Source organism: uncultured Polaribacter sp., from assembly GCF_947503855.1.
Lineage (GTDB): Bacteria > Bacteroidota > Bacteroidia > Flavobacteriales > Flavobacteriaceae > Polaribacter.
Genome location: NZ_CANNFF010000005.1, coordinates 1 through 57,671 on the forward strand (window position 1 = coordinate 1; position 57,671 = coordinate 57,671).

Genomic DNA, 57,671 nt, shown 5'->3' on the forward strand with positions numbered 1-57,671 from the left:
GCAAAATTCATCAACAATACAGAATATTTCAGTAATTTTAGAGTAGATTATCATAGATAGATTTTTAGATTAATAAACTGATATTCAGAGCCTTAATTTACTAAAAATCTATCTTCTTTACTAATAAAATCTATCTAAATATTAATCGAACTCAGGTTTATAGGGTTTTTACCTGTTGGGTTTTAGCGAAAAAAAACATAACTTAGATAACTTGATATATAACAAATTAAAAATCAGTCATATAAGAACACAAGTTACTTTTTTACCAACTTTCGCTTCATCTCATTTAATTTCAGCAAAACTACAATAGATGTTAAGGTAGCTAAATTAGTAGCTAAAATTTCTTTTGCTCGCTTTTTCATTTTTTAAACCTTCTTTTTTTGCACAAAAAACACCAAAATACAATACGTTGATTGTCAGGTTTTTAAAAACTTCATATCCCTGAATTCAGGGATTGACAACATCGTTTTTAGTGTTTATTTTTATAATAGAAAAGACAACAAACTTTATAGATGATATAGAATAACTTTTTATTTGTTTATAAAGTGTTAGTTGGTAGCCATTTGAGAACTGAAAAGAGCAATTTAATAGCCATCTGACTTACAGAATTTAAAAGAAGAATGTAACTTGACTCTCTGAAAGTGAACAATGAAAGCTGATTAAAGGTCGAAATCTAACAGCTCAAGACCTTAATGGAGCAATTAAAACTTATAATATGAAAACTTTAAAAATGAATTTTTTCTATTTATTTATTCTAGGTATTAGTATCTCATTTACCAATTGCGATACTGACTCTACATTAAATGACGATCAAAACAATGAGCAATTAGCTCCAATTGATTTTGAAAAAAAAATCAACAACAAAAGTCCTGAAAATGTAAATGAAAATTTTACGAAATCGGGACAGCCAACTGAATCTCAAAATGAAAAAATTAGTGACAAAGAAGTATATCTGAATATCGAGCTTCATAATTTAACTAAAAAAGATACAGTCTCGCTTTTTATTAATGATTGCGTATTATATAAAGGTGAAGGTTTAACGTACAACACAACGGTAGGACAGATTGACATATTTCGTCTACATAAACGTCACAAATGTAGTAAATCCACAAAAATTAATTCTATATCCGAGTTTTGTGTAAAAGTTGTCAACCACAATGGTTGTGGTGATATATCATATACAGGAATTAATATGAATTTAGTTATTAATCAGTTAAATAATAGTTTTCCTCTAAATTTAGATGATGGCAAGTATATAAAATTTGATAAATTAGACAAATTAGATAATAACAAATTTATTTTTAAACAATCTCATATGCCATTTTAATAAAACTAAACTAGTTTAGCAGATTAAATGAACTATTGAACAACCAATAAAAATATTATAATATTAGTTATTGTGTATGTATTAAGCATTTCAAGATATTTTTAATAAAATAAAACGTAGCATAACAACATATAAAAAATGGCTATGTAAAGCCAATTTATAAAAGTTCTCGTTGGCTTTCATAAATTGGCTTTTTTTCACTGGGTTAAGACGCACTTTTCTTATACATAAACCATTGCTAATTTCAAGAAAAAAACTAAAAAACCTGATACAAAGTTGTAGTTAAAACACCTTTTTTATTACCTACATCCATAGACAAAAACTCTTTTTTTGCCACTATTTGAAAATTAAAAGGTTGTTTTAAAATGTTCAATCCGCTTTGTTTTTTAATGCGTATGCCTTGTCCAGAAATAATATCTTTATTGGGGGCAAAAGTACCATTGGGTAAATGTTCTGTAAGTAAAATATATTTGTATTGTGTAAGTTTTTCTAGTATAGCTATAATTTCTATATTGGAGAGATGTTGCAATACTTGTCTTACAATAACTACGTCTGCTTTGGGTAAGTCATCTTTTGCAATGTCCAAACATAGAAATGTTAAATTACTGGCTTTAAAATACTTTGTATTGTAATCTATTAAACTTTCTACAATATCTACACCTATATATTTTTGACTGTATTTTACCAATTCTTTGCCAATATTAAAATCACCACAACCTAAATCGCAAACAGAAATGGGAGCCTTAAAAGATTTTAAAAAAGCTTGTACTACTTGTAAATAAGGTTTTACAAGGGTTGGGTTATGAGAACCTTCACCAGAATAAAATGGTTTATGGTTGGTGCCCCAAAGATGCTGCTCGTAAATTTGAGTCATGGCATCTTTAGTAGGCCAAGGTTTTTTGTTTCTTTTGATTTTTGGGTTCATACATAAAAAAATCTCGATTGCTACTTTTGTAGGAATGCTACTCCATTACTATTATTAATTCTGATTTTCTAAAATCGTTTTTACAATCATTTTTGCGTGAATTCTAGAATTTTCTATAAACCATTTATGAGTTTCCATACCTCCACAAATAACACCTGCTAAAAAAATGCCCTTCACATTAGTTTCCATAGTTTCCTCATGATAACTTGGTATTCTTTTTTCATTATCAGACAAACGAATGCCCATTTTTTCTAAAAAAGTAAAGTTGGGTCTGTATCCAATAAGAGCCAATACAAAATCGTTATCAATCGTTATTTCTTCTTGGTCTGTTTTAATATTTAAAGTGGTTGCTGTAATTTGGGTAATATTTGCATTGTAGTACGCTTTTATACTGCCTTCTTCAATTCTATTGATAACGTCTGGTCTTACCCAATATTTTACACGATCGCCTACAGATTTTCCTCTGATAACCAAGGTAATCTCTGCTCCTTTTCGCCAACATTCTAAAGCTGCATCTATGGCAGAATTACTAGCACCCACCACAGCTACTCTTTGACCAGCATAAAAATGAGGATCTTTGTAATAATGTGCTACTTTTGCCAGTTCCTCTCCAGGAATACCTAATTTATTTGGGATGTCGTAAAAACCAGTGGCTACAATTACATTTTTTGCTTGATAGGTGTCTTTTGAAGTTTTTACAGAAAAAAAATCGTCGTTTTTAGCAACATTTTCTACTTTTTCAAACAAATGAATATTTAAATTATTAGATGTTGCAATTCTCCTATAATATTCTAAAGCTTCAATCCTACTAGGCTTTGCTTCTTTACTAATAAAGGGAATTTCATCAATTTCTAAGCGTTCAGAAGACGAGAAAAATTGCATATTTACGGGGTAATTGTAAAGCGAATTTACAATGGGTCCTTTCTCTAAAATCAAATAGCTGAGTCCTTTTTTTTGTGCTTCTAAACCACAAGCAATACCTATGGGCCCTCCTCCTATTATTACAATATCATATATCATAAATTCTTTTTATAAATAAATGTCTTCTAAACTAATTACTACTTCGTCTTTTCTTTTTCTAAAAACCTAATTTACTCATATATTGCAAATAGCATTGAAGCCCATTGCCACCAAAATTTCTTTAACAATTTAGAGTTTTATCATATTAATTATTAACAACTAGATTTTTCTTTTTTATATTCATAGTGTTTTATAGCAATAGTAATGGTGTCTTTATCTAATTATGTAGATTATTACATCACATTTCCATTTTCTATAGTATTGTGGCTTTTGTTTAAATTACCTTCTATAAAACATTGCTGAATCTCATCTATTTCTTCTTCAAAAAATCACCTTAACCTAGCTTCTAAAGGAAAATCTTTTAACAAATAGTTTGGGTTTGAAAACTACCTCTTAGAACTACAAAAGCTAAAATAACAAAATTAGATAGTAAAAGATAAGTACCCATTTGCGAAATAATATAAACTAATACCCCACAAAAAATTGTTATTATTATTAAAATTTCAACAATTGTGTTTCTCATGAAAATGATACATAAAATAAAGTTTAAAAATAACTCATTCCGCTCAAAAATTTAAATTTCGTTGGCAAAAAATTGCGTTAGTGATTGAAATGACATCCTTTTTTGAAGCATGAAAAAAAGATATAATGAAAAGCACGACCTGAAAGGGAACGCACAAAAAAACTCCAACAAATAAATGTTGGAGTTTTAAATATGTTTAAAATTCTAGGAAACTTATTTCTTGAATTTTGCGTATTTGTTTTTGAACTTGTCAATTCGTCCTGCAGCATCGATAAGCTTAGATTTACCAGTGTAAAATGGATGAGATGTTCTAGAAATCTCTAATTTTACTAAAGGATACTCTGTACCATCTACTTCTAAAGTTTCTTTAGTGTTTGCAGTAGAACGTGTTAAAAATACATCGCCATTAGACATGTCTTTAAAAGCAATGATTCTATAATTTTCTGGATGAATTTCTTTCTTCATTTTGAATATATTTAATACTTTAATATTATGTTTGTATGAGTAAAGTTGGTAAGGTTTTACTCTAAAATCTAAATAGCTGTTAACTAACTATTTTGAGGATGCAAATTTAACCTTATTTTTTAATTTACAAATAAATAAATTGTTTTTATTTGCAATATTGTTATTTTTAATAGAAAACAAGTCCTTTTAGCACTTAAAAGTTGCTTGGTGTTGTCTTTTTTTTGAATATTTACATTCCAAAAAACCGAAATTTACATTTATAATGAAGAAGCTTTCTATTCTATTTTACTTTTTAGCAATTCTATTAACCACTATTTCTTGCGCAGACGCATATAAATTTTCTATAGAAAAGCCAGAAAAAACCACGCTAAACCAAACCATTACTTTAAAAATGGTTGAAAAAGAAGGCAAAGAAATTGAGAAAGTTCAGTTTTATGTAAATGGCAAAGAGGTATCTAGTAATAGCAACACCTTAACCCTAAATACCAACGATCTTGGTGTGGGTAAACATGCTATTAATGGGTTGGCTTTTTTTGATGGGAAAACGAAAAAGAAAAATGCTTTTTTAGAGGTTTTTGCAGATACAAAACCCGATTTTTATAAATATAAAATTGTAAATGAATATCCGCATGATACCAAAGCATACACACAAGGATTGGAGTATTACAATGGCTATTTATATGAAACTACAGGACGTAGAGGACAATCTTCTTTAAGAAAAATAGACATAAAAACAGGGAAAGTTTTACAGAAAATAGATTTAGACAACCAATATTTTGGTGAAGGAATGACCATTATAAAAGATAAAATTATTTGGCTTACTTGGCAATCTAAAAAAGGTTTTGTTTACGATTTAGAGACTTTTAAAAAAGAAAAAGAATTTAGCTATAATAAAAGTAAAGAAGGTTGGGGTTTAACACAAAACGAAAGTGAATTGATAAAATCTGACGGAACTAACAAGATTTGGTTTCTAGATAAAAAAACTTTAGAAGAAAAGTACTTTATCCAAGCATATGCTCATGATAGAGCGTTAACGCAGTTAAACGAACTAGAGTTTATTAACGGAAAATTATTTGCAAATTACTATCAAAAACCAATTATTGCAATTATCAACCCAAAAACAGGTGTTGTGGAAGGGTTGATTAACCTAAAAGGCTTAGAAGCCGAAATGAAAAAAACGCAAAAATTAGTTGCTAATGATGAAGTTTTAAACGGTATTGCTTTTGATGCGGAAAACAACAGGTTGTTTGTTACTGGTAAAAATTGGGGCAAATTATTCGAAATTGAATTGATAAAGCAATAATAAACTCATTTATAAGTTTTATTTTTACTTTTATTTAAAAGAAATATAAAATCTATGAAGCAATTATTTACTTTTTTAATTTGTTGTGCTTTAATTTCTATCAGTTCTTGTAGAAAAGATTTTTCTACCATTCCTAATTTTGGCACGTTAGAATTTTCTAAAGACACTGTTTTTTTAGATACTATTTTTACCAATATTGGTTCTGCCACTTACAATTTAAAAGTATATAATAGAAGTAATAATGCGATTACCATTCCTAAAATTCAGTTAGAAAATGGTACCTCATCTAACTACCGTTTAAATGTAGATGGTATTCCTGGTAAAGATTTTAGCAATATAGATATCCTTGCAAAAGATAGTATTTTTGTTTTTATAGAAACTACTGTCAATGTTGCAAACCAAAGCAGTCCTCTATATATAGACAGAATTTTATTTGATACTGGCAACAACCAACAAGATGTAGATTTGGTAACCTTGGTAGAAGATGCTAATTTTATTTTTCCTGGTAAAGACCCTATTTCTATGAAAATAGATAGCCTGACCCTAGATGGGCAACCCACAAGCATTAAAGGGCGTTTTTTAGAAGATACAGAATTGACTTTTACCAATACAAAACCCACCGTTATTTATGGTTATGCAGCGGTACCCGCTAATAAAACCCTAATAATTGAAGCAGGTTCTAGAGTCCATTTTCACGACAATTCTGGCTTAATTGTAGATGATAAAGCTACGTTAAAAGTAAACGGAACATTGTCTGAAAAAGTTATTTTTGAAGGAGATAGATTAGAAAATTCTTTTAGTGAAATTCCTGGTCAATGGGGAACAATTTGGATGCGTGCAGGAAGTAGGGACAACGAAATTCATCATGCACTAATAAAAAACGGAATCATAGGTGTTTTAATTGATAGTATTGGTAGCACAAGTACTCCAACTTTAAAACTACAAAACACAGAAATTTACAACCAAACAAATTTTGGTATTTTGGCAAGAGAAACAAACTTAGAAGCCAATAATGTGGTTATTGGTAGTGCTGGTGAAGCTTCTTTAGCAGCTACAATTGGAGGAACTTACAATTTTACACACAGTACTTTTGCCAATTACTGGAGCAATGGTATTAGACAATTACCTGCTGTAGTAATTAATAACTTTTTTATATACAATAATGATGCTGGTCAAGAGATTATTGAAACAAGAGATTTAAAAGCTGCTAATTTTACAAATTGTATTTTTGAAGGTAATAACAATATTGAGTTTTTAGTAGATAAAGTTGATGGTGGTGGTTTGTTTAATTACAGCATAAAAAATTGTATGATTAAATTTAATGACAGCAGTAATTCTTTTGAAGATGTTTTTGAAGTTGACTTTAACAACAACCCTAATTACAGCAACATCATTTTAAATGGTATTGCCAATTTTAGAGATACTCAAAAAAACGATTTTATTATTGGTGATAAAAGCAGCGCAATTAACAAAGCCATTGCAAGCCCTTTTACCCTGGATATTTTAGGTGTTGATAGAACTACAGCTCCAGATATTGGTGCTTATCAGCACATTACTTTTGATTAGTAAAATGTATTCAATTCGTACTTTTTAAATACTATTTTTTATAAACCACACCATTTTTCATTACAAAAACAACATTTTCCATAGTTGCAATATTTTTGGTAGGATCATCATCTACAGCAATAATATCTGCAAAAAAACCTTTTTGAATTTGCCCTAATTCGGTTTCCATTTTAAGCAACGTAGCATTGGTTATTGTAGCAGATTGTATGGTTTTCATTGCTGGCATGCCAGCTTCTACCATAAAACCAAACTCTTTACCATTGTTACCGTGTTTAAAAACACCAGCATCTGTACCAAAGGCAATTCCCACTCCTTTTTTATATGCTTTTGCAAAAGTTCCTTGTATTTGTGGCCCAACAGCCAAAGCTTTCGGCACTACAATTGCAGGATAAAAACCATCAATTTTTGCTTTTTCTTCTACTTCTTTACCTGCTGTAATTGTAGGTACTAAATAAGCATCGTGTTTTTTCATCAATTCCATGGTTTCATCACTCATATACGTACCATGTTCTATCGTTTTTACACCTCCAACAATGGCTCTTTGCATTCCTTCATCACCATGCGCGTGTGCTGCAACATGCATTCCATAATCTTTGGCAGTTTCGCAAATAGCTCTTACTTCTTCAATTGTAAACTGTGGGTTGTCTCCTGATTTTGCAACACTTAAAACGCCACCAGTTGCAGTTATTTTTATACAGTCTGCGCCATTTTTATAACGCTGTCTTACTGCTTTTTTTGCGTCTTCTATAGAGTTTACAACACCTTCTTTAGGGCCTGGATTGCCAATTAATACTCTACTACTGCCATTTGTTGGATCTGCATGACCGCCTGTAGTTGCCAAAGATTTACCAGCAGTAAAAACTCTAGGTCCAGGAATTTTACCTGCATTAATAGCATTTCTTATAGAAATATTTACACCTGTTCCTCCTAAATCTCTTACAGTTGTAAAACCATTTAACAGAGTAGTTTTTGCAAAACCTACTGAGTTAAAAGCAACATCTGCTTCGTTTAAAATATATTTATTTAGTCTTGTATTTCTATCAAATTCTTGCTCAATATGCACATGAAAATCTATCAAACCGGGCATTACTACCTTGTCTCTTAAATCGATAACTGTACCACCTTTTGGCATAATATAACCATCTTTAACAGCGATGATTTTATTTTCTTTTACAAATATTGTTTTTTTACTTTCTATTTTACCTAGTTTGGTATCTACCAATTTTCCGCATAAAATGTAAGTAGTTTGCGCATTCGAAGTTTGTAATATAAAAACGGTAATAAAAAGTAATAATAATTTGTTCATTTGTAGTTATTTTATCTTTAAATGTATGAAAAAATACCTAATTTGGTAGCTTAAAATTTAAAAAATGAAAAATGTAGTTATTACTGGAACAAGTAGAGGAATTGGTTTTGAACTAGCAAAACAATTTGCAGAGGAAGGACACAATGTTTTAGCTATTTCTAGAAATACCCAGCCTTTAGAGAAAGTTAATCATAAAAATATAAAAGTGATATCTGTAGATATTTCAAATACTGATGACTTACAAAAGGTGAAATATTTTGTAGATACCAATTGGAAAAAAGTAGATATTTTGATTAATAACGCAGGTAAATTGATAAATAAACCATTTACAGATTTGACTTCTCAAGATTTTTTAGAAGTATATAAAGTAAATGTTTTTGCAGTGGCAGAAACCATACAAATATTAATTCCTTATTTATCTAAAGGAAGCCATGTAGTTACTGTAAGTTCTATGGGAGGTATTCAAGGTAGCCTAAAATTTCCTGGTTTAGCAGCTTATAGTTCTGCTAAAGGCGCTGTTATAACACTATCTGAATTATTAGCAGAAGAATATAAAGAACAACAAATTGCATTTAATGTGTTGGCTTTAGGTGCTGTACAAACAGAAATGTTAGAAGAGGCTTTTCCTGGATATGAAGCACCACTTTCTGCTAAAGAAATGGCAGATTATCTATTTAATTTTGCTACCACTGGTAACAAATTTTATAACGGAAAAATATTGCAGGTTTCAAGTTCTACTCCTTAATCAGTTTGACGAAATAATTGGATTATAATAATTTTATCCCTTCTAAAGCCATTCCATTTGTTCATTTTTTAATTGATGAGCACAACTTTACGCTTAAAATTGTAAATCAAAGGCAAACAAAACATGGAGATTTTAGGCAATTGCCTGATGGAAAATTTCAAATTACAGTAAATAATAATTTGAATCAACATCAATTTCTATTAACCTTAGTGCACGAAATTGCACATCATGTTACGCATCAAAAATTTGGAAGAGTACAGCCTCATGGTAAAGAGTGGAAAGCTATATTTCAACATTTAATGTTGCCTTTTTTACATCCAGATATTTATCCGAAAGAAATATTGCCTTATTTAGCCAATTATTTAAAAAACCCAAAAGCAAGTACAGACGCAGATGTAAAGTTATCTTTAGCTTTAAAAGGTAATGAAGCTGCAGCTGGTAAATATTTTGTTTTCGACATTCCTTTTGGAAGTCTTTTTATTTTTAAAAACATCGTTTATAAAAGAGGAAACAAACGCAGAACTCGTTACGAATGTTTAAATATTAAAAATAAAAAAGTATACCTTTTCAATCAAAATGTAGAAGTAACTCTTTTTGATCAGGAAGCTTTTTAAAAAAAATATGAAAAAAAAACTTTCTAAAAAAATAAAATATACAAATGATTATCAATACTTTAACTTACCGATAATCAAAATAAACCTAACAAACTGATTTTTTTTTACTTTTCAGACAGCGTATTTTATTATTTTTCTCGTTTTATAAACAAAGTATCTAGCTCCATTTCTCTTTGCAACCACGTTCTTAATTCCTTTTCTTTGGGTGAAATAATACTATCATGCAATTTAGCGTTCCACTTTATAGTGGCAACTGGTATGGTATCTATTTTAATAAAGTCTTTAGACGATAAAACGTTTGCAAAACCAATTTTTTCGATATTTACATATCTTATTTTGGATTCTTTCGCAATTCTACTAAAAGCCACCACTTTTTGATTTTTATTTAAAGCATCTTGCTCTATTCTGTTATTTAAACTAGAAATTGTTTGTTGTAATTCTGTAATCTGCTTTTGCAAACCTGCAATAATATTTTTACTCTCTTGAAGTTCTGCACGCTTTTCTTTATAAGCTGTAGTGATCAACTCAAAACTTTTGGTATCACTTCCTTTAATACTCAAATTAAAACCAACTAAATTAGGGTAATCTCTACTATTAGAAAGCTCATTTTTTAAATCGTTTTCTGTTGCTTCTGTAATTTCATTAAAAAAGTTTACATAAATTTCTTTCTTTTCTATGTCCTTATCCCAATCTATTAATTGTAACGATTTATTATTTTTTATTTCATTTTTAATAAAATAATTAATCTGCGTATTCATTTGGTTTTCATTGAAAACATTTACAAAAGTAAAAATAGCAGGAATCATTACAGCGATACCTATTAAAGTAGCAATTGTAGATGAGCGTTTTCTTTTGGCTGCATTTGCATATTTATGCATTGGAAAACGCAAAAATTTTAAAACTAAAAATGTGGCTAATGCTATAAAAATTGTATTAATGGTAAACAAATACATAGCACCCAAAAAGTATGGAAAATTTCCTTTGGCTAACCCATAACCTGCCGTACATAAAGGTGGCATTAAAGCGGTAGCAATAGCTACACCAAAAATTACAGAAGCAATAGTACCTTTTTTAGTTCTGGCAACCATTAGTGCCAACCCTCCAAAAAACGCAATTAAAACATCACGTATATCTGGGCTAACTCTACCTAATAATTCCGAATTATCTTGACTTAATGGAAAAAAATAAAAGAATAAAAAAGAGGCGAATAAACTTAGCCCAATCATAGTACCTAAGTTGACGAGAGACTTTTTAAAAGTTTCTATATCATTTAAAGCAAAAGACATACCTAACCCCAAAATAGGCCCCATTAAAGGAGATATTAACATGGCTCCAATAACAACAGCTGTAGAATTTGCATTTAAACCAACAGAGGCAACAAAAACAGCAAAAATAAGAATCCAAGCGGTAGCGCCTTTAAAAGGAATATCAGCTTTTATGGCATCTAAAGTGGCTTCGTGATCTGTATCATCTCTAAAATCGAAAAGTTCTAGTAAAAACTTTTTAATACTGTTTATAAGTCCAATAGCATCTTTTTGAACATTTTGCTTTGTGTTTTCTTGCGAATGAGGCCCTACATTTTTTTGAATATCTTTTTCCATATATAAAAAATTAGAAAGTAGGAAAGATACCAAAAAAAGTTAATTGAAAAGACAACAATACTATTTACTGAAAAAAATTTTATCAATTTCTAATTTAAAGCGCTGTTGTTTTTTGTTTCCGATTAAAAAAGCAATTTGTTCTATACTTTCAGCAGAAAAATTATCCATATTTAATTTTCTTCCTCTAAAAGCAGGATACATTTCTGAAAGTTGAATTGTGATGTTTTCCCAGTTACCTGAAGTTGTAAATGTTGAAATATAAGAATAGTTATTATTTGATTTGTCTTTAACTCTAAATTGATATTTTTTACCATCACCTTTTAACCTTATAACAATTTCTTTAGAATTTAAAGTTTGTATGGATTCAAAACGATAACGAACAGAAGAAAACCCTCCACTATTTTCTAAAGATACGTCTCCGTAAAATTCTGCATGACCATTTTTATTCAACCTAAAATTTCCATTAGATCGTCCTCCCATAACAACATCATCTACCACTCTCCAATTAGAAATATTGCTTTTTGTATTAAAATCGAAAAGTATAAGATTAGAATCCTTCATAAAAAGTAAAGTTGATAAAAGTAAAATATATAGTTTGTTCTTAGTGTATTACTATTATAACACAAAATTACTTAGAAAACGAATGAATAATGTTGGAGTATTGTTAAAATAAAAAAGTTCCATACGTTTTGTATGGAACTTTTTCTGTGACCGGGCTGGGGCTCGAACCCAGGACCCTCTCCTTAAAAGGGAGATGCTCTACCAACTGAGCTACCAGGTCATTCTTTTTCGTTTAAGCGGGTGCAAATATATGAGTTATTTTATAAAAAACAAACCTATTTTTTATTTTGTTTCTTTTAAATAAACTTCTCTTACTTTTTTTAATAAATTAGAAGAATACACAAAGTCTACAACAGCTTCATTATCAGTAGAAAAAATGTCTTCACTACTACCTTCCCACTCTTTTTTTCCTTTGCTTAAAAAAATTATTTTTTCTCCAATTTCTATTACAGAATTCATATCATGGGTATTAATTACGGTTGTAATTTGGTATTCGTCTGTAATTTCTTGTATTAATTTATCTATTACAATGGCAGTTTGAGGATCTAAACCAGAGTTGGGTTCATCACAAAATAAATATTTTGGATTCATTACAATAGCTCTTGCAATGGCAACTCTTTTTTGCATTCCTCCAGATAATTCTGCTGGTAATTTATCATTAGAATTTTCTAAATTAACTCTGTTTAAAACAAAATTAACACGCTCTAACATTTCTTCTTTTGTTTTTTTGGTAAACATTTTTAATGGAAACATTACATTTTCTTCTACTGTTTGAGAATCAAATAAAGCACTTCCTTGAAAAACCATTCCTATTTCCTGTCTCCATTGTTGTTTTTCGGCATCGGTAAAATGAGTATTTATTTTGCCATCAAAAGAAACAGTCCCTTTTTCTGGTTTGTGTAACCCTATTAACGATTTTAAGAAAACAGTTTTCCCAGAACCACTTTGACCGATTATTAAATTTGTTTTTCCTGGTAAAAATGTAGCCGTAATTCCTTTTAAAACTTCTGTGCCATTAAACCCTTTATGTAAATCTTTAACTTCTATCATATTGTTATGTTAGTAGTAATTGTGTTAATATATAATTGGCAATTACTATTAGAATAGTTGTCCAAACTACAGCCTGTGTACTGGCTTTTCCCACTGCAATAGAGCCTCCTTTTACAAAATAACCATGATAAGAAGGAACCGTAGTAATTAAAAAAGAAAAAACCAGTGTTTTTATCAAAGCATATACAATTAAAAAAGGTTTAAAATCTGTTTGTATGCCTATAATATAATCTGTACCTGTAAATAAACCCGAAAGAACTCCTGCTAGCCATCCACCAAAAATACCTAAAGCCATGGCTACAGCAATTAAAAACGGATAAAAGAATAATGCTGCAATAACTTTAGGTAATACTAAAAAATTTATGGAGTTTATCCCCATTACTTCTAGAGCATCAATTTGTTCTGTAACCCTCATAGTACCAATACTTGAAGTAATATAAGAACCTACTTTGCCTGCTAAAATAATAGAGCAAAATGTAGGAGCAAATTCTAAAATAATAGATCTTTTTGCTGCAAAACCTATTAAAGAATCGGGTATAAAAGGACTGTCTAAATTTAAAGCCGTTTGTAAAGCAATAACACCCCCTATAAAAAAGGAAATAAACATAATAATTCCTAAAGATTTGATACCCAAATCTTCTATTTCTTTCATTAAGGCTTCGTAAAATATTTTTGGCTTTTGTGGTTTTGTAAAAACGCGCCCTAGCATCATAAAATATTTACCTATTTGTTCAATATAAATCATTCAAAGAAATTTTAAGCTAAAGTATTAAATTATGATTAATTGATTGTTAATTAATACATATCAAAATAAAAAATAATTACTTTTGTTTATGTAAGGATTTAAATTACTTCGATGAAAAATATAATTTTATTTGTTTTATGTATTTTTTTATTTTTTTCTAATTGTACAGAAAAAAAAATACAAGATAAAAAACCAAAACTTGTTGTTGGTATTGTGATAGATCAAATGAGGTACGATTATTTAACAAGATATGCAGAGAGGTATGGCAAAGGTGGTTTCAACAGAATTTTAAAGAATGGATTTTCTTTAGAAAACGCACATTATAACTATATACCAACATATACAGCTGTTGGACATGCTTCTATTTTTACTGGTACAACGCCAAATAATCATGGTATTATTTCTAACAATTGGTATGATAAATTTTTGAAGGAAAGCATATACTGTGTAGATGATTCCAACTACGCAACGGTTGGAAATTCTGGTAATGTTGGTAAAAAATCTCCACAAAGATTGTATACCACAACAATTTCTGACGAGTTACATTTGGCCCAAAATATGAAAGGAAAAACCATTGGATTGTCTATAAAAGATAGGTCTGCAATTTTACCCGTAGGTCATACAGCAAATGGTGCTTATTGGTATGATGCTGCTAATAATAATCAATGGGTTACAAGTTCATACTACATGAAAAAACTTCCTAAATGGGTTGCAGATTTTAATGCAAACAATAATGCAGACAATTACTTAAATGAAACTTGGAACACTTTGTATGATATAAATACTTATGAAAAAAGTAGAAGTGACAATAATATTTTTGAAAAAAATTTAAACGGAAAAGCAACTCCCACTTTTCCAAAAAAATTAAAAGAATTAAGAGCAAAAAACGGGAATTTTAATTTGATCAAAACAGTTCCTGCTGGAAATACGTATACGGTAGATTTTGCCAAAGCTGCCATTATAGGAGAACAATTGGGCAAAACAGCCTATACAGATTTTTTAACCGTTAGTTTTTCCTCTACAGATTATATTGGGCATAGATATGGTGTTGCAGCTGTTGAAACAGAAGACACCTATTTACGTTTAGATAAAGATTTAGAAGATTTTTTTACTTTTTTAGATACAGAAGTAGGGAAAAATAATTACACATTATTTTTAACTGCAGATCATGCTGCTGTTCATGTACCTGCTTACTTACAGTCTTTAAAAATTTCTGCACACTATATGGATGCTAAAAAGTTTAAAAACTTTATTTTAGAGATCACACAAAAATATTTTAACTCTAAAGAATTGGTAGAAAATATTTCTAACTATCAAATATTTTTAAATAAAGATAAGATAGCATCTCTAGGGTTGGATAAAAATGAAGTAGCGCAAAAGTTGGCAGATGAAGTTATTAATTTTGATAAAATATATAAGGCTGTAACAGCAAGAACTTTGCAAACAACCAATTTTACAGATGGAATTATGAATTCGCTTCAAAATGGATACAATCAGAAATTTTCTGGAGATGTTTTAATGATCCCTTATCCTGCAACACTAATAAGAGAAAGAAAAGGCACTAGCCATGGTTCTGGATATTCTTACGATACTCATATTCCTATTATTTTTTATGGAAATGGTATTAAAAAAGGTAAAAGTTCTAAAAAATATTCAATAATTGATATTGCTCCAACAATATCGAACTTGTTAAAAATTGAATCGCCTAATGGTACTTCAGGTAAAGTTATAGAAGAAGCTTTAAAATAACTATCTTACAAAGATGAAACAGTTACTATTACTATTTACGGGTTTAATCTACCTATCTAGTTTTAGTCAAATTTCTGATTTTAAAATAAAGTTTGATTTACCAAATGAAGTTGCTGAAACTTCTGGATTATTATTCTTGAATGGTAAAATAATTACTCATAATGATAGTGGCGACTCAGCTAATTTATATGAAATAGATTCACTAACTGGGAATTTAACTAGAACAATTATCATCTCTAATGCTACAAATATTGATTGGGAAGATCTTTCTGAAGATGACACACATATTTATATTGGTGACATTGGTAATAATAGTGGCAATAGAATTGATTTAAAAATTTACAAAATTTTAAAAACAGATTATTTAACAGAAAACGCTATAACTGCTGAAGTAATTAATTTTTCATACGAAGATCAAACCGATTTTACAACCAAAGTAAATGCCAACAATTTTGATGCAGAAGCATTTGTTATCTATCAAGATTCAATATTAATTTTTACAAAAAATTGGACAAATTTTAAAACCAACGTTTATAAAATCCCAAAGATAGCAGGAACATATTCTGCCGAAAAAATAAGTACAGGGAATGTTCAGCTTTTAATTACTGGAGCTACTTATAATTTAACAGACGACATTTTTTTTCTTTGCGGTTATGATTCTACTGCAAATCCTTTTCTTGTGTTTATAGATAATAATAGAACTTCGGGAAGTAATATTTTTGACTCAGGATATCAAAGAATATCAATTGCATCAGAAATAGGGCAAGATGCACAAGGTAGTCAAGTTGAAGGGATTACTAATTTTGGAAATGGTAAATATTACTTATCTAGAGAATTTGTATCCACAATTCAAGGAGGTGTTACATTCAATTTCCCACAACGTTTGTATGAATTTTCAGACTCTCAAAGCAATACATTAGTAGCTGTAAAAGAAGAAGATAGTATTGATTTTAAAATTTATCCAAACCCGGTAAATAGTAAAATATACATCAAAAAAACAAATAGTGAGCTACCTCTTTTTAAAGTAAAAATATTTTCTGTAATTGGAAAAGAAATTAATAAGACAGAAATTATTGATTATAGTAAAGGGATTGATATTTCTCATTTAAAAAATGGAACATACTTTATAAGGTTTTACTTTAAAGATCGACAAACAATAACAAAAAGATTTGTCAAATTCTAAAATTAGAGCTTTTTTGATGCTTTTAAATGGATTTTCTAGAAAGTACAATACCAACAATTAAAGTAATAAAAGCACCCATTGAAATTCCTGGAACAAAATTTAAAACAACTGGTTTAATTGATAAAATAATAGACTCTTATTTTATTTTATAGGTAAAAAAACCTCTGCCATCATACATCTAGCACTACCACCTCCACAGGTTTCTATAGTTTCTAAAGAACTATAAATAATTTTAGAGTGATTATTTATTTTAGAAATTTGACTTTGGGTTAAAGAGTCATAAGCAGCTTTACTCATCACTAAAAACAACTCATCATTGGCTCCTTGAACCTGCAACATATTTCCTGCAAAACGATGCATTTGCTTTTCTGAAATATCAATTACATGCTTACCATCTTCTTTTAAATGTTTTAGTACGTATTTCTTTTCTTTTTTATCATCTATGGCATCTAAACAGATTACCACAAAAGTTTCTGCAACACACATCATTACATTGGTATGATAAATAGGTACGCGTTTATTATCTACTGTTTGGTTGGCAATAAATATGACTGGTGTATATTCAAAATCTTCACAAAACTCTATAAATAAATCTTCATCTGCTCTTGCAGATAAAGCACAATATGCTTTTCTATTTGTTCTGTCTAAAATAATACTTCCTGTTCCTTCTAAAAACAAATTTTCTTCTTCTGCTGATGTATAATCAACAATATTTTCTATTAAAAATCCTTTTTCTTCTATAACATCTAAAATTTCTAATCTTCTTTCTAACCGTCTATTTTCTGCAAACATTGGGTAAACTCCTACAGTACCATCTTCGTGAAAAGAAATCCAGTTATTAGGAAAAACTGCGTCTGGAGTATCAAAATCATCAGTGTCTGATATGACAACAACATTTACACCATAACTTTTTAATTTAAAAACGTATGCATCAAATTCTTCTTGTGCTTTTTTATTTATTTCAGCATTTTTTAAAGGTACATCTTCTTGAAAATAATTATTAACTGCAGTTTGTTCATTCATCCTAAAATTTTTAGGACGAATCATTAAAATAGTATTTGTGGTTTGTTTCATATTAAATTTTTAAAAAAAAATTATTTTTTTGTGTTGAAATCGAAAATTGAAAACAATAATTTGGTTTGTCTCTAGACTTAAAAAAAATCTAATTAGGTTCTCAACTAATCTTTAAAGTTAACTAAAAAGCCCTCTTAATCTCTAATTAATGGCATTGTAGAACAACGTAACAAACCTTCTTGTTTTGCAATTTCTGCATAGGGTACTTCTTCTACCGTAAAACCATTTTTTCTTAACCAAGTATTTAATCTTGTAAAGTTTTGTTCTGATATAATAACTTGTTCTGAAATTGAAAAAACATTACTATTCATGTTATACATTTCTTCTTTTGTAATCTCAAATATATTCTCTTTTCCAAAGAAATTAACCAACCATTCATATTCTTTTTCTACTAAAAATCCATTTTTATGCAAAATGGCTTTGTCTTTTCCAATAGGTTGAAAACAACAATCTAAATGTAGTGCATTTTCTCTAGGGTTTGTATTGTCTTTTCTAAGCTCAAAAGATTTTACAGTTTTTTCTGGAAACAATTCTTGCAAAGCTATTACTGCATCTATATTTGTTCTTGCTGTAATATGTGCTGCATAATCCTCTCCAGAATAGGTTCCCACAAAAATATAATCATTCCAAGGCATTACATCTCCACCTTCTACATGGCATTCTTCTGGTAATTTTAAAATTTTATTGGGATCTATTTTAGAGATAACATGAGAAATAGCCTCTATTTCTTGGTCTCTGTCTGGTAATATATTTGCTTTTATAAATTTATCATCTATTACAAAAGCAATATCTCTAGAAAATATTTGGTTATAATTTTCTATAACTTTAGGTCTAAATACTTTTACATTGTATTTTTCTAACACTTTTGCTACGGCTTCCATTTCTTTGATCATGTCCTCTTCTTTTGGGTAGGTTCCTGCAAGCACATGCTGTACACTTTTTGGATCGTAACAATCTTCTATATTAGGTACAAGGCCATTACTTTGTGCAGTACCCAAAACAACTGCTCTTAACTTAGTAGTTTCATTATTAACGTTTAATTGTATCATAAAACGATATTTATAAAAAAAGCTTCATAAAATATGAAGCTTTTTAAAATTTATATAAATGTAATAAAATTATCTGTTTTCTATAGAAACAAAACCTCTTTCGTTTTCTCCAACATATATTTGACGTGGACGCCCAATAGGTTCTTTTTTCAAACGCATTTCTTTCCATTGAGCAATCCAACCTGGTAAGCGTCCCATTGCAAACATTACCGTAAACATTTCTACAGGAATACCCATTGCTCTGTATATAATACCTGAATAGAAATCTACATTAGGATATAATTTTCTTTCTACAAAATAAGGATCATTTAAGGCTTCTTTTTCTAAACCTTTTGCAATCTCTAGGATAGGATCATCAACTCCTAGACTTTCTAAAACTTCGTCTGCAGCTTTTTTAATGATTTTTGCTCTTGGATCAAAGTTTTTATAAACTCTGTGACCAAAGCCCATTAATCTAAAAGGATCATTTTTATCTTTAGCTTTTGCCATGTATTTCTTAGTATCTCCACCATCTTCTTTAATTGCTTCTAACATTTCTAAAACTGCTTGGTTAGCACCTCCATGAAGTGGCCCCCAAAGTGCAGAAATTCCTGCAGATAAAGAAGCGAATAAACCGGCATGAGAAGAACCTACAACTCTTACAGTAGATGTTGAACAATTTTGTTCGTGATCTGCATGTAAAATTAATAACTTGTCTAAGGCATTTTTTACTATGGTATTTACCTCATAATTTTCATTAGGCTGTTCAAACATCATTTTCATAATATTTTCTACATACCCTAAAGAATTAGATCCATAATTTAAAGGTAGTCCTTGTTTTTTACGCATTGTCCAAGCTACTAAAACAGGAAATTTACCCATAATTTTAACAATTGCATTGTACATTTCCTCTTCTGAATCTACGTTTACAGAGGAATGGTTAAATGCAGTTAATGCACTTGTAAGAGAAGATAAAATTCCCATTGGATGGGCTGTTTTAGGAAAAGCATCTATAATTTTTTTCACATCATCATCAACTACAGATTGAGCTTTTATATCTGAATGAAATTTTTCTAATTCTTCAGACGTTGGTAAATTACCAAATATTAAAGCATAAGCAACTTCTAAAAAATTTGCTTTTTCAGCAAGCTCTTCTATGGAATATCCTCTATATCTTAAGATCCCTTTTTCTCCATCTAAAAAAGTAACAGCACTTTCACAAGAACCTGTGTTTTTGAAACCAGGATCAATTGTAATTACCCCATTTGTTGCACCTCTTAATGATTTTATATTAATTGCAACTTCATTTTCTGTTCCTTTTATTAAAGGAAACTCATACGTATTTTCTCCTAATTTTAATTTAGCTGTGTCTGACATTTGCTGTTTTTTAACTTTTTTTTTGTTAATGCGAAGATAAGATATTTTGTATGATTTTAAAATCTCTTTAGATGCATTTTTAATATTTTAAAATAAAATTAACTTATTAAATTTTTGGCAAAAAAAAACCAGTGAAAATTTTTCACTGGTTTAATTTTATTATAAAATTTAATTACAAATTTTAAATTATTCTATTTCTTATAAAATTATATTTTAAAAGCTTTCTCTTTAGGGAAATAAGCAACAGCTCCTAATTCTTCCTCAATTCTTAATAATTGGTTGTATTTAGCCATTCTATCAGAACGAGATGCAGAACCTGTTTTTATTTGACCACAGTTTAATGCAACTGCTAAATCTGCAATTGTATTATCTTCTGTTTCTCCAGATCTGTGAGACATCACAGATGTATAACCTGCATTTTTAGCCATATTTACTGCTGCAATTGTTTCTGTTAAAGTACCAATTTGGTTTACTTTAATTAAAATCGAATTTGCAATATCATTCTGGATTCCTTTTGACAAACGCTCTACATTTGTAACAAATAAATCATCCCCTACTAATTGAACTTTATCCCCAATTTTTTCAGTTAAATATTTCCATCCATCCCAATCATTTTCATCCATACCATCTTCAATAGAAATAATTGGATAATTTGCTGCTAATTCTGCTAAGTAATCTGCTTGCTCTTTGCTTGTTCTTACTTTTCCTTTGCTTCCTTCAAATTTTGTATAGTCATAAGCACCGTCTACATAAAATTCTGCAGCAGCACAGTCTAAGGCAATTTTAACTTCTTCGCCAAAAACATAACCTGCATTTTTTACTGCCAATGCAATCGTGTCTAAAGCGTCTTCTGTACCATCTAATGTTGGTGCAAAACCTCCTTCATCACCTACAGCTGTTGATAGATTTCTATCGTGTAAAACCTTTTTTAGGTTATGAAAAATTTCTGATCCCATTTGCATTGCTTCAGAAAAGTTTTTAGCTTTTACTGGCATTACCATAAATTCTTGAAATGCAATTGGCGCATCTGAATGAGAACCACCATTAATGATATTCATCATAGGTACTGGTAATGTATTTGCAGAAACACCACCAATATATCTATATAAAGGCATCCCTAATTCGTTAGCTGCCGCTTTTGCTACTGCTAAAGAAACACCTAAAATTGCATTTGCACCTAATTTAGATTTGTTTGGCGTGCCATCTAAATCAATCATTAATTGATCGATGCCATTTTGTTCAAAAACAGAAACTCCTAATAATTCTTCTGCAATAATTTCGTTTACATTTTTAACGGCTTTTAAAACACCTTTACCCATGTAATCTTTTCCACCATCTCTTAACTCTACAGCTTCATGTTCTCCTGTAGAAGCTCCTGAAGGTACAGCAGCTCTACCAAGAATACCGCTTTCTGTTGTTACATCTACTTCTACTGTTGGATTTCCTCTTGAATCGAAAATTTGACGTGCATGAACACTAATAATAATACTCATTATATATTTTTTTAATTGATTTATTTTTAGATGGCTAATTTACAAAATAAGCCACTGTTTTACTTTGTTTTAGAAAGATTGTTACGAAAACGTTTTCAAACTAAAACTCGTATTAAACTATTTTGAATGTTTTTTGATAGTTTCTATAAACTGATCGAATAAATATTCTGAATCGTGTGGTCCAGGGCTTGCTTCTGGGTGATATTGTACAGAGAAAATTGGTTTGTCTTTTATTTTAATTCCAGCTACAGTATGGTCGTTTAAATGTACATGAGTAATTTCAACAGTATTATTGGCTTCTGTCTCTTCTCTATTGATAGCAAAACCATGATTTTGAGAAGTAATTTCTCCTTTTCCTGTTAGTAGGTTTTTTACTGGATGATTAATTCCTCTATGACCATTGTGCATTTTATAAGTAGAAATTCCGTTTGCCAAAGCAATTACTTGATGTCCTAAGCAAATACCAAATAAAGGTAAATTTCTTTTAATAATTTCTTTAGCAACTTCTTGTGCTTCTTTTAGGGGTTCTGGATCTCCAGGTCCATTAGAAATAAAATATCCATTAGGATTAAAACTTGTTAGATCTTCAAAAGTTGCATTGTAAGGAAATACTTTAATATAAGCGCCTCTTTTTGCCAAGTTTCTTAAAATATTCTTTTTAATACCGATATCTAAAGCAGAAATTTTTATGTCAGAATTTTCATCACCAATAAAATAAGGCTCTTTTGTAGATACTTTAGAAGCTAGTTCTAAACCTTCCATACTTGGCACTTCTGCTAATTGTTTTTTTAAACCTTCAATATTATCAACCTCTGTAGATATTATTGCATTCATAGCTCCATGGTCTCTAATGTAAGCAACTAATGCTCTGGTATCTACATCTGAAATGGCAACAATATTGTGTGTGTCGAACCAATCTTTTAGGTTTCCATCAGAATCTGCTCTTGAGTGTGTAAAACTAAAATTTCTACAAACTAAACCAGAGATTTTAATTCCATCAGATTCTACTTCTTCATTATTAACACCATAATTACCTATGTGTGCATTTGCTGTTACCATAATTTGTCTAAAGTAAGAAGGGTCTGTAAAGATTTCTTGATAACCCGTCATCCCTGTATTAAAACAAATTTCTCCTGTTGCTGTTCCTTCTATACCTACAGATTTACCATAAAATATAGTTCCGTCTGCTAATAAAACTAATGCCTTTTTTCTAGTTTGATATTTCATTGATGTATACTTGTGTTTGTTGTTGTAAAAATATAAAAAAAGGGATAAACGTAAACGTTTATCCCTTTTATATAATTTAAAAAATTTTCATTTTTTATTTATTCTTCAGATTTTTCTTCTGTTGCAGTTTCTTCTACTTGAGCCATTGCAGCTTTTTTACTTCTACCTCTTCTTGTAGATTTTTTAGCTTTTTTACCTTTTGGGTTGTAAATTTCGTTGTAATCTACTAATTCTACCATAGCCATAGGAGCATTATCTCCTTGACGATTTCCTAATTTGATAATACGAATATAACCTCCTGGTCTGTCTGCTACTTTTACAGAAATTTCTCTAAAAAGTTCTGTTACTGCATATTTATCACGTAAATAAGAGAATACAATACGTCTATTGTGAGTTGTATCTGCTTTAGATTTAGTAATTAATGGCTCTACAAAAGTTCTTAATGCTTTTGCTTTTGCCACAGTTGTGTTAATACGCTTGTGCTCTATTAAAGAACAAGCCATATTAGCTAACATTGCTTTTCTATGCGCTGTTTTTCTTCCTAAGTGATTTACTTTTTTTCCGTGTCTCATGACGTTTGTTTTATACTTTCATCTTGCATCTACCCATTTTGAGGAGCAAAATATGAAAGATTAATCTCTATCTAATTTATATTTTGTTAAATCCATTCCGAAACTTAAGCCTTTAACAATAACTAGTTCTTCTAGCTCAGTTAAAGATTTTTTACCAAAATTTCTAAATTTCATTAAATCGCTTTTGTTAAAAGAAACTAAATCTCCTAATGTATCTACCTCTGCTGCTTTTAAACAATTTAAAGCTCTTACAGATAAATCCATATCAATTAATCTCGTTTTTAATAACTGACGCATATGCAATGATTCTTCATCATATGTTTCTGTCTGTGCAATTTCATCAGCCTCTAAAGTAATACGCTCATCAGAGAATAACATAAAGTGGTGAATTAAAATTTTTGCAGCTTCTGTTAATGCATCTTTTGGGTTTATAGAACCATCTGTATCTATGTCAAAAACTAATTTTTCGTAATCTGTTTTTTGTTCTACACGATAATTTTCGATTGCATATTTTACATTCTTAATTGGTGTGTAAATAGAATCTGTAAAAATAGTTCCTATAGGTGCAGTTGCTTTTTTATTATCTTCTGCGGGTACAAAACCTCTACCTTTTTCGATAGAAATTTCTGCATTTAATTTTACAGACTTGTCCATATTACAAATTACTAACTCTGGGTTTAATACTTGAAAACCAGAAATAAATTTTTGCAAATCTCCTGCTGTAAATTGTTCTTGTCCAGAAACAGATACTGATACAGTTTCTCTATCAGTTTCATCTATTTGTTTTTTAAAACGTACTTGTTTTAAATTTAAAATAATTTCTGTTACATCTTCTACAACACCTGGTATTGTAGAGAACTCGTGCTCTACACCATCTACTCTTAATGATGTAATTGCAAAACCTTCTAATGAAGATAAAAGAACTCTTCTTAATGCATTACCTACTGTTAAACCAAAACCTGGTTCTAAAGGTCTAAATTCAAATCTACCAGAAAAATCTGTAGATTCAATCATAATTACTTTGTCAGGTTTTTGAAAATTTAATATTGCCATTTTTTCTTCGTTTTATTTGTTATTTAGTTGCGCGGTTTAGAAGTTTGAAGAAGATCTTAAAAACCCTTTGGCCAAATACCAACTTGGTTAAATTATTATTTAGAATATAATTCTACGATTAATTGTTCTTTGATGTTTTCTGGAATTTGAAGTCTTTCTGGAACTTTCACAAAAGTACCAGTTTTAGTATCGTTATTCCATGTTAACCATTCAAAAACATTGTTGTTAGATGCTAATGCATCTTCGATTGCTTGTAATGATTTAGATTTTTCTCTAACAGCAACAACATCACCTTCTTTTAATCTGTAAGATGGTACGTTTACAATATTACCATTAACTGTAATATGTCTGTGAGATACTAATTGACGTGCTCCGCTTCTAGAATTAGAAATTCCCATTCTGTAAACAACGTTATCTAAACGAGATTCACATAATTGTAATAAGATTTCACCTGTAATACCTTGTGAAGAAGATGCGTCTTTAAATAAGTTTCTAAATTGACGCTCTAAAATACCGTAAGTATATTTTGCTTTTTGCTTCTCCATTAATTGAGTAGCATATTCAGATTTTTTACCTCTTCTTCTTGCATTACCATGCTGTCCTGGAGGATAATTTCTTTTTTCGAAGTTTTTGTCATCTCCGAAAATTGCCTCGCCAAATTTACGAGCAATTTTAGTTTTTGGTCCTGTATATCTTGCCATTTTGTTTTTGTTATAGATAGGGATTATGAATTAAGGCTTATCCTTCGCTAATCGTATTCCTATCAGATTAAAATATAATATTTGTTAATAAGGATGCTGAATATGATTCAGCATATAATTTGTATGTATCAAATTATACTCTTCTTCTTTTTGGTGGACGACAACCATTATGAGGAATAGGAGTAACATCGATTATTTCTGTTACTTCGATACCAGCATTATGTATTGATCTAATAGCAGATTCTCTACCATTACCTGGTCCTTTTACATAAACTTTTACTTTACGTAAACCAGCTTCTTTTGCAACGTTTGCACAATCTTCTGCTGCTAATTGGGCTGCATAAGGAGTATTCTTTTTAGAACCTCTAAAACCCATTTTACCTGCAGACGACCAAGAAATTACGTCTCCTTTTTTATTTGTTAAAGATATAATGATGTTGTTAAAAGATGCAGTTACATGTGCTTCTCCTATAGCATCGATAATTACTTTACGCTTTTTTGAACTTGCTTTTGCCATATTGTTTTCTGTTTAGTTATTTTGTGTAGTAAGTTGTATTTAAAATACGGCACACTACACCATAACTAGGTTAATCTCTAACTTTATTTTTTCTTGTTAGCTACTGTTTTTCTCTTACCTTTTCTTGTACGAGAATTGTTTTTAGTTCTTTGTCCTCTTAAAGGTAAACCTAATCTGTGACGTATCCCTCTTTGGCAACCAATGTCCATTAAACGTTTAATGCTTATTTGAACTTCAGAACGTAGTTCTCCTTCAATAGTGAAAGAACCTACTTGCTCTCTAATTGCTGCGATTTGATCATCAGTCCAGTCTTGAACTTTAATACTTTCGTCTACTTTTGCTGCTGCTAAAACTTTTTTAGCTCTGCTGTTTCCTATACCAAAGATGTAAGTTAAAGCAATAACTCCTCTTTTATTCTTTGGAATATCAATACCTGCTATTCTTGCCATATTAATTAGTTATTAGTTGTTAGCCTTTAACTGCTAGTGGTAAAACTTAATAAGTTTTGCTAGAAAAAATCTAACACTAACGTTTAAAATCTAACGTTTACTTTATCCTTGTCTTTGTTTAAATCTAGGATTTTGTTTGTTAATTACGTATAATCTACCTTTTCTGCGTACTATCTTGCAGTCGGCACTTCTCTTTTTTACTGATGCTCTAACTTTCATCTGTTCTATGTTTTTAGTATCTGTAAGTAATTCTTGCTTTTGTTAAATCGTAAGGACTCATTTCTAACTTTACCTTATCACCTGGTAATAATTTAATATAATGCATGCGCATCTTTCCAGAGATGTGTGCCGTTACAATATGTCCGTTTTCTAATTCTACACGAAACATTGCATTTGATAATGCTTCTGTTATAGTTCCATCTTGTTGAATTGCTGATTGCTTAGCCATACTATTATTTATTCGATTTTCTATTACTATTTCCTGGTTTCATTAAACCATCGTAATGACGATTTAATAAATAAGAATTAATTTGTTGCATGGTATCTATTGCTACACCAACCATAATAATTAAGGAAGTACCTCCGTAAAACATAGCCCAACCTTGTTGTACACCAAATTGAACAACAACTGCTGGTAAGATAGAAAGGGCTGCTAAAAATAACGATCCTGGGAACGTAATTCTCGATAAAACACTATCTAACTTTTCTGCTGTATCTTTTCCTGGTCTGATGCCTGGTATAAAACCACCACTTCTTTTTAAGTCTTCAGCCATTTTATTCGTAGGAATGGTAATTGCTGTATAGAAAAAACTAAAAATGATAATTAATAATGCAAAAATTACATTGTATTGCCATCCAAAAGGATCTGTTAAACCAATTAAGGCAGGAAACTTTTGTCCTAAAGCCATTGGCAAGAACATAATTGCCTGAGCAAATATAATTGGCATAACACCTGCTGCATTTAACTTTAAAGGAATATAATCTCTAGAACCAGCAACATTTTGAATGTTACCTGCAACAGTTCTTCTAGCGTATTGTACTGCTATTTTACGAACAGCAGTAACTAGTAATACAGTTAATAATATTACTACAAACCAAACAATAATTTCAATAAGAACCATCATTAAACCACCTGCACCTGCATTTGTTGTTTTTGCAAGAAATTCTTGTAAAAATGCAGCTGGAAAGTTCGCAATAATACCTACAGTAATTAATAATGAGATCCCATTACCAACACCTTTATCTGTAATACGCTCTCCTAACCACATGGCAAAAATTGTACCTGCAGTTAAAATAATGATTGATGAAATCCAAAAAGTTAAACCTGGTACTAAAAAAGCTTCTGGTCCAAGACCAAACTGCGTTTTAATAGCTGTAATATACGTTGGTGCTTGTACCAAAGTAATACCAATGGTTAACCATCTTGTGATTTGTGTAATCTTTTTTCTTCCACTTTCTCCATCTTTTTGTAGTTTCTGTAAATAAGGAACTGCAATTCCCATTAACTGTACTACAATTGATGCAGAAATGTAAGGCATAATACCAAGTGCCATTACTGACGCTCTAGCAAATGCTCCTCCTGTAAATGCATTCAATAATCCTAAAAGTCCTCCAGATGTACTTTCTTTTAAAGCAGATAATTGTAATGGGTCTATTCCAGGTAATGGAACAGAAGCCATAAAACGGTATACTGCAATTAGACCGATAGTAAGAAGAATTTTATTTTTTAATTCCTCAATCTTGAAAATATCTTTTAGTGTATTAATAAAATTCATCATTTACTAGATTATAAAGTAACAGCTTCACCTCCTGCTGCTTCTATAGCTGCTTTGGCTGTTGCTGTAAATTTATGTACAGTTATATTTAATTTAGCTTTTAATTCTCCATTACCTAATATTTTTACTAGGTCATTTTTACCTGCTAATCTATTAGCAACAAGAATGTCTAAATTTACTGTATCTGTTATTTTTCCACTATCTACTAAAGATTGTAATTTATCTAAGTTGATTCCTTGATATTCCTTACGGTTAATATTTGTAAAACCAAATTTAGGTACACGTCTTTGAAGTGGCATTTGCCCACCTTCAAAACCAATCTTTCTAGAATAACCTGAACGAGATTTTGCTCCTTTGTGACCTCTGGTGGAAGTACCTCCATGTCCAGAACCTTCACCACGTGCAATTCTTTTCCCTTTTTTTACAGATCCTTCTGCCGGTGTTAAGTTATGTAAACTACTCATTTTAAATATCTTATTTTAATTTCTCTACAGAAACTAAATGTGAAACTTTATTTACCATACCAACTATTGAAGGAGTTGCCTCATGCTCAACAGTTTGGTTTAATCTACGTAAACCTAATGCCTCTAAAGTTCTCTTTTGATTCTTTAAACGCCCGATTTGACTTTTTACTTGTGTAACTTTTATTTTTGCCATCGTTCTTAGATTTATCCGTTAAATACTTTTTCTAGAGATATACCTCTTTGCTTAGCAATAGAAGATGCGCTTCTTAACTGCAATAAAGCATCAAATGTTGCTTTTACTGCATTATGGGGGTTTGATGACCCTTGAGACTTAGATAATACATCGTGTACACCTACAGACTCTAATACAATACGAACAGCACCACCGGCAATAACTCCTGTACCAGGAGAAGCAGGTTTGATGAATATTTTTGCTCCACCAAACTTTCCTTTTTGCTCATGAGGTAATGTACCTTCTAAAATTGGTATTCTTACTAAATTTTTCTTTGCATCTTCGACAGCTTTTGCTATTGCAGAAGAAACATCTTTAGATTTTCCTAATCCGTGTCCAACAACTCCATTACCATCACCAACAACAACAATTGCAGAGAAACCAAATGCTCTACCACCTTTTGTTACTTTGGTAACACGTTGTACACCTACTAATCTATCAACAAGCTCTAATCCGCTTGGTTTAACTCTTTCTACGTTTTTATAACCTTGCATAATTTCTTAAAATTTTAAACCAGCTTCTCTTGCAGCTTCTGCTAATACTTTAACTCTACCATGGTATAAATAACCATTTCTATCGAAAGCAATTGTTTCTAATCCAGCTTTAGTAGCTTTTTCTGCGATAGATTTACCTACTGCAGCTGCTGCTTCTGATTTAGAGTTTGCTTTAATATCTTTATCTCTAGATGAAACTGAAGCTAATGTTACTCCGTTTACATCGTCGACTATTTGAGCGTAAATTTCTTTGTTACTTCTATAAACCGATAATCTTGGTTTGGTAGGAGTACCAGAAACAATCTTTCTGATTCTACGCTTTATTCTAGCTCTTCTTTCTAGCTTTGATAATGCCATAATATTATATGATTATGCAGATTTACCTGCTTTTCTTCTTAATACTTCACCAACAAACTTAACACCTTTACCTTTATATGGTTCTGGGGTTCTGAAAGAGCGAATCTTTGCAGCTATTTGACCAACTAATTGTTTGTCAAAAGAAGTTAATTTAATGATTGGGTTTTTCCCTTTTTCTGATACTGTTTCTACTTTAACTTCTGGAGCTAATTCTAAAACGATATTATGAGAGAAACCTAACGCTAAGTCAAGTTTTTGACCTTGGTTTGATGCTCTATAACCAACACCTACCAATTCTAATTCTTTGGTCCAACCTTTACTTACACCTTCAATCATATTACTGATTAAAGCTCTCATTAAACCATGTTGTGCTTTATGGTCTTTACTCTCTGAAGCTCTATCTAAAGTAATAACGCCATCTTCAATATTAATTGAAATACCATCAGAAATAGTTTGAGATAATTCTCCTAACTTTCCTTTTACTGTTATTACATTGTCTTTAATGTTTACATCTACACCTTGTGAAATGTTAACGGGATTTTTTCCTATTCTACTCATTTCTTAAAGATTAATAAACATAACATAAAACTTCTCCTCCAACATTTTCTAGACGTGCTTTTTTGTTTGTCATTACACCTTTTGATGTAGAAACAATAGCAATACCTAGACCGTTAAGTACTCTTGGCATCTCAGAGGAACCAACATACTTACGTAAACCAGGTGTACTGATTCGTTGAATTTTTCTAATTACTGACTCTTTTGTGTCTTTGTCATATTTTAAAGCTATTTTAATTGTACCCTGAACTTTATCAGCGTTAAATTGATAACTTAAAATATACCCTTGATCAAACAAAATTTTAGTCATTTCCTTCTTCAAATTTGAAGCTGGAATTTCCACTACTCTGTGTCCTGCAGCTATAGCATTTCTTACTCTGGTAAGAAAATCTGCAATTGGATCTGTATACATATTTATTTAAATTGCGACTACGGTTTTCAAAAATCTCTATTTCTACTACAGATTTCTCTGTGATTTTTGAACCTTTAATCAGTTAACATTCTTATACTCAAAAAAAATAGAGCGTGCAAAGATACACATTCTATTTTTATTTTAAAGATTTATTGATGTTTTCTACCAACTTGCTTTTTTAACACCTGGTATTAAACCTTGATTTGCCATTTCACGAAAAGTAACACGACTAATACCAAATTGTCTCATATATCCTTTTGGACGCCCTGTTAATTTACATCTGTTGTGTAATCTAATTGGAGAGGCATTTTTTGGTAATTTTTGCAAAGCTTCATAATCTCCAGCTTCTTTTAAAGCTTTTCTTTTTTCAGCATATTTTGCAACTGTACGTTCTCTTTTACGCTCACGCGCTTTCATTGATTCTTTAGCCATTATCTAATTTTTTTTAAATGGTAAACCTAGTTCTGCTAATAATGATTTTGCTTCTTTATCAGTGTCTGCAGATGTTACAAAAGTAATATCCATTCCATTGATTTTTTTAACTTGATCAATATTAATTTCTGGGTAAATGATTTGTTCAGTAATTCCTAAATTGTAATTACCTCTACCATCAAAACCGTTAGCTTTTATGCCGTTAAAATCTCTTACACGAGGTAAAGAAGCGGTAACTAATCTATCTAAAAACTCATACATTTTATCACCTCTTAACGTAACTTTTGCACCAATTGGCATTCCTTTACGTAATTTAAATGATGCAACGTCTTTTTTAGACATTGTAGAAATCGCTTTTTGACCTGTAATTGTAGTCAATTCTTCTACTGCATAATCTATTAATTTCTTGTCTGCAATTGCAGCACCAACACCTTTAGAAACAACTATTTTTTCTAATTTTGGTACTTGCATTACATTGTTATAACTGAATTCCTCAATAAGAGCTTTTATGACTCTTTCTTTGTATTCTGCTTTTAATCTTGGTACGTAACTCATGATTATTCTTATTTTTTAGTTTTTTTAGAGATTCTAGTTTTAGCATCTCCATCAACTTTATAACCTACTCTTACAGCAACACCATCTTCTACTAACATAACATTAGATATATGAAGTGAAGCTTCTTTTTTTACAATACCACCTTGAGGATTTTGAGCACTTGGTTTGGTATGCTTAGAAACTAAGTTTACACCTTCTACCAATACTCTATCTTTATCTTTTATGATTTGTAAAACCTTACCTTCAGATCCTTTATGATCTCCTGCAATAACTTTTACAGTATCTCCTGACTTTAATTTAAACTTCTTCATTTTATGATAATTTAAAGCACTTCAGGTGCTAATGATACTATTTTCATGAATTGTTTCTCACGAAGTTCACGGGCAACAGGTCCAAATACACGTGTTCCTCTCATTTCCTCTGTAGGGTTTAAAAGAACACAAGCATTGTCATCAAATCTGATATATGACCCATCTTTACGTCTTACTTCTTTTTTAGTTCTTACAACAACTGCTCTAGATACTTGACCTTTTTTTACAGTTCCGTTAGGAGTTGCAGATTTAACACTTACTACAATCTTGTCGCCAATGCTTGCGTAACGTTTTTTTGTACCTCCTAAAACTCTAATAACTAAAACTTCTTTAGCTCCAGTATTATCTGCTACTTTTAATCTTGATTCTGTCTGTAACATATTATTTAGCTCTTTCTAGGATTTCTACTAATCTCCAACGTTTAGATTTACTCATAGGTCTTGTTTCCATGATTCTAACAGTATCTCCTTCGTTGCAATCATTCTGTTCGTCGTGTGCAACGTACTTCTTAGTCTTTAATACGAACTTTCCGTACATTGGGTGTTTTACTCTTTTAGTTTCAGAAACAACAATAGATTTTTCCATTTTGTTACTAGAAACAACACCAATTCTCTCTTTTCTAAGATTTCTTTTTTCCATCTTTAAAACTGACTATAGAATTATTGTAATTCTCTTTTTGTTAATTCTGTTGCAATTCTTGCTACAGTTCTTCTTAAGCTTCTCAATTGCAATGGGTTCTCTAAAGGAGTTATTGCATGAGCCATCTTAAGATCAGTATAATTCTTTTGCAACGCTCCAAGCTTTTCATTAAGATCGGCTATAGATAATTCTTTGATTTCTGATTGTTTCATTATATATAGAATTAAGCGTTAATATCAAAATCTCTTGCGATCACAAACTTCGTTCTTACAGGAAGTTTCTGTGCAGCTAAACGTAAAGCTTCCTTTGCAACATCCATTGGTACTCCACCAACTTCAAACAAAATTCTACCTGGTTTAATTACTGCAACAAAATGATCTGGTGCACCCTTACCTTTACCCATACGTACCTCTAAAGGCTTTTTAGTGATAGGCTTGTCTGGAAATATTTTAATCCAAAGTTGCCCCTCTCTTTTCATATGACGTGTTGCCGCGATACGAGCTGCTTCAATTTGACGTGAAGTTAATAAGTTCTGGTCTAAAGATTTGATACCAAACATACCATTAGATAGTTGGTTTCCTCTTTGAGAATTCCCAGTCATATTCCCTTTCGCCTTCTGTACCTTACGGTATTTTACTCTTTTTGGCTGTAACATTTTTAATTTCTAATTTAAAAATTATTTTCTTCTACGAGGTTGACGTTTAGATCTATCACCACCTTTACCACCAGATTGCTTCTTAGACAATCCTACTAAAGGAGATAATTCTCTTTTACCATAAACTTCGCCTTTCATGATCCATACTTTCACACCTAATCTTCCGTATGTAGTATGAGCCTCTACAAGAGCATAATCAATATCTGCTCTAAAAGTAGAAAGAGGAATTCTACCTTCTTTAAAATGCTCTGAACGTGCCATTTCAGCACCGTTTAAACGTCCTGAAATTTGAATTTTAATTCCTTCAGCGTTCATACGCATAGTTGCAGCAATTGCCATTTTAATTGCTCTCTTATAAGAAATTCTGTTTTCTATTTGACGAGCAACACTTGTTGCTACTAATCTTGCATCCAATTCTGGACGTTTGATTTCGAAAATATTAATTTGAACTTCTTTACCCGTAATTTTTTTAAGCTCTTCTTTTAACTTGTCTACCTCTTGACCTCCTTTACCAATAATGATACCTGGACGTGCTGTAGTGATAGTAACGGTTACAAGTTTTAAAGTACGCTCTATAATTACTCTTGATACACTTGCTTTAGATAATCTAGCATGAATATACTTTCTTATCTTATCATCTTCTGCAATTTTATCTCCGTAGTCATTACCACCGTACCAGTTAGATTCCCAACCTCTGATGATTCCTAATCGATTTCCTATTGGATTCGTTTTTTGTCCCATTTCTACTTAGATTAATTACTTAAATTTTTACTTCCTAACTCTAAAGTAACGTGATTAGAACGCTTACGAATTCTATGAGCACGTCCTTGTGGAGCTGGTCTTAGTCTTTTTAACATTCCTGCACTATCTACGCAAATAGTTTTTACGTATAATCCAGCATCTTCTATTGTTGCATCTTCGTTTTTAGCTTGCCAGTTTGCAATTGCAGACATTAACAATTTTTCTAAATTTCTAGATGCTTCTTTAGGACTGAATTTTAAGATTTGTAGTGCTTTTTCAACTTCTACACCTCTTACTTGATCTGCTACTAAACGCATTTTTCTTGGTGATGTAGGACAGTTAGTAAGCTTTGCAAAAGCACGTTGCTTTCTAGCTTCTTTTAACTGATCTGCCATATTTTTTTTACGAACTCCCATTGCCTACTATTTTTTACCTTTATTTTTTGCACCAGCGTGTCCTCTAAAAGAACGAGTTGGTGAAAATTCGCCTAATTTGTGCCCTACCATGTTTTCTGTAACATATACTGGTACAAACTGTCGCCCATTATGAACTGCAATTGTTTGCCCTACAAAATCTGGTGTAATCATACTTGCTCTTGACCAAGTTTTAATTACTGTTTTGTTACCAGCTTCTACATTAGCTAACACTTTTTTCTCTAATTTATAGTGAACGTAAGGTCCTTTTTTTAATGATCTTGCCATAACTTATTATTTCTTTCTACGTTCTAAAATATACTTATTACTAGCTTTTGTCTTAGATCTAGTCTTAAATCCTTTAGCAGGTATACCGTTTCTAGATCTTGGATGACCTCCAGAAGAACGTCCTTCTCCACCACCCATTGGGTGATCTACTGGGTTCATTCTAACTGCATTTGTTCTTGGTCTTCTACCTAACCATCTAGATCTACCCGCTTTACCAGAAACAAGTAATTGGTGATCTGAATTAGATACAACTCCAATTGTTGCCATACAAGTTAACAAGATATATCTTGTTTCACCAGAAGGTAATTTAACCGTTGCATATTTACCTTCTCTTGCCATTAACTGTGCAAAAGAACCTGCAGAACGTGCCATAACAGCACCTTGACCAGGGCGTAATTCTATACAAGAAATAGTAGTTCCTAAAGGAATTTCATTTAATGTCATTGCATTTCCAATCTCTGGTGCAACACCTTCTCCTGAAATAACTGTTTGACCTACTTTTAAACCGTTTTGTGCAATTACATAACGCTTTTCTCCATCAGCATAACTTAATAGTGCAATAAAAGCTGTACGATTTGGATCGTACTCTATTGTTTTTACTGTTGCAGGAACACCTTGCTTATCTCTTTTAAAATCGATAAGACGGTATTTTTGTTTATGACCACCACCAATATTACGTGTTGTCATTCTTCCCTGATTGTTTCGACCTCCAGATCTTTTTTTCGGAACAAGTAAACTTTTTTCCGGCTTATCAGTTGTTATGGTGTCGAACCCATTTACAACTCTAAAACGCTGACCTGGTGTTATTGGTTTTAATTTTCTAACTGACATTTTTGTCTTTCTTAAAGATTGTTATAAAAATCAATACTTTCTCCTTCTGCTAATTGTACAATAGCTTTTTTGTATCCGCTTTTAATACCAGTAACTAAACCTTTTTTAGTAAACTTTGTATTTCTTTTAATTGGATAGTTTAAAGTTTTTACACTAGAAATAGAAACACCATAAGCTGTTTCTACAGCATGCTTGATTTCTACTTTATTAGCGTTACTATCTACAACAAACGCATAACGATTATATAATTCACTATCGTTTGTAGCTTTTTCCGTAATAATAGGTTTTATTAAAATACTCATGAATCCCTATTTGCTTAAGTTTGTATTAATACCTTCTAAAGATCCTTCTGTAATAATTACTTTATTAGCGTTTAAAACACCATAAGTATTAATTTCTGAAGCTTTGATTACTTTAGAGTTTTTTAAATTACGTGATGATAAATACACATTTGTATTTTCATTATCTAAAACAAACAAAGATTTTTTAGTATCTAACTGTAATGCTTTTAAAACATTAACGAAGTTTTTTGTTTTTGGATTTTCAAAATTAAAATCTTCTACAACAACTAAATTTTTATCGTTTGCTTGTATACTTAAAGCAGACTTACGTGCTAAACGCTTTAAGTTTTTATTCAATTTAAAAGAATAATTTCTTGGTCTTGGACCGAACATACGACCTCCACCTCTAAAAACACCAGACTTGATAGAACCTGCTCTTGCAGTACCAGTACCTTTTTGTTTTTTTATCTTTCTTGTAGAACCTGATATTTCAGCTCTTTCTTTAGATTTATGTGTTCCTTGACGTTGGTTTGCCAAGTATTGTTTTACATCTAAATAAATAGCATGATCATTAGGCTCAATTCCGAATACATCTTTAGAAAGTTCAACTTTTCTACCTGTATCTTTTCCTGTAATATCTAAAACTGCTACTTTCATTATTTCTGAATAGTTACAAAAGCATTTTTGTGTCCAGGAACAGCTCCTTTAACAACAAGTAGGTTCTTTTCAGCAACTACTTTTAATACTCTTAAGTTTTGTACTTTCACTTTATCTCCACCCATTCTTCCTGCCATACGCATTCCTTTGAATACTCTTGCAGGATAAGATGCAGCTCCAATAGAACCTGGTGCTCTTAAACGGTTATGTTGACCATGTGTAGCTTGACCAACCCCACCAAATCCGTGACGTTTTACTACACCTTGAAAACCTTTTCCTTTAGAAACTCCAGAAACATCTACAAACTCTCCTTCTACGAAGTGCTCTACTGTAATAGAGTCTCCAAGTTTGTACTCTTCTTCAAACCCTTGGAATTCAACGACTTTCTTCTTAGCAGTTGTGCCAGCTTTTTTAAAGTGACCATCTAACGCTTTGTTAGAACTTTTTGCTTTTTTGTCATCGAAACCAAGTTGCAACGCATTGTATCCGTCAACCTCTTCGGTTCTGACTTGGGTAACAACGCATGGACCTGCTTCAATTACTGTACAAGGAATATTTTTCCCGTTTTCATCAAATAAGCTGGTCATTCCAATTTTTCTTCCTATTAACCCAGACATTTAGTTAAAATTTTAGACGAATAGATAAATTTTCCAGCGCGTCTAATTAATATTATTTTTTTGAAACGATAGTTTCTAAAATCCTTTGAGTTTCTTTCAAAAAAAACAGCGCAAAACAAATTCAACGCTGATTTTGTTTTTCCGTTTTTCCTTCGCGAAACGCTCTGGACATGTTACCATTACTGAAATTTAATTCAGAAACAGCCTAACCCTACTCTATTTCGGGTTGCAAAAGTATTAAAAACTTTCGGTTTAACAAAATTAAACCGAAAGTTATGTACTTTTTGATTTTAATTTAGATTCTAAATCAAGATCGGTATGTAATCAACTTCACACTTTTCTCAAGAAAAGTAACGTTGCATTACACTTTAATTTCCACTTCAACACCACTTGGTAATTCAAGTTTCATTAGAGCATCAATAGTCTTTGAAGAAGAACTATAAATATCTAATAATCTTTTGTAAGCAGCTAATTGAAATTGCTCTCTTGATTTTTTATTTACGTGCGGAGAACGCAATACTGTAAATATTTTTTTATGTGTTGGCAAAGGTATTGGTCCGTTTACTACAGCACCAGTACTTTTTACCGTCTTTACAATTTTTTCAGCAGATTTATCTACTAAATTGTAATCGTAAGACTTTAATTTTATTCTAATTTTTTGACTCATCTTGTATAATTTAGTAGGTTATCCTTTTGCTTTTGCAATTACATCTTCTGAAACATTAGAGGGAGTTTCTGCATAATGAGAAAATTCCATCGTAGAAGTTGCTCTACCAGAAGACATTGTTCTTAAAGCAGTAACATAACCAAACATTTCAGATAAAGGAACTAAAGCTTTTACCACTTTTGATCCTGCTCTATCGCTCATGTCGTTTACTTGACCTCTTCTTCTATTTAAATCTCCAACGATGTCACCCATATTTTCTTCTGGAGTTAGTACTTCTAACTTCATTAAGGGCTCCATAATTTTAGCTTGAGCTGCTTTAGCTGCGGCTTTAAAACCTAGTTTAGCTGCTAACTCAAAAGATAATTGATCTGAATCTACCGCGTGGAATGAACCGTCTTTTAAAGTAACTTTCATAGAATCCATTTCATAACCTGCTAATGGACCATTTTTCATTGCTTCTTTAAAACCTTTCTCTACAGATGGCACGAATTCTTTAGGAACGTTACCACCTTTAATAATCGATTCGAATTGTAAACCCTGAACACCTTCGTCTGCAGGCTCCATAGTAAATACAATGTCTGCAAATTTACCACGACCACCAGATTGCTTTTTATATACCTCTCTATGATCTGCAGCAGCAGTAATAGCTTCTTTATACTCAACCTGAGGCTGACCTTGATTTACTTCTACTTTAAACTCACGCTTTAAACGGTCTACAATTACATCTAAGTGAAGCTCACCCATACCAGATATAATAGTTTGTCCTGAAGCCTCATCTGTTCTAACTGTAAAAGTTGGATCTTCTTCTGCTAATTTACCTAAACCAATACCTAATCTATCAACATCTGCTTTTGTTTTAGGCTCTACAGCAATACCAATTACTGGATCTGGAAAATCCATTGATTCTAAAACAATAGGATGCTTTTCATCAGATAATGTATCACCAGTTTTAATTGATTTAAAACCTACAGCTGCACCAATATCTCCAGCTTCAATATAATCAATTGCATTTTGCTTATTCGCATGCATTTGATAAATACGTGAGATACGTTCTTTTTTTGCAGAACGATTATTTAAAACGTAAGAACCAGCATCTAAACGACCTGAATACGCTCTAAAAAATGCTAAACGACCAACAAATGGGTCTGTTGCAATTTTAAAGGCTAATGCCGCAAACGGCTCTTTAACATCTGGTTTACGTAATTCTTCTTGATCTGTATCTGGATTTACACCTACAATACCTTCTTTATCTAAAGGTGATGGCAAATAACGACAAACAGCATCTAAAAGAAACTGAACACCTTTATTTTTAAATGCAGAACCACAAATCATTGGAATGATAGCCATATCCATTACAGCAGCTCTTAATGCAGCATGCACTTCTTCTTCTGTAATAGAATCTTCATCCTCCATGAATTTTTCTAAAAGATTCTCATCATAACTTGCTACTTCTTCAATTAAAAGTGCACGATATTTACGAGCTTCTTCTTTCATATCTTCAGGAATCTCTACAACATCAAATGTTGCACCCTGAGTTTCATCATGCCAAATAATAGCACGGTTTTTCACTAAATCTATGATACCTTTAAATTCATCCTCATCACCAATATTTAAAACAATTGGTACTGCATTTGACTTTAACATATCTTTTACTTGTTGACAAACAGCTAAAAAGTCAGATCCTTGACGATCCATTTTGTTTACAAAACCGATTCTTGGAACTTTATAGTTATCTGCTAATCTCCAGTTTGTTTCAGATTGTGGTTCAACACCATCAACTGCTGAAAACAAAAATACCAAACCGTCTAGTACACGTAAAGATCTATTTACTTCTACTGTAAAATCTACGTGTCCCGGAGTATCGATAATATTAAAGTGATATCCTTTTGTTTCTGGAGTTGGTTGTGCATTTTCTAAAGGAAACTGCCATGTACAAGTGGTAGCTGCAGAGGTAATTGTAATACCTCTTTCTTGCTCTTGTTCCATCCAGTCCATTGTAGCTGCACCATCGTGTACTTCTCCAATTTTATGAGAAACACCAGTATAATACAGTACACGTTCTGTTGTTGTGGTTTTACCAGCATCAATATGAGCTGCAATACCTATATTTCTTGTGAATTTTAAATCTCTAGCCATTTCTATTAAAATCTAAAGTGAGAGAATGCTTTGTTAGCCTCTGCCATTTTATGAGTATCTGTTTTCTTTTTAACGGCTGCCCCTTCTTCTTTAGCTGCTGCTAATATTTCAGCTGCTAAACGTTGCGCCATTGTTTTTTCATTACGCTTTCTTGCGTATAAAATCATCCATTTTATAGCCATAGACACTTTACGGTCTGGTCTAATTTGCATTGGAATTTGAAACGTTGCACCACCTACTCTACGAGATCTTACTTCTACGTGAGGCATTACATTTGACAAACCATCTTTCCAAATTTCTAAGGCTGATTTTTCTTCTTCTCCTTTTCTTTCTTCTACGATATCTAGTGCATCATAGAAAACTTTGAACGCTACAGACTTTTTACCATCCCACATTAAATTGTTAACAAAACGTGTTGCTAACTGGTCATTAAACTTTGGATCCGGTAAAAGGACTCTTTTTTTCGCTCTTCTTTTTCTCATGTCTTTACATTAAAAAAGTTAATTAATACTTTACTTTTTTGGGCGTTTTGCTCCGTACTTAGATCTACGTTGGGTTCTACCCTCAACACCTGCAGTATCTAATGCACCACGTACTACGTGATATTTTACACCTGGCAAATCTTTTACCCTTCCACCTCTAACTAATACTATCGAGTGCTCCTGTAGGTTATGTCCTTCTCCTGGAATGTACGCATTTATCTCATTACCATTTGTTAATCTAACTCTGGCAACTTTACGCATTGCTGAGTTAGGTTTCTTTGGCGTTGTAGTATAAACACGAGTACAAACTCCACGTCTTTGAGGACAAGACGACAAAGCAGCCGATTTACTCTTCTTAGTTATTTTGGTTCTTCCTTTACGAACTAATTGTTGAATAGTTGGCATACTAAATAATTACTGTTTTTCGTTTATATTAAACATTCCCTTAATTTTAAGGGTCTGCAAATGTACAACTAATTTCTAATTATTCAAATATCAGTGAGTTATTTTTTAAAAAACCTTTTTTATTTATAAAATTAAGGCAATTAACATACATTTGACACTAAAACAGAACGAGCATTTTGGGCAGAAAAAAAATACTTTTTTTTACTTTTTTACTAAGCTTATCAGCATTTACAAATTTTTTTTCGCAAGAAATTGAACTAAAAATTACTTCTAGCAAAAAACAAGACTCTTTGCTTACATATAAATATGACTACAAAAAAAAGCATGTAGATAGTATTAGCTTATCTAGAGAAATAATGAAATATTTATCTAAAATAAAAAAAGACGGATATTTTTTAAATAAGATTGATAGTATAATCAAAAGAAAAGAAAAAACAATTGCTTATATAATTTTTAATGAAAAAATAAATTTTGCGAAAATTAGTTTTGAAGATCCAAGAAAAGAGGAACTCATTATAAAAATATCTGAATTAGAAAAGACTCTAAATTTATTATCGGCAAATTTTGAAGCAAAAGGAAACTCGTTTACAAAACTAGTTTTAGAAAATAGTAGAATTAAAAACGACACATTAATTTCTCAATTAAAAATTAATCAATCGAAACAAAGAAAAATTAACAAAGTTATAGTTAGAGGATATGATAAATTTCCAAAATCATTTTTAAAAAACTATTTCAAGTTAGACGAAAACTCTCTTTTTAATAATAAGAAACTAAACTCTATATCTAACTTAACAAGATCTCTCGATTTTGTAGAAGAAATTAAAAAACCCGAAGTTCTCTTTACAAAAGATTCTACTATTATATATATGTATTTAAAAAAACAAAACAATAATAGTTTTGATGGGCTTGTAAATTTCTCTACCAAAGAAAATGGAGGTGTTGACTTTAACGGATATTTAGACTTAAAATTAAATAACATATTAAATAAAGGAGAAAGCTTTAATTTAAAATGGAATAATTATGGTGATGAAAGACAGGAACTTGCAATAAAAACTAAAACACCCTTCATATTTAAATCAAAAATATCTCCAGAAATAAAATTCTCTATTTACAAACAAGACTCCACTTTTCTAAATTCATTATTCAATATAAAACTAAATTACGTCATTAACTATAAATCTGAATTGTCTTTTTTTATCAATAATGAAAAATCAGAAAAATTAACTGGAACAAACATTGAAAACAATTTAGAATCTTTCAATACATTTTTAACTGGAGTAGGATACCAATACAATGACAAACAAAACTATTTTCTAAGAGATAGCAGGGTTTATTTTGGAATTGAAACTGGTTTTGGAAAAAGAAAAAACTTAAGTAAAACAACAAACCAAACAAAAATAGAAACAACAATAAAACATTATTTAAAACTAAGTGATAGAAGCTTTATATATCTAAAAAACAAAGTAGGTATTCTAAATTCTAAAAGTTATTTATTCAATGAACTTTTTAGAATAGGTGGCCCAAACTCAATTAGAGGGTATGCAATACAAAGTATTTTTAGCAAAAGTTATACCACTCAAAATATAGAATTTAGATACTTAACATCACAAAAATCCTATTTATATTCAATTACTGACTTCGCAATTTTTGAAACAATTAATAAAAAAGAAAAACTATTTGCTTTTGGATTGGGCTACCTCTTTAATACCAAAACATCGCAAATAAATATCACAGCAGCTGTACCTGGTAATTTAAATAGCTCTATAAGTTTCAAGAATACACAATTATTAATTAATTGGGTTAATATATTTTAATGTAAAAACTATCACCCACAAAAATATGATAATCATAAAATTTTGAACTTAATTAAACTTTTTAATGTTAAAAAATTGTTTATTTAAGATTAATTTAAGACTTTTGACATTAATTAATTCAAATAATTATACAAATGAAGACAAAGTTTAATGGAATTTTAACGCTATTACTGGCGTTGGTAGTGCAAATATCGTTTGCACAAGAGAAAACAATTTCCGGAACAGTTTCGGATGATTCTGGAAGTTTACCCGGAGTAAGTGTAATCGTAAAAGGAACAACAAAAGGTACAGAAACTGATTTTAATGGTAAGTATACAATTAAAGTAAAAGCTGGTGATATCTTAAGTTTTTCTTACATTGGATATAAGAAAGAGGAAAGAAAAATCTCTGATTCTAACCAAATTAATGTTGTATTGAAAGCAGACAACACTATATTAGATGAAATTGTAGTTGTTGCTTATGGTACTCAAACAAAAGAATCAATTGTTGGTTCTGTTGCAGTAGTTGCTAATGATGTTATTGAAAAACAACAAGTAGTCTCTGTAACCAATGCTTTACAGGGTACTGTACCTGGTGTAAATATTGTATCAGCTGGTGGTCAACCTGGTGATAACCCAACAATTAGAATTAGAGGGGTGGGATCTATAAACGCTGACGCGTCCCCATTAATTATCTTAGATGGCACACCTTATAATGGTAACATTAACTCAATTAGTCCGGATCAAATTGAGTCTATGAACGTATTAAAAGACGCCTCTTCTACAGCTTTATACGGATCTAGAGGTGCAAATGGTGTTATTCTTATTAATACTAAGAAAGGTAAACTAAATTCAGCTACTAAAATTACTTTTAGAACTTCTACAGGATTTGCAAATCAAGCAGTAGAACAGCATGCTTTGTTAAATACAGACGACCAAATGCGTTATACTTGGGAAGCAATGAAAAACAGTGAAGTTTATGTAAATGGTGCTACTGCAGCAGCAGCTGCACAAACCGCAACAGATAATTTAATTTCTGGTTTTGGTTATAATCCTTATGGACCAAGTGTTCCTAATCCAGTAGATATTAATGGTAACTTAGTTACTTCTAATAAATTATGGGAAACAAATTGGAGAGACTTATTATTTAACGATGCAGCAATTAGAAACGAACATGGTTTAACCGCTTCTGGTGGTTCTGAATCTTCTACTTATTTCTTTTCTGTAAATTATTTAGATCAAGAAGGTAGTATTTCTGAATCAGATTTTGAAAGAATTACGACAAGATTAAATATAACTTCTAAAGTTAAAGATTGGTTACAATTAGGATTCAACTCATCTTATTCTACTTCAAAACAAAATAACCCAACACAATCAGGAACTTCTTATCAATCTGCAGTTCAGTGGACAACTTCTGTTTCTTCAGTATACCCTTTGTATAGAAGAGATGTGGATGGTGTAATTATACCAGACAATTTTGGAAATCCTATATATGATTATGGTAATAATTCTAGTCAACTTTTAAATGGTACTAGAGCAGTATTTGAAGGTGAAAATGCTTATGGATCTTTATTTAACTACGTTAACTTAAATACAAGAGATAACATACAAGCTAATGGTAATGTTCAAATTAATTTTACTGACTATTTAAACTTTAAAACTACAGTTGGTTTTGAAAAAGTATTGTATGATAGCTTTGGATATGTTCATAATGAATTTGGTTATGCAGCAAATGTTGGAGGTCGTGTATCTCAAACAAGAAACATTACATCTACTTTAAATATCATTAATGCTTTAAATTTTGACAAAACATTTGGGGAAGCACACAACGTTTCTGCAAGTTTAATTCATGAAGCATACAAACTAAAAATTGAAGGTTTTGACGCTCAAGGTGTAGGATTTTTACCAAATGTTAAAGTATTAAATGGTAGTACAACCCCAGAAGGAGTTGGAGGCTTTTTAAACGAAGAGAGATTAGAGAGTTATTTAGCTAGAGCTTCTTATAACTATGATAATAAGTATTTTATAGAAGGTTCATACAGACGTGATGGTTCAACAAGGTTTTCTGAAGAAACTAGATTTGGTGATTTCTTTTCTGTTGGTGGTTCTTGGATTGTATCGAAAGAAAACTTTTTATCTGATAATTCAATATTAAATTACTTAAAATTAAAAGCATCTTATGGTGAATTAGGTAATAATAGAGGTATTGGATATTTCCCTTACTTATCTTTATTTAATACAGGTTGGAACGAATTAACAAATACCGGAGTAGTATTAGGTTCTGTAAGTGATCCGTTATTATCATGGGAAAAAACATCTTCAGCTAACGTTGGTTTAGATTTTGGATTATTTAATAACAGAATTAGTGGTAGTGTTGAGTACTTTTCAAAAGAATCTATAGATTTATTATACGATCAACCACTACCTGGTTCTACTGGTAATACTAGTATCACTACCAATGTTGGAGCTATTAAAAACTCTGGTATTGAAGTTAACTTAAATACAATAAATATTTCAAGCGGTGATTTTGAATGGTCATCTAACTTTAATATTTCTTTTGTTAAAAATGAAATTACTGAATTGACACAAGAATCATTTATTAATGGTACTAAAAGATGGAAAGAAGGTACATCTTTATATGAATTTTTTATAAGAGAATACAGAGGTGTTGATCCAGCAACAGGTGAAGCTTTATGGTCTATTGATGAACTTGATGCTACAACTGGAGAACCAACTGGAAATAAGTTAACTACAAATGATTATGCTGTGGCAACTCGTTATCAGTCAGGAAAAGAATCTTTACCTGATTTTCAAGGTGGTATAACAAACACTTTTAAATATGGTAATTTTGATTTAAATATTTTAATGAACTTTAGTGTTGGTGCTTATGTGTATGACAGTACTTATGCAGCATTAATGAGTGGGTTTGAACAAGTTGGTAGAGCAGCCTCTGTAGATGTAGTAAACAGATGGCAAAACCCTGGAGATATAACAGATATTCCACGTTTACAAAATAGCCAAAATGATTTTAACGCAACATCTACAAGATTTTTATTTAAAAATGATTTCTTAAGAGTGAAAGCATTAACGTTAGGTTATACTTTACCAACAAACATTGCAGGAAATATAGGATTAAACAGATTAAGAGTATATTTTCAAGGGGATAATTTAGCTACTTTTCAGAGTCATAAAGGTATTGACCCTGAACAAAGTTTAGCCGGTACAACAAACAATAGATCTTTTAATCAAAGAATATTTTCTTTAGGTCTTAACTTAGAATTATAAAATATAAAAAAATGAAAAAAATTAATTTAAAATTACTATTCATCCTATCATTAACATTTTCAATGTTAAGTTGTGGTGACGAATTTTTAAACGATCCAGAACCAACTGCATCTGTAACTTCTTCAGTTATATTTGGTTCTAGAACTGGTGCTGATGCTTTTGTATCTGGTATCATGAGAAGGTTCAGAGGTCAATTTACTGCTACAGATGCAGCAGGAGTAAATTCTATTTACTATGCAAGAACTGTAAAAGGAAATGATATTATACAGCGTGCAACTTGGTTTTCATTTGACTATGAAAATGATAATCGTGAACCAACTTATAGACGTGTAGGTTTTACTTGGAACTATTCATTTTACATGATAAATCAAGCTAATAACTTAATAAACGGTGCTGAAGCTTCAACAGGTTTATCAGACTTAGATAAAAAAGAAATTATTGGTCAAGGTAAAGCTATTAGAGCATTTTTCTATTTCCAATTAGCAATGGAGTTTCAACATACATATACATTTGACGCTTCATTACCAGCACCTCCAATTTATACTGAGTTATCTACTGAAGGTAAGCCAATGAGTACATTAAATGAAATGTATACATTAATATTAGATGATTTAACATATGCTACTCAGAATTTAACTTCTGATAGACTTGGAAAATCTTATATTAATCAAAATGTTGCTTATGGTATTTTAGCTAGAGTTTACCAAACTACGGGTAACTGGCAGGGTGCAGAAGATGCAGCAAAGAAAGCTTATGGAGGTGGAACAGCTTCTAGTGTTTTAAATGCAAATTATGCAAATGGATTTAACGACATTTCTGATTCAGAATGGATTTGGGGTAGTGCGCAAAGTTTAGATCAATCAAATTATTATTGGGGTGCACCACATGCACATACAGATCATTATGTATTATCTTATGCTGCTACATACTTTAACAATGATTTTGTGAATTTATTTTCATCTACGGACATTAGAAATACATTTTTAAATGCTTATGGTGTGGCTGATACGGATTATAGACACTACATTTCTAGAAAATTTACATTTAATTTTGATTCAGATCATCCAATTATTAGAACTGCAGAAATGCTTTTAGTTGAAGCTGAGGCAAAATATCATAATGGAGACCCTACAGGTGCTCATAATATACTTTTTGCTTTACAATCTAATAGAGATCCTTTAGCAGTAAAATCTACTAATACAGGTGCAGCTTTATTAGAAGAAATTTTAGTAGAAAGAAGAAAAGAATTATATGCTGAAATTGGTGTTGAGTGGTTTGATGCTAAACGTTATAGAAAAGGCATTACAAGAACTGGAAACCAAAGAATTAAGGGAGCTGCAAGTTTAGAAGCAGATGATAAAAGATTTTTCTTAAAAGTACCGCAAGCAGAAATTGATGCAAATGAAAATATTGACGAAAGCGTAAACGCTAACAGATAATATTTTTTAATGATAAATAAAAAAACCATCAACTATCTTAGTTGATGGTTTTTTTTGCTATATAATTAGCATACATTTGCAACATGAAAACAGAAATGACTAATATTTTTGGAATTAGAGCTATTATTGAGGCAATAGAAAGTGGCTCAACAATAAATAAAATATACTTACAAAAAGGCTTACGTGGTAATTTATTTTATGAATTGGATAAACTTATCAAAACAAATAAGTTAACTACAAGTCTTGTACCTGTAGAAAAGTTGAATCGTCTTTCTAAAAACCAAAATCATCAAGGGGCAGTTGCACAAATATCCCCTATAGAGTTTCACGATTTAGAAACTCTAATCAATAAAACTTTAGAAAGTGATGCTACTCCACTCTTTTTGTTATTAGATCAAATATCTGACGTTAGAAACTTTGGTGCAATTATTAGAACTGCAGAATGTACAGGTGTTCATGGAATAATTATTCAAAAAAATGGAAGTGCACCTGTAAATGCTGAAACGATAAAAACATCTGCTGGAGCTGCTTTTAAAGTGCCTATTTGTAGAGTAGATCATATTAAAGATGCATTATTTATTTTACAAGCATCAGAAATAAAAACAGTTGCTGCAACAGAAAAAACAACGTCTTCTGTATATGATGTAGATTATAAGGAACCTATTGCAATTATAATGGGCTCTGAACATCGAGGTGTAAACCCATCTATCCTAAAAATGGTAGATTATAAAGCTAAATTACCTTTACTTGGTGAAATTGCTTCATTAAATGTTTCTGTGGCTTGTGGTGCCTTTTTATACGAAACTGTAAGACAAAGAATGGCAATAAGCGGTAAGTAACAATAAAAATAAATTATTCTTTATCATTTACTTGCCCCTCCTCTACTTCTTGTTCAATTTTTGGAGAAGAAAAATTTCCGTTTTCATCGAATAATAAATCAAAATCAGTATTAGAGAATTGATATTCTTTTTTTGTAATCCCTATTTTTCTGTAAAATACAGCAAAAATAAATCCTACTAAAAAGCCAGATAAATGGCCTTCCCAAGACATGACATCTTTTATTGGTAATACATACCAAACCATACTACCGTATAAAAAAATTATTATTAACGACAGCGCTACTAATCTGTAGTGTTTTCTTATAATTCCACTAAAAAACACAAAACTAAATAAAAGATATACGATGCCACTTGCACCTATATGGTAGGATTCTCTTGCGATCATCCAAGTTAATAAACCTGTTAAAAGCCCACCATAACAAAGTACTTTATAAGCAACTTGTTTATAAAAATAAAAAAGACTTGATAGCAAAACAAATAAAGGAATAGAATTGTTAAACAGATGATTCGTATCACTATGTATAAAATGAGTGAAGAAAACACCTCTTAAACCAACTAAATCTCTTGGATACACTCCAAATTTATTAAAATTGAAATGAAATTGTATTTCTACCCAATAAATAAACCAAATAACAAATACATAGGTACATGGAATTAAAAAAATTAGTTTAGAATTATGTAAAACTTGTTCATCACTCATAAAATAAAAATAACAAATATATTACCAAAGTAAAAAAATACTACTTCTGTCATAAAAACTTTGCTATTTTTACCATATGAATGAACCTTTGGCAGAAAGAATTAGACCTAAAACATTAGAAGACTATATTAGTCAACAGCATTTAGTTGGTAAAAACGGTGTTTTAACAAATTTAATTAAACAAGGAATTATTCCATCTTTAATTTTATGGGGCCCCCCAGGAATTGGTAAAACTACCCTTGCAAATATTATTGCGAATGTGTCAGAAAGACCATTTTATACTTTAAGCGCTATTAGTTCTGGAGTTAAAGACGTTAGAGAGGTTATAGAAAAAGCGAAAAAAAGTGGTGGTTTATTTACGGCAAAAAATCCTATTTTATTTATTGATGAAATTCATCGATTTAGCAAATCTCAACAAGATTCTTTATTAGGTGCTGTAGAAAAAGGATGGGTAACTTTAATTGGAGCCACTACAGAAAACCCTAGTTTTGAAGTAATACCTGCCCTACTCTCTCGATGTCAGGTTTATATTTTAAATTCTTTTGACAAAGAAGATTTAATTGCTCTTCTACATAGAGCTATGAAAGAGGATTCTTTATTAGCCTCAAAAAAAATAAAATTAAAAGAAACAGATGCCTTATTACAGGTTTCTGGTGGTGATGCTAGAAAATTATTGAATATTTTTGAGTTGTTAGTTTCTACTGAAGATCAGATAGAAATTACAAATGAGTTGGTTTTAGCTAAAATTCAGAAAAATACAGCTAGGTATGATAAAACTGGCGAACAGCATTATGACATTATTTCTGCTTTTATAAAATCTATAAGAGGTAGCGATCCAAATGCAGCTGTTTACTGGTTAGCTAGAATGATTGAAGGTGGTGAAGATGTAAAATTTATAGCAAGAAGAATGCTAATTTTAGCCTCTGAAGATATTGGAAATGCCAATCCGAATGCACTGATTTTAGCTAATAATACGTTTCAAGCAGTAAGTGTTATTGGAAATCCAGAAGCTAGAATAATATTAAGCCAATGTGCAGTTTATTTAGCTAATTCTGCTAAAAGTAATGCTTCTTATGTGGCAATTGGAGAAGCACAAAACTTAATAAGAAAAACAGGCGATTTATCTGTGCCTCTGCATTTAAGAAATGCACCTACAAAATTAATGAAGGATTTAGAGTATGGTAAAAATTATCAATATTCTCATAATTACCCTAATAACTTTGTAGAACAAGAGTTTTTACCTAATGAAATTAGTGGAACCAAAATTTATGAACCTGGTAAAAATGCTAGAGAAAATCAGTTTAGAGAAATTCTTAAAGCTAGATGGAAAAACAGATACGATTATTAGAATTTAATTTCAAATTGCTTCATTACTAACTGATCATTCTCATAATATTCTGCTACCCATTTTGTTTCTTTTTTATACAATAAACCATTTTTATCTTTAATTACATAAACATCTTTAATGTTTGTATGTAAAATAATAAAAACAACTTCTGGCTTTAAATTAATTAATTGAAAGCCACTTTTTTTTGGTTGCGCATATAAAACAACGTCTGTAGGTTCTGGTTTCTTAACCACTTTTTTTAGTGATAAATCCTCTTGTAAAACTTCCTTTTTAATAACAGTATTAACAGGTGTATCTATCCACTTAATTTTAGTTTCTTTTATTTGTTCTTTCTTAGAAAGTGGCGTATAAGTTATATCCTCCATTAATTTATGTGCATTTCTTATCGCTTCTTGATACCCTTTTTTAAATTCCTTTTTTTTACTTTCTCCTTCTGAGGCAAACAATACTTTACCAAAACAATCTTTTAATTCTAACTTTAGCTTTATTTTTAAAAATGAAGAAGCGTCTGTTAATGAAGCTGTTAATGCCTTACATCTATTATTTTTTAGATCTTCTGGAAAATCTTCTGAATCTAAAAGAGCCGTAAAATCGTTCTTTTTTAACAAAAACTTGGTTAAAGAGCTTGTTTGGTATTGATCTACCTCCTTTAAAAAATCGAACTTTGTAGGTACAATTATATATGTAAAATTACTTACTTTTTTTTCTTGTGCAACTGTAATTAAACTTATAAGAACAAGTATTACAAATACTATTTTATTTTTCATTCTAATTAATTATTAAATTAAATCCAAATTGGATAGAAAGATTATTTAAAGATGAAATATCGGAATAATTTAGTAAATTATCTATAATTCCATAGAAATTAATCTTCCAGATTTGTGTAGAAATACCAACCCCAATGTTACTAAAAGAATAATTATCTAAAGTGTAGGTAACTTTTGTATGCAAATTATTGGTTATCATTTTCCCATAAAAACCAGTTAATGCAAATTGCTGATTTAAAGGTCTAAAAATTGAGTATAACTGTGCTCCAAAAGCATCTGTATAAACATCTTTATAGGTATTATCATAACAATATTTACTTCTTCTTTCACCAAAACTATATTTAACTGCTGCATTAAATTTTGCAGGTCTCCAAGAAACATAAGAATCTTGATTGTCTGTTGTAGGTAATTGTTGTTTAACAGCTGTATCTAATTCTTGCCAATAATTTCTATTAGAATTATAATCTAAAGCTATCCCTTCAAAAGTAAAACTACCTTTTGAAACCGTATTTTTGATGTTTTTACTATGATTTACAAAACCAACATCTAACAAACTACCAGATATTTGTAGTTGTTTATTAACATGATACGTAAAGCCAAAATCTAAACCAATTCCTAAATTACCTCCTAAAAAAGTGTTTTTTAAATACGTTGATGGATCATCTATATATTCATTATCACTAACCAAGCCAGATGTTTGTAGGTTTACATTTACATTGTCTAAATAATGTACATAAATATTGTTATTCCCCTCATTTGTCGTAAAGGTTCCATAGTTATTTGTGGATTGTAAGTTTAAAGCAGATGAGTAAATTTTAAATCTACCACCTAGCGTTAATTTATCACTTATTTTTTGAGTAATACCTGCATGAATTACACCTAAAAAATCTACTTTATATAATAGTTGAGAAATATCAAAACTCTTATTTAAAAATGCTCCATTACCTTCATTTGCTAATGTAAAAACGTCTTTTGGATAATAGCCAATGGCATCTATTTCTTGATAAAAACCAAAACTAAAATATGTTTTGTCATTGTACCTAAAACCTGCATTTAAAATTTCTATTTGTGTATTCAGTTTTAAATAATCACTGGTTTTTAAACGGTTTAAAACTGTTGCAACTTTATCATTGATAGATAAGTTATCTACCGAAAATATATCTGAAGGCACAAAATTTGTAGAGCCGATTTCTGTAGAAAAACCCGATAATAATGGCACACCCACATGATATTTATAATTCGTTTCAATACCAGGATTTAACAATAGCGTTTGTGGTAAATTGTTAAAATCATATAAAACCTGCTTGTTCTGAGCATTTACTGAAAGTGAAAGCAGTAAAATAATAATTAGAAAAATTTTTTTCACACTATAAAGAGGTTTCTAAATATACTTTTGCTGCAGACTTAAACTCAAAAGTTCCTAAATCTGAGGCTGTAATTGGAGTTGTAGTATCGTCTAAACTAATTTTCAATTCTATTCTAGTAAAGTTTTTAACAATTTGATTTATCAAAACATCTATACTTTCAATTTGATTAAAATCTGTATCATTAGCAGCAATTTTAAAGTCGTTTAATTTATAGATCAAATTGTTATTATCATTTAATAAAGAAATTTCTATTGTAAAATCTCTATTAAACTGGTTGTTAACTTCAACCATAAAATCTAATTTGATTAAATTATTTTTAATAAAAGTATTTTCAAAAATTCTAAAATCAGACTGTTCTGTAATTTCTGTTACATTAGGTGTCCCTGCATTAGGTATAAAATTATTTGAATCTAAAGTAAAATAGGTTATGGATGAAATAAACTCAGGATTGTTTGTATAATCATCTAATTGATTAAAATCTAAGTTTTTAGAACAAGAAATAGATAAAAAAATGCAACATAATATGCATATATTTCTAAGGGACTTCATAAAAGGATATTTGTTAGATTTTAAACGTAATTATGGCTAAAGATATTGTTTAATTTCTAACAGGCTTTTAACTGAGGTAATATTTTTATCTGTAGGGGTTAAATCGTCAAAAACACAGTGTATTGCTTTTAAACCAACATTTAAGGCACCTTGTATATCTGCTTCTAAACTATCGCCAATCATTAAAGAGTTATTAGCGGTTGCTTTTGCAGTGTCTAAAGCATGTAAAAAGACTTTAGGATTTGGTTTTTTTACACCCACAGACTCTGATGTAATTATTTGATTAAAGTAATGATGAATATTAGAAGTCATCATTTTTTTACTTTGTATTTCTTGAAAACCATTGGTTATTATATGTAATGTGTATTTTTCTTTTAAATAATCTAATAGTTCAAAAGTACCTTCAAAAAGATGATTAAAAGTAGATAAATTATCTATATAATCAATGGCAATCTTATCAATTAAAGCATCCGAGACCTTATAATTTACAGCATCAAAAGTGTTTTTTAGTCTAGCATATCTTAGTTCTTCTTTAGTCACTTTTTCTTCTCTGTATAATTTCCAAAATTTTAAATTTAAGGGTTTATAAACCTCTAAAAAATCTTCTATTTTTAAATGAATTTTATTTTTGCTAAATATTTTTTGGAAAGTTAATTCAGAATTTTTTTCGAAATCCCACAAAGTATGATCTAAATCAAAGAATACATGTTCTATTTTCATTTGATAAAAGTAAAAATTATAAACAATAAATAGTAGATTAAGTTGTTATATTTGTGATAAATATTTTTTAGGTTGAACCAAAAAAAACTTCATGTTTTGTTTATATGTGGTTGGTACCCTTCTAGGGTTTTACCAACAAATGGAGATTTTATAGAAAGACATGCACAAGCAGTTGCTAAGCAGCATAAAGTATCTGTAATACATTTAATTACTGATAAAAATTGTACTAAAAAAATAGAAATTATTACCAAAGAAGATCAAAATCTTACTACACATATTGGATATATTCTTCCAAAAAAAAACAGAATTACTAAACTAAAATCTTTTTGGAAAGCATATCAAAAAATATTAAAAAAAATTGGTGCTTTTGATGTAATTCATTTAAATGAAATACATCCTTTTGGACTTTTAGCTAAACATACATCAAAAAAAAATAAGATACCTTACATAATTACAGAACATCATACAGCCTATTTGCAAAGCACAAACAACAATCTAAGTTATTCTAAAAAAATGATTGCTAAAAATGTGGTAAAACATGCTGCATTTTTTTGCCCTGTAAGTACTTATTTAGCTACTCATTTAAAAAAGGCTGGTTTTACAGGCAATTACAAAATTGTACCCAATGTTGTAGATACTGGTTTATTTGTTCCCAAGAAAAAAGTAAAAGATTCACTAAAAATAGTACATGTTTCTAGTTTAAAAGACTCCCATAAAAACATTAAAGGTATGTTACGTGTGGCAAAACTTTTAGAGGAAAAATTAGCGTATTTTGAATGGCATTTTATTGGTGGTACTGGAAATGAATATCAAGAGTTTATAACTAGTTTGAATATTAAAAAAGCTAAAATTCATTTTACAAAACATGTTACTCAAAAACAATTGGTAAACTATTTACAAGAAGCTACTTTATGCGTTTCTTTTAGCAATTACGAAACTTTTGGTATTGTTATACCAGAAGCAATTGCTTGTGGCACACCTGTTATTGCAACCAATACTGGTATTGCAACTTATTTAAAAAACGAGCAATTTTGTAAGGTTATCCCAATTAAAAATGAAGCTTTTTTATTAGAAGAAATTTTAAATTATAAAACTACTTTTGATAAATTAGACCCAGATAAAATGCATAGTTTTGTAGCACAACAATTTAGTAAAGAGGTAATTTCCAATAAATTTTCGCAACTTTACTACAAATCTCTAAATATTTAGTTTGAATTTAATTGTTTCTTACATTTCAAATTTTTTAGAAAGAAAAGGAAGCTATGTTTTTTTAGCCACCATTTTTGCACGTATTTTTTCTTTTTTAGCAGCTTGGTTTGCTTTAAAATTAATACCAAATAAAGAATTAGGGGTTGTACTTTTTGCTTATAACATTATAGTATTTATTATACCCATAAGCGGTTTAGGCTTGCACCAAAGTTTTATAAGATATGGTGCCTTACTTAAAACAAAAACAGAACAAAATAGCTTGTTTTTGTATGTTTTTAAAAAAGGGGTTTGGGTTTCTTTATTATTAATTGCTTGTATTAGTATTCTTTCTTTTTTTATTGATTTTAAGTTTGAAAATACACGAACTTATTTAATTGTATTATCTTTTATAATCATTCCTTCATTTCTATTAGAAATTATAAAAGCACAATTAAGGTTAAATCACAACAACAAAAGATTTGCTTTTACAGAAATAGTACAAAGTGTTTTGCTGCTGGTTTCTGTACTACTTTTAAGTTACTTTTTTAAAGAACTTGGGTATGCTATTGCATTGCTTGTAGCCCCTACTCTAACTGCTATTTTATTTATAAAAAAAATAGAAATCAATTTTACATTAAAAAATAAACTTACCATAACAAATACTTCTTTTTGGAAATATGGCTTTTTTGCAAGCCTTTCTAATGTAGTTACACAATTACTTTTTGTTATAGATATTTTATTAATTGGTTACTTATTAGCTAACACAGAAATGGTAACCAATTATAGATATATTTCTTTAATTCCTTTTAGTTTACTGTTTTTACCTCGTGTTTTTATGGCGGCAGACTTTGTTGCTTTTACAGAAAAAATATATGATAAAACTTATATTAAAAATTATATAAAAAGTTACATGCTTTTGTTTTTGGTGATTAGCATTGTTTTAGTAATAACAAGCTATTTTTTTGGTGATTTTATTTTAACACTTTTAGACCAAAACTTTACAAAGTACACACAGACATTTTTTATTTTAATGCTGGGTGTTTGCGGAATTTTTATTTTTAGAGGTTTGTTTGGCAACCTTTTATCTTCTATTGGTAATGCACGTATAAACTATTACATAGCAAGTATTGCTTTAATTTTAAACATAATTAGCAACTATTATTTAATTCCTAAATATGGTATTCAAGGAGCTGCTATAACTTCTGCAGTATTAATGTGGTTTACGGGTATTGTGTCTGCAATTGCATTTAAAATGCTTTATAAAAAGTTCTATTAAAAACGGTATAGTGCTCTTCTTCTGCTCCAAAACTTCTATAAAACTTACCTATATTTTGGATGTTTCCACCTTCAAAATCTAAAACTTTACCAACATTTTTATTGTCTTTTAGTATAGAGGAAATTAAAAAACTAGAGGCTTGAACTTTTCTGCCTTTATCTGTAAATACAGAAAACAAATAAATTATTCTTGACTTTGAAACTATAAAAATTGCTCCTCCTAATAAAATATCATCTTTAAAAACACCTATAATTTTTATACAATTTTTGATTTTAGCAATTGTAATTAATTTTAACAACATATCTTCTGGTATTTGAAACTGATAATGTTTGTTATGAATCTCTAAAAGATGATTTACAGAGGTATTATTTAACTCTAAACCTTGCTTCTCTCCTACTTTTATAGCGTGTTTTCTTCCTTTTGAAAAGTTTTTATACAGTTGCTTATAAGCATCAGGTATATTTAAAAAATAGTTTAATCTTTTTGAAGTTTTAGAAAAAATATAGTTTTCTGTGTTTAGACTTAAAGTAACTTTTAGATATTTTTTTGGAATCTTTGTTAAAAATGATGCTTGCTGATTTTTAGAGAGATTATCCAAAGAAAAAACACCTAATTGCTGACAAAAATAAGGTTGTGTAACGTATTTAAGTCCGTACTTTTTATTCCAAGGAATTGGCATAACAGCTTCATAATCATCCAAAACCAAAACATCCCAATGATTGGCAACAACATCTAAATACCAAGAAAAAGCATACACTCTAGTTTGTATTGAGTTTTCTATACAGAAGTTGTATTTATCTAGATCTAAATCTTTTCTATGAACGTATTTTATCATCCTAAATCGTTGCAATTTTTACCATAGAATCGTACAAACGTTTCCAGCCTTTCCAGCGCATATGATCACTTAAACTCTCGTTATGAAATAAGGTGATAAAAGTACCATTTACAGCTTTTACCTCGTTTTTTAAATCTCTAATTCTACCCAAAGATTGTTTTGGTGTAATCTTTAAATAATCATTTAATGTAGTATCCATTAAAGCGAAAGGATATACTTTTAAAGGGGTTTGAATCTCGAAATCTAAATCATAAAAATAAAAAGGTGTACAAGTGCTTGCCCTAAAACCAACATTGCTTGCATACCCCATAGTAAAATCTTCTTGTATTTCTAAATCTATTAATTGTTGATAGGTTTCTGGTAAATTAAAGCGTAAATAATGCTGTCTAGATCTGGTTACGGGCATATTTGTTATATCCTCAAGTCTTTCTTTTTCTTTTTTTAAAAGTGCTGCATTTTGCATTGTAAAATAAGAAGGGTGTAAGCCAACTCTGGCATAATCTACCAAATCTTTTACAAGTAGTTTGAATTTATTTTTAGCGGCAGAAATATTGGTGTCAAAAGTAGTATAATCACCAACAGAGCAAAAGAAAATAGTTTTTATTTTTTTATTTTTTTTGATGTTTAAAATTGTATCAAAATTATCAAAAGGATCTTTTTTAATGTTTAGTAAAACTGCTAATCGATACCAAACACTTAAAAGTCTTAGCTTAAAAAAATCCTTTAAAAAAGCACCTGTTGTTCTTATTAAACTTTTATGTTTATAGGCAAATGTATTGTCTATATCTATGGTAGAAATAAAAGTATATTTTCTGTTTTCAACTTCATAATCTGGAAACCGTTCTTTGAATTCTTTTAAGAATTTGTAAGCCCAAATATCTACCACAGGTTTTTCTAAAAAATTATTATTATGAGCTAAACTTTCTGAGGCCATAAAACGCCCATGTTTGTCTTTAACATGAGGCAAATATTCTTCGTACCTAGAAATTAAGT

The 57,671-nt window shown here is 30.3% G+C and carries 67 protein-coding genes and 1 tRNA gene (1 of these 68 running past the window's edge); 15 read left to right on the plus strand and 53 right to left on the minus strand.

The window, feature by feature from the left end; translation table 11 throughout:
• The first annotated feature begins 715 nt into the window (after positions 1–715).
• Positions 716–1,327, plus strand: coding sequence for a hypothetical protein (locus Q0662_RS05055; protein ID WP_298947813.1), 612 nt, complete (start codon positions 716–718; stop codon positions 1,325–1,327).
• 256 nt (positions 1,328–1,583) lie between these two features.
• On the opposite strand, the gene Q0662_RS05060 is transcribed toward Q0662_RS05055, so the two are convergent.
• The 3 genes from Q0662_RS05060 to Q0662_RS05070 all read right to left on the minus strand — a co-directional run bounded on the left by Q0662_RS05060 (position 1,584) and on the right by Q0662_RS05070 (position 4,260).
• Entirely contained in the window at positions 1,584–2,252 is a 669-nt protein-coding gene (locus Q0662_RS05060) for a class I SAM-dependent methyltransferase (protein ID WP_298947815.1), read from the minus strand.
• Between the two features lie 54 nt (positions 2,253–2,306).
• Entirely contained in the window at positions 2,307–3,272 is a 966-nt protein-coding gene (locus tag Q0662_RS05065; RefSeq protein WP_298947817.1) for a YpdA family putative bacillithiol disulfide reductase, read from the minus strand.
• A 736-nt stretch (positions 3,273–4,008) separates the two neighbouring features.
• Entirely contained in the window at positions 4,009–4,260 is a 252-nt protein-coding gene (locus Q0662_RS05070; RefSeq protein WP_298947819.1) for a type B 50S ribosomal protein L31, read from the minus strand.
• Positions 4,261–4,522: 262 nt separating this feature from the next.
• Here Q0662_RS05070 and Q0662_RS05075 point away from each other — a divergent pair, with 262 nt between their 5' ends.
• Together Q0662_RS05075 and Q0662_RS05080 are read left to right on the plus strand one after the other, a co-directional pair.
• Positions 4,523–5,563, plus strand: coding sequence for a glutaminyl-peptide cyclotransferase (locus tag Q0662_RS05075; protein ID WP_298947821.1), 1,041 nt, complete (start codon positions 4,523–4,525; stop codon positions 5,561–5,563).
• A 54-nt stretch (positions 5,564–5,617) separates the two neighbouring features.
• Complete coding sequence (locus Q0662_RS05080) at positions 5,618–7,129, plus strand: hypothetical protein (protein WP_298947823.1); 1,512 nt, start codon at positions 5,618–5,620, stop codon at positions 7,127–7,129.
• 31 nt (positions 7,130–7,160) lie between these two features.
• Here Q0662_RS05080 and Q0662_RS05085 read toward each other — a convergent pair whose 3' ends face one another.
• The gene (locus Q0662_RS05085) at positions 7,161–8,435 is read right to left on the minus strand and encodes an amidohydrolase family protein (RefSeq protein ID WP_298947825.1); all 1,275 of its coding nucleotides are present in this window, start codon (positions 8,433–8,435) and stop codon (positions 7,161–7,163) included.
• 64 nt (positions 8,436–8,499) lie between these two features.
• On the opposite strand from Q0662_RS05085, the gene Q0662_RS05090 reads away from it, so the two are divergent.
• Both Q0662_RS05090 and Q0662_RS05095 read left to right on the plus strand, forming a co-directional pair.
• Positions 8,500–9,180: an SDR family oxidoreductase gene (locus Q0662_RS05090; protein ID WP_298947827.1), complete on the plus strand. Its 681-nt coding sequence runs from the start codon at positions 8,500–8,502 to the stop codon at positions 9,178–9,180.
• A gap of 17 nt (positions 9,181–9,197) precedes the next feature.
• Positions 9,198–9,794, plus strand: coding sequence for a SprT-like domain-containing protein (locus Q0662_RS05095; RefSeq protein WP_298947829.1), 597 nt, complete (start codon positions 9,198–9,200; stop codon positions 9,792–9,794).
• A gap of 128 nt (positions 9,795–9,922) precedes the next feature.
• Here the strand turns inward: Q0662_RS05095 and Q0662_RS05100 are convergent, their stop codons facing one another.
• The 5 genes from Q0662_RS05100 to Q0662_RS05120 all read right to left on the minus strand — a co-directional run bounded on the left by Q0662_RS05100 (position 9,923) and on the right by Q0662_RS05120 (position 13,751).
• Complete coding sequence (locus Q0662_RS05100; RefSeq protein WP_298947831.1) at positions 9,923–11,395, minus strand: DUF389 domain-containing protein; 1,473 nt, start codon at positions 11,393–11,395, stop codon at positions 9,923–9,925.
• Between the two features lie 60 nt (positions 11,396–11,455).
• Positions 11,456–11,956, minus strand: a complete 501-nt coding sequence (locus tag Q0662_RS05105) for a CIA30 family protein (protein ID WP_298947834.1) — start codon at positions 11,954–11,956, stop codon at positions 11,456–11,458.
• Positions 11,957–12,103: 147 nt separating this feature from the next.
• A tRNA-Lys gene (locus tag Q0662_RS05110) sits at positions 12,104–12,176 on the minus strand.
• Positions 12,177–12,238: 62 nt separating this feature from the next.
• Complete coding sequence (locus Q0662_RS05115) at positions 12,239–13,006, minus strand: ABC transporter ATP-binding protein (protein ID WP_298947836.1); 768 nt, start codon at positions 13,004–13,006, stop codon at positions 12,239–12,241.
• 4 nt (positions 13,007–13,010) lie between these two features.
• Positions 13,011–13,751 (minus strand): ABC transporter permease, encoded by a 741-nt coding sequence (locus Q0662_RS05120; RefSeq protein WP_298947838.1) that lies wholly within the window; start codon positions 13,749–13,751, stop codon positions 13,011–13,013.
• A gap of 111 nt (positions 13,752–13,862) precedes the next feature.
• On the opposite strand from Q0662_RS05120, the gene pafA reads away from it, so the two are divergent.
• Genes pafA through Q0662_RS05135 form a run of 3 tightly spaced genes read left to right on the plus strand, consistent with a single transcriptional unit; the run spans position 13,863 to position 16,835 of the window.
• Complete coding sequence (gene pafA / locus Q0662_RS05125) at positions 13,863–15,500, plus strand: alkaline phosphatase PafA (protein ID WP_298947840.1); 1,638 nt, start codon at positions 13,863–13,865, stop codon at positions 15,498–15,500.
• A gap of 13 nt (positions 15,501–15,513) precedes the next feature.
• A complete protein-coding gene (locus tag Q0662_RS05130) occupies positions 15,514–16,683 on the plus strand; it encodes a T9SS type A sorting domain-containing protein (RefSeq protein ID WP_298947842.1) in 1,170 nt (389 codons plus the stop codon).
• A gap of 26 nt (positions 16,684–16,709) precedes the next feature.
• Positions 16,710–16,835 (plus strand): hypothetical protein, encoded by a 126-nt coding sequence (locus Q0662_RS05135; protein WP_298947844.1) that lies wholly within the window; start codon positions 16,710–16,712, stop codon positions 16,833–16,835.
• Here the strand turns inward: Q0662_RS05135 and ctlX are convergent.
• The 37 genes from ctlX to rpsL form a co-directional block, all read right to left on the minus strand.
• Positions 16,825–17,757: a citrulline utilization hydrolase CtlX gene (gene ctlX / locus Q0662_RS05140; protein WP_298947846.1), complete on the minus strand. Its 933-nt coding sequence runs from the start codon at positions 17,755–17,757 to the stop codon at positions 16,825–16,827. The two genes, Q0662_RS05135 and ctlX, sit on opposite strands and share 11 nt — an antisense overlap.
• A gap of 134 nt (positions 17,758–17,891) precedes the next feature.
• The gene (locus tag Q0662_RS05145; protein WP_298947849.1) at positions 17,892–18,806 is read right to left on the minus strand and encodes a dimethylarginine dimethylaminohydrolase family protein; all 915 of its coding nucleotides are present in this window, start codon (positions 18,804–18,806) and stop codon (positions 17,892–17,894) included.
• A 69-nt stretch (positions 18,807–18,875) separates the two neighbouring features.
• Positions 18,876–20,162 carry a citrate synthase gene (locus Q0662_RS05150; RefSeq protein WP_298947851.1) on the minus strand — a complete coding sequence of 429 codons (1,287 nt, stop codon included), beginning with the start codon at positions 20,160–20,162 and terminating at the stop codon, positions 18,876–18,878.
• Between the two features lie 206 nt (positions 20,163–20,368).
• Positions 20,369–21,655 (minus strand): phosphopyruvate hydratase, encoded by a 1,287-nt coding sequence (eno, locus tag Q0662_RS05155; RefSeq protein WP_298947853.1) that lies wholly within the window; start codon positions 21,653–21,655, stop codon positions 20,369–20,371.
• A gap of 117 nt (positions 21,656–21,772) precedes the next feature.
• Positions 21,773–22,882 (minus strand): glutamine-hydrolyzing carbamoyl-phosphate synthase small subunit, encoded by a 1,110-nt coding sequence (gene carA / locus Q0662_RS05160; protein ID WP_298947855.1) that lies wholly within the window; start codon positions 22,880–22,882, stop codon positions 21,773–21,775.
• Positions 22,883–22,980: 98 nt separating this feature from the next.
• Positions 22,981–23,454 (minus strand): 50S ribosomal protein L17, encoded by a 474-nt coding sequence (gene rplQ / locus Q0662_RS05165; protein ID WP_298947857.1) that lies wholly within the window; start codon positions 23,452–23,454, stop codon positions 22,981–22,983.
• 60 nt (positions 23,455–23,514) lie between these two features.
• Positions 23,515–24,507, minus strand: coding sequence for a DNA-directed RNA polymerase subunit alpha (locus Q0662_RS05170; protein ID WP_298947859.1), 993 nt, complete (start codon positions 24,505–24,507; stop codon positions 23,515–23,517).
• 95 nt (positions 24,508–24,602) lie between these two features.
• On the minus strand, positions 24,603–25,208 hold the full coding sequence (rpsD, locus tag Q0662_RS05175) for a 30S ribosomal protein S4 (RefSeq protein ID WP_298947861.1): 606 nt from the start codon (positions 25,206–25,208) through the stop codon (positions 24,603–24,605).
• Positions 25,209–25,341: 133 nt separating this feature from the next.
• Positions 25,342–25,725, minus strand: coding sequence for a 30S ribosomal protein S11 (rpsK, locus tag Q0662_RS05180; protein ID WP_036825729.1), 384 nt, complete (start codon positions 25,723–25,725; stop codon positions 25,342–25,344).
• An 83-nt stretch (positions 25,726–25,808) separates the two neighbouring features.
• Complete coding sequence (gene rpsM, locus Q0662_RS05185; protein ID WP_298947866.1) at positions 25,809–26,174, minus strand: 30S ribosomal protein S13; 366 nt, start codon at positions 26,172–26,174, stop codon at positions 25,809–25,811.
• 102 nt (positions 26,175–26,276) lie between these two features.
• Entirely contained in the window at positions 26,277–26,393 is a 117-nt protein-coding gene (ykgO, locus tag Q0662_RS05190; RefSeq protein WP_004568720.1) for a type B 50S ribosomal protein L36, read from the minus strand.
• 13 nt (positions 26,394–26,406) lie between these two features.
• On the minus strand, positions 26,407–26,622 hold the full coding sequence (gene infA / locus Q0662_RS05195; protein WP_015482241.1) for a translation initiation factor IF-1: 216 nt from the start codon (positions 26,620–26,622) through the stop codon (positions 26,407–26,409).
• A 4-nt stretch (positions 26,623–26,626) separates the two neighbouring features.
• Positions 26,627–27,949: a preprotein translocase subunit SecY gene (gene secY, locus Q0662_RS05200; RefSeq protein ID WP_298948064.1), complete on the minus strand. Its 1,323-nt coding sequence runs from the start codon at positions 27,947–27,949 to the stop codon at positions 26,627–26,629.
• An 11-nt stretch (positions 27,950–27,960) separates the two neighbouring features.
• Positions 27,961–28,413 (minus strand): 50S ribosomal protein L15, encoded by a 453-nt coding sequence (gene rplO / locus Q0662_RS05205; RefSeq protein ID WP_298947869.1) that lies wholly within the window; start codon positions 28,411–28,413, stop codon positions 27,961–27,963.
• A gap of 10 nt (positions 28,414–28,423) precedes the next feature.
• On the minus strand, positions 28,424–28,606 hold the full coding sequence (gene rpmD, locus Q0662_RS05210; protein ID WP_114425983.1) for a 50S ribosomal protein L30: 183 nt from the start codon (positions 28,604–28,606) through the stop codon (positions 28,424–28,426).
• Positions 28,607–28,617: 11 nt separating this feature from the next.
• Positions 28,618–29,142, minus strand: a complete 525-nt coding sequence (rpsE, locus tag Q0662_RS05215) for a 30S ribosomal protein S5 (protein WP_298948065.1) — start codon at positions 29,140–29,142, stop codon at positions 28,618–28,620.
• A gap of 3 nt (positions 29,143–29,145) precedes the next feature.
• Positions 29,146–29,496: a 50S ribosomal protein L18 gene (gene rplR / locus Q0662_RS05220; RefSeq protein WP_298947874.1), complete on the minus strand. Its 351-nt coding sequence runs from the start codon at positions 29,494–29,496 to the stop codon at positions 29,146–29,148.
• A 12-nt stretch (positions 29,497–29,508) separates the two neighbouring features.
• Positions 29,509–30,054, minus strand: a complete 546-nt coding sequence (rplF, locus tag Q0662_RS05225) for a 50S ribosomal protein L6 (protein ID WP_298947876.1) — start codon at positions 30,052–30,054, stop codon at positions 29,509–29,511.
• A gap of 10 nt (positions 30,055–30,064) precedes the next feature.
• Positions 30,065–30,463: a 30S ribosomal protein S8 gene (gene rpsH / locus Q0662_RS05230; RefSeq protein ID WP_298947879.1), complete on the minus strand. Its 399-nt coding sequence runs from the start codon at positions 30,461–30,463 to the stop codon at positions 30,065–30,067.
• Between the two features lie 162 nt (positions 30,464–30,625).
• Entirely contained in the window at positions 30,626–30,895 is a 270-nt protein-coding gene (gene rpsN / locus Q0662_RS05235; RefSeq protein ID WP_053973144.1) for a 30S ribosomal protein S14, read from the minus strand.
• Between the two features lie 3 nt (positions 30,896–30,898).
• Positions 30,899–31,450, minus strand: coding sequence for a 50S ribosomal protein L5 (gene rplE, locus Q0662_RS05240; protein WP_298947881.1), 552 nt, complete (start codon positions 31,448–31,450; stop codon positions 30,899–30,901).
• An 8-nt stretch (positions 31,451–31,458) separates the two neighbouring features.
• Positions 31,459–31,761 carry a 50S ribosomal protein L24 gene (gene rplX, locus Q0662_RS05245; protein WP_298947884.1) on the minus strand — a complete coding sequence of 101 codons (303 nt, stop codon included), beginning with the start codon at positions 31,759–31,761 and terminating at the stop codon, positions 31,459–31,461.
• Between the two features lie 11 nt (positions 31,762–31,772).
• Positions 31,773–32,141, minus strand: coding sequence for a 50S ribosomal protein L14 (rplN, locus tag Q0662_RS05250; protein ID WP_015482230.1), 369 nt, complete (start codon positions 32,139–32,141; stop codon positions 31,773–31,775).
• 1 nt (position 32,142) lies between these two features.
• Positions 32,143–32,400 (minus strand): 30S ribosomal protein S17, encoded by a 258-nt coding sequence (rpsQ, locus tag Q0662_RS05255; protein WP_298947886.1) that lies wholly within the window; start codon positions 32,398–32,400, stop codon positions 32,143–32,145.
• Positions 32,401–32,420: 20 nt separating this feature from the next.
• On the minus strand, positions 32,421–32,612 hold the full coding sequence (gene rpmC, locus Q0662_RS05260; RefSeq protein WP_077809829.1) for a 50S ribosomal protein L29: 192 nt from the start codon (positions 32,610–32,612) through the stop codon (positions 32,421–32,423).
• An 11-nt stretch (positions 32,613–32,623) separates the two neighbouring features.
• A complete protein-coding gene (rplP, locus tag Q0662_RS05265; protein WP_298947889.1) occupies positions 32,624–33,055 on the minus strand; it encodes a 50S ribosomal protein L16 in 432 nt (143 codons plus the stop codon).
• A 21-nt stretch (positions 33,056–33,076) separates the two neighbouring features.
• A complete protein-coding gene (rpsC, locus tag Q0662_RS05270; RefSeq protein WP_298947891.1) occupies positions 33,077–33,796 on the minus strand; it encodes a 30S ribosomal protein S3 in 720 nt (239 codons plus the stop codon).
• Positions 33,797–33,807: 11 nt separating this feature from the next.
• Positions 33,808–34,212: a 50S ribosomal protein L22 gene (gene rplV / locus Q0662_RS05275; RefSeq protein WP_298947893.1), complete on the minus strand. Its 405-nt coding sequence runs from the start codon at positions 34,210–34,212 to the stop codon at positions 33,808–33,810.
• A gap of 6 nt (positions 34,213–34,218) precedes the next feature.
• Positions 34,219–34,497 (minus strand): 30S ribosomal protein S19, encoded by a 279-nt coding sequence (rpsS, locus tag Q0662_RS05280; RefSeq protein ID WP_015482224.1) that lies wholly within the window; start codon positions 34,495–34,497, stop codon positions 34,219–34,221.
• A 6-nt stretch (positions 34,498–34,503) separates the two neighbouring features.
• Positions 34,504–35,328 (minus strand): 50S ribosomal protein L2, encoded by an 825-nt coding sequence (gene rplB / locus Q0662_RS05285; protein ID WP_298947896.1) that lies wholly within the window; start codon positions 35,326–35,328, stop codon positions 34,504–34,506.
• Between the two features lie 11 nt (positions 35,329–35,339).
• On the minus strand, positions 35,340–35,630 hold the full coding sequence (gene rplW / locus Q0662_RS05290; RefSeq protein WP_298947898.1) for a 50S ribosomal protein L23: 291 nt from the start codon (positions 35,628–35,630) through the stop codon (positions 35,340–35,342).
• 6 nt (positions 35,631–35,636) lie between these two features.
• On the minus strand, positions 35,637–36,266 hold the full coding sequence (gene rplD, locus Q0662_RS05295) for a 50S ribosomal protein L4 (protein ID WP_298947900.1): 630 nt from the start codon (positions 36,264–36,266) through the stop codon (positions 35,637–35,639).
• Positions 36,266–36,883 (minus strand): 50S ribosomal protein L3, encoded by a 618-nt coding sequence (gene rplC / locus Q0662_RS05300; protein ID WP_298947902.1) that lies wholly within the window; start codon positions 36,881–36,883, stop codon positions 36,266–36,268. The genes rplD and rplC overlap by 1 nt, the downstream gene beginning before the upstream one ends.
• A gap of 361 nt (positions 36,884–37,244) precedes the next feature.
• Positions 37,245–37,550, minus strand: a complete 306-nt coding sequence (gene rpsJ / locus Q0662_RS05305) for a 30S ribosomal protein S10 (protein ID WP_068363283.1) — start codon at positions 37,548–37,550, stop codon at positions 37,245–37,247.
• An 18-nt stretch (positions 37,551–37,568) separates the two neighbouring features.
• A complete protein-coding gene (fusA, locus tag Q0662_RS05310) occupies positions 37,569–39,686 on the minus strand; it encodes an elongation factor G (RefSeq protein WP_298947905.1) in 2,118 nt (705 codons plus the stop codon).
• Positions 39,687–39,691: 5 nt separating this feature from the next.
• Positions 39,692–40,168 carry a 30S ribosomal protein S7 gene (gene rpsG / locus Q0662_RS05315; RefSeq protein ID WP_298947907.1) on the minus strand — a complete coding sequence of 159 codons (477 nt, stop codon included), beginning with the start codon at positions 40,166–40,168 and terminating at the stop codon, positions 39,692–39,694.
• A 30-nt stretch (positions 40,169–40,198) separates the two neighbouring features.
• On the minus strand, positions 40,199–40,573 hold the full coding sequence (gene rpsL / locus Q0662_RS05320) for a 30S ribosomal protein S12 (protein ID WP_018943587.1): 375 nt from the start codon (positions 40,571–40,573) through the stop codon (positions 40,199–40,201).
• A gap of 290 nt (positions 40,574–40,863) precedes the next feature.
• Here rpsL and Q0662_RS05325 point away from each other — a divergent pair, with 290 nt between their 5' ends.
• The 4 genes from Q0662_RS05325 (at position 40,864) to rlmB (ending at position 47,928) form a co-directional block, all read left to right on the plus strand.
• The gene (locus Q0662_RS05325) at positions 40,864–42,387 is read left to right on the plus strand and encodes a hypothetical protein (RefSeq protein WP_298947910.1); all 1,524 of its coding nucleotides are present in this window, start codon (positions 40,864–40,866) and stop codon (positions 42,385–42,387) included.
• 134 nt (positions 42,388–42,521) lie between these two features.
• Positions 42,522–45,650 carry a TonB-dependent receptor gene (locus Q0662_RS05330; RefSeq protein ID WP_298947912.1) on the plus strand — a complete coding sequence of 1,043 codons (3,129 nt, stop codon included), beginning with the start codon at positions 42,522–42,524 and terminating at the stop codon, positions 45,648–45,650.
• 11 nt (positions 45,651–45,661) lie between these two features.
• Entirely contained in the window at positions 45,662–47,089 is a 1,428-nt protein-coding gene (locus tag Q0662_RS05335) for a RagB/SusD family nutrient uptake outer membrane protein (protein WP_298947914.1), read from the plus strand.
• Between the two features lie 83 nt (positions 47,090–47,172).
• Positions 47,173–47,928, plus strand: a complete 756-nt coding sequence (rlmB, locus tag Q0662_RS05340) for a 23S rRNA (guanosine(2251)-2'-O)-methyltransferase RlmB (protein ID WP_298947916.1) — start codon at positions 47,173–47,175, stop codon at positions 47,926–47,928.
• A 13-nt stretch (positions 47,929–47,941) separates the two neighbouring features.
• Here rlmB and Q0662_RS05345 read toward each other — a convergent pair whose 3' ends face one another.
• Positions 47,942–48,628 (minus strand): rhomboid family intramembrane serine protease, encoded by a 687-nt coding sequence (locus tag Q0662_RS05345; protein WP_298947918.1) that lies wholly within the window; start codon positions 48,626–48,628, stop codon positions 47,942–47,944.
• 76 nt (positions 48,629–48,704) lie between these two features.
• Here Q0662_RS05345 and Q0662_RS05350 point away from each other — a divergent pair, with 76 nt between their 5' ends.
• Positions 48,705–49,976, plus strand: coding sequence for a replication-associated recombination protein A (locus tag Q0662_RS05350; RefSeq protein WP_298947919.1), 1,272 nt, complete (start codon positions 48,705–48,707; stop codon positions 49,974–49,976).
• On the opposite strand, the gene Q0662_RS05355 is transcribed toward Q0662_RS05350, so the two are convergent.
• Genes Q0662_RS05355 through Q0662_RS05370 form a run of 4 tightly spaced genes read right to left on the minus strand, consistent with a single transcriptional unit; the run spans position 49,973 to position 53,379 of the window.
• On the minus strand, positions 49,973–50,743 hold the full coding sequence (locus Q0662_RS05355) for a hypothetical protein (RefSeq protein WP_298947921.1): 771 nt from the start codon (positions 50,741–50,743) through the stop codon (positions 49,973–49,975). The two genes, Q0662_RS05350 and Q0662_RS05355, sit on opposite strands and share 4 nt — an antisense overlap.
• A gap of 1 nt (position 50,744) precedes the next feature.
• Positions 50,745–52,109: a DUF5723 family protein gene (locus Q0662_RS05360; RefSeq protein ID WP_298947922.1), complete on the minus strand. Its 1,365-nt coding sequence runs from the start codon at positions 52,107–52,109 to the stop codon at positions 50,745–50,747.
• 1 nt (position 52,110) lies between these two features.
• Positions 52,111–52,659, minus strand: a complete 549-nt coding sequence (locus tag Q0662_RS05365) for a hypothetical protein (protein ID WP_298947923.1) — start codon at positions 52,657–52,659, stop codon at positions 52,111–52,113.
• Positions 52,660–52,695: 36 nt separating this feature from the next.
• Complete coding sequence (locus Q0662_RS05370; protein ID WP_298947924.1) at positions 52,696–53,379, minus strand: YjjG family noncanonical pyrimidine nucleotidase; 684 nt, start codon at positions 53,377–53,379, stop codon at positions 52,696–52,698.
• 72 nt (positions 53,380–53,451) lie between these two features.
• Between Q0662_RS05370 and Q0662_RS05375 the strand changes: the two genes are divergently transcribed.
• A complete protein-coding gene (locus tag Q0662_RS05375) occupies positions 53,452–54,588 on the plus strand; it encodes a glycosyltransferase family 4 protein (RefSeq protein WP_298947925.1) in 1,137 nt (378 codons plus the stop codon).
• 1 nt (position 54,589) lies between these two features.
• Positions 54,590–55,843 carry a polysaccharide biosynthesis C-terminal domain-containing protein gene (locus Q0662_RS05380; RefSeq protein ID WP_298947926.1) on the plus strand — a complete coding sequence of 418 codons (1,254 nt, stop codon included), beginning with the start codon at positions 54,590–54,592 and terminating at the stop codon, positions 55,841–55,843.
• On the opposite strand, the gene Q0662_RS05385 is transcribed toward Q0662_RS05380, so the two are convergent.
• Both Q0662_RS05385 and Q0662_RS05390 read right to left on the minus strand, forming a co-directional pair.
• Positions 55,815–56,678, minus strand: coding sequence for a hypothetical protein (locus Q0662_RS05385; RefSeq protein WP_298947927.1), 864 nt, complete (start codon positions 56,676–56,678; stop codon positions 55,815–55,817). The two genes, Q0662_RS05380 and Q0662_RS05385, sit on opposite strands and share 29 nt — an antisense overlap.
• Before the next feature lies 1 nt (position 56,679).
• Positions 56,680–57,671, minus strand: partial view of a polysaccharide deacetylase family protein gene (locus Q0662_RS05390; protein WP_298947928.1) — the 3' portion only. It continues 313 nt past the right edge of the window; only the last 992 of its 1,305 coding nucleotides appear in the window; its start codon lies off the right edge, out of view; the stop codon is at positions 56,680–56,682.

Coding starts and splice junctions, on each gene's coding strand:
- Q0662_RS05330 (WP_298947912.1), top strand. CDS start 42,522: ATGAAGACAAAGTTTAATGGAATTTTAACGCTATTACTGGCGTTGGTA.
- rpsC (WP_298947891.1), bottom strand. CDS start 33,796: ATGGGACAAAAAACGAATCCAATAGGAAATCGATTAGGAATCATCAGA.
- Q0662_RS05115 (WP_298947836.1), bottom strand. CDS start 13,006: ATGATAGAAGTTAAAGATTTACATAAAGGGTTTAATGGCACAGAAGTT.
- Q0662_RS05145 (WP_298947849.1), bottom strand. CDS start 18,806: ATGATACAATTAAACGTTAATAATGAAACTACTAAGTTAAGAGCAGTT.
- ctlX (WP_298947846.1), bottom strand. CDS start 17,757: ATGAAACAAACCACAAATACTATTTTAATGATTCGTCCTAAAAATTTT.
- Q0662_RS05120 (WP_298947838.1), bottom strand. CDS start 13,751: ATGATTTATATTGAACAAATAGGTAAATATTTTATGATGCTAGGGCGC.
- Q0662_RS05335 (WP_298947914.1), top strand. CDS start 45,662: ATGAAAAAAATTAATTTAAAATTACTATTCATCCTATCATTAACATTT.
- rpsD (WP_298947861.1), bottom strand. CDS start 25,208: ATGGCAAGATATACAGGACCAAAAACTAAAATTGCTCGTAAATTTGGC.
- rpsQ (WP_298947886.1), bottom strand. CDS start 32,400: ATGGAAAAAAGAAATCTTAGAAAAGAGAGAATTGGTGTTGTTTCTAGT.
- rplX (WP_298947884.1), bottom strand. CDS start 31,761: ATGAAGAAGTTTAAATTAAAGTCAGGAGATACTGTAAAAGTTATTGCA.
- Q0662_RS05345 (WP_298947918.1), bottom strand. CDS start 48,628: ATGAGTGATGAACAAGTTTTACATAATTCTAAACTAATTTTTTTAATT.
- rplW (WP_298947898.1), bottom strand. CDS start 35,630: ATGAGTATTTTAATAAAACCTATTATTACGGAAAAAGCTACAAACGAT.
- carA (WP_298947855.1), bottom strand. CDS start 22,882: ATGAAATATCAAACTAGAAAAAAGGCATTAGTTTTATTAGCAGACGGA.
- Q0662_RS05355 (WP_298947921.1), bottom strand. CDS start 50,743: ATGAAAAATAAAATAGTATTTGTAATACTTGTTCTTATAAGTTTAATT.
- Q0662_RS05150 (WP_298947851.1), bottom strand. CDS start 20,162: ATGTCAGACACAGCTAAATTAAAATTAGGAGAAAATACGTATGAGTTT.
- rplR (WP_298947874.1), bottom strand. CDS start 29,496: ATGGCATTATCAAAGCTAGAAAGAAGAGCTAGAATAAAGCGTAGAATC.
- rplD (WP_298947900.1), bottom strand. CDS start 36,266: ATGAAAGTAGCAGTTTTAGATATTACAGGAAAAGATACAGGTAGAAAA.
- rlmB (WP_298947916.1), top strand. CDS start 47,173: ATGAAAACAGAAATGACTAATATTTTTGGAATTAGAGCTATTATTGAG.
- Q0662_RS05130 (WP_298947842.1), top strand. CDS start 15,514: ATGAAACAGTTACTATTACTATTTACGGGTTTAATCTACCTATCTAGT.
- Q0662_RS05090 (WP_298947827.1), top strand. CDS start 8,500: ATGAAAAATGTAGTTATTACTGGAACAAGTAGAGGAATTGGTTTTGAA.
- rplB (WP_298947896.1), bottom strand. CDS start 35,328: ATGTCAGTTAGAAAATTAAAACCAATAACACCAGGTCAGCGTTTTAGA.
- Q0662_RS05135 (WP_298947844.1), top strand. CDS start 16,710: ATGGATTTTCTAGAAAGTACAATACCAACAATTAAAGTAATAAAAGCA.
- pafA (WP_298947840.1), top strand. CDS start 13,863: ATGAAAAATATAATTTTATTTGTTTTATGTATTTTTTTATTTTTTTCT.
- rplC (WP_298947902.1), bottom strand. CDS start 36,883: ATGTCTGGGTTAATAGGAAGAAAAATTGGAATGACCAGCTTATTTGAT.
- rplQ (WP_298947857.1), bottom strand. CDS start 23,454: ATGAGACACGGAAAAAAAGTAAATCACTTAGGAAGAAAAACAGCGCAT.
- Q0662_RS05060 (WP_298947815.1), bottom strand. CDS start 2,252: ATGAACCCAAAAATCAAAAGAAACAAAAAACCTTGGCCTACTAAAGAT.
- Q0662_RS05070 (WP_298947819.1), bottom strand. CDS start 4,260: ATGAAGAAAGAAATTCATCCAGAAAATTATAGAATCATTGCTTTTAAA.
- rpsH (WP_298947879.1), bottom strand. CDS start 30,463: ATGTATACAGATCCAATTGCAGATTTTCTTACCAGAGTAAGAAATGCT.
- eno (WP_298947853.1), bottom strand. CDS start 21,655: ATGAGTATTATTATTAGTGTTCATGCACGTCAAATTTTCGATTCAAGA.
- Q0662_RS05350 (WP_298947919.1), top strand. CDS start 48,705: ATGAATGAACCTTTGGCAGAAAGAATTAGACCTAAAACATTAGAAGAC.
- Q0662_RS05370 (WP_298947924.1), bottom strand. CDS start 53,379: ATGAAAATAGAACATGTATTCTTTGATTTAGATCATACTTTGTGGGAT.
- rpmC (WP_077809829.1), bottom strand. CDS start 32,612: ATGAAACAATCAGAAATCAAAGAATTATCTATAGCCGATCTTAATGAA.
- rplO (WP_298947869.1), bottom strand. CDS start 28,413: ATGAGTAGTTTACATAACTTAACACCGGCAGAAGGATCTGTAAAAAAA.
- Q0662_RS05080 (WP_298947823.1), top strand. CDS start 5,618: ATGAAGCAATTATTTACTTTTTTAATTTGTTGTGCTTTAATTTCTATC.
- Q0662_RS05385 (WP_298947927.1), bottom strand. CDS start 56,678: ATGATAAAATACGTTCATAGAAAAGATTTAGATCTAGATAAATACAAC.
- Q0662_RS05170 (WP_298947859.1), bottom strand. CDS start 24,507: ATGGCAATATTAAATTTTCAAAAACCTGACAAAGTAATTATGATTGAA.
- infA (WP_015482241.1), bottom strand. CDS start 26,622: ATGGCTAAGCAATCAGCAATTCAACAAGATGGAACTATAACAGAAGCA.
- Q0662_RS05085 (WP_298947825.1), bottom strand. CDS start 8,435: ATGAACAAATTATTATTACTTTTTATTACCGTTTTTATATTACAAACT.
- fusA (WP_298947905.1), bottom strand. CDS start 39,686: ATGGCTAGAGATTTAAAATTCACAAGAAATATAGGTATTGCAGCTCAT.
- rpsG (WP_298947907.1), bottom strand. CDS start 40,168: ATGAGAAAAAGAAGAGCGAAAAAAAGAGTCCTTTTACCGGATCCAAAG.
- rpsK (WP_036825729.1), bottom strand. CDS start 25,725: ATGGCAAAAGCAAGTTCAAAAAAGCGTAAAGTAATTATCGATGCTATA.
- rpsM (WP_298947866.1), bottom strand. CDS start 26,174: ATGGCAAGAATAGCAGGTATTGATATTCCAAAGAATAAAAGAGGAGTT.
- rpsJ (WP_068363283.1), bottom strand. CDS start 37,550: ATGAGTCAAAAAATTAGAATAAAATTAAAGTCTTACGATTACAATTTA.
- secY (WP_298948064.1), bottom strand. CDS start 27,949: ATGAATTTTATTAATACACTAAAAGATATTTTCAAGATTGAGGAATTA.
- Q0662_RS05365 (WP_298947923.1), bottom strand. CDS start 52,659: ATGAAGTCCCTTAGAAATATATGCATATTATGTTGCATTTTTTTATCT.
- rplP (WP_298947889.1), bottom strand. CDS start 33,055: ATGTTACAGCCAAAAAGAGTAAAATACCGTAAGGTACAGAAGGCGAAA.
- Q0662_RS05105 (WP_298947834.1), bottom strand. CDS start 11,956: ATGAAGGATTCTAATCTTATACTTTTCGATTTTAATACAAAAAGCAAT.
- ykgO (WP_004568720.1), bottom strand. CDS start 26,393: ATGAAAGTTAGAGCATCAGTAAAAAAGAGAAGTGCCGACTGCAAGATA.
- rplF (WP_298947876.1), bottom strand. CDS start 30,054: ATGAGTAGAATAGGAAAAAATCCCGTTAACATTTCACAAGGTGTAGAT.
- rpsL (WP_018943587.1), bottom strand. CDS start 40,573: ATGCCAACTATTCAACAATTAGTTCGTAAAGGAAGAACCAAAATAACT.
- rpsN (WP_053973144.1), bottom strand. CDS start 30,895: ATGGCTAAAGAATCAATGAAAGCGCGTGAGCGTAAAAGAGAACGTACA.
- Q0662_RS05055 (WP_298947813.1), top strand. CDS start 716: ATGAAAACTTTAAAAATGAATTTTTTCTATTTATTTATTCTAGGTATT.
- Q0662_RS05100 (WP_298947831.1), bottom strand. CDS start 11,395: ATGGAAAAAGATATTCAAAAAAATGTAGGGCCTCATTCGCAAGAAAAC.
- rplN (WP_015482230.1), bottom strand. CDS start 32,141: ATGTTACAGACAGAATCAAGATTAAAAGTAGCAGATAATACTGGAGCT.
- Q0662_RS05065 (WP_298947817.1), bottom strand. CDS start 3,272: ATGATATATGATATTGTAATAATAGGAGGAGGGCCCATAGGTATTGCT.
- rplE (WP_298947881.1), bottom strand. CDS start 31,450: ATGAGTTACGTACCAAGATTAAAAGCAGAATACAAAGAAAGAGTCATA.
- rpsS (WP_015482224.1), bottom strand. CDS start 34,497: ATGGCAAGATCATTAAAAAAAGGACCTTACGTTCACTATAAATTAGAG.
- rpmD (WP_114425983.1), bottom strand. CDS start 28,606: ATGGCAAAAATAAAAGTTACACAAGTAAAAAGTCAAATCGGGCGTTTA.
- rplV (WP_298947893.1), bottom strand. CDS start 34,212: ATGGGAGTTCGTAAAAAAAATATGGCAGATCAGTTAAAAGAAGCTAGA.
- Q0662_RS05075 (WP_298947821.1), top strand. CDS start 4,523: ATGAAGAAGCTTTCTATTCTATTTTACTTTTTAGCAATTCTATTAACC.